Raw genomic sequence first — 54,566 nt, forward strand, 5'->3', positions numbered from 1 at the left:
ACGCGTCGGCGGGGCTGGGGTGCACCCGGGTCTCACGCGTCGGCGGGGCTGGGGTGCACCCGGGTCTCACGCGTCGGCGGGGCTGGGGTGGACCCGCGCCTCACCCGCCCGCCGGGCTGGGGTGGACCCGGAGCTCACACGCCGCGGGGCTGGGGTGGACCCGCGCCTCACCCGCCCGCGGGGCTGGGGTGCACCTGGGCCTCACACGCCGCGGGGCTGGCGTGGACCCGCGCCTCTCACGTCGGTGGGGCCTGGGGGACCCGCGCCTCTCACACCGGCGGGCCGGGGTGGCGTCGGTGGGCAGGGTGTCCGCGCATCGAGCCGCGGCGGCCCCAGCCCCGCCGGGGCGCCCGCCGTCAGGGGTGGGTGGGGTCCGGGAGGGTGTCCATGGCCGCCGTCAGGCGTTCCAGGACGCGTACCGTCTCCGCGAACGCGGCGTCGCCCAACGCGTCCGCCAGCCGGTTCGCCAGCGCCGCGTGGCCCGGGGCGATGCGCGCGATCGCCGCGCGTCCGGCTTCCGTCGGGCGGAGCAGTTTCGCCCTGCGGTGGGCCGGGTTCGGGGCGTACTCCGCGAGCCCCTTGTCCGCCAGCAGGTCGGCGATGCGCTGGACGCTCTGCCGGGTGATGCCCATGGTCCGGGCTATCCCCGAGACGGGCAGCGGCTCCCGCAGCACGGCCCCCAGCACCTGCCACCACGCGGCCGTCAGCCCGGCCGGCCGGGCCAGCTCCTCCGAGAGCGCGAGGAACTGGCCGTTCAGCCGGAACACCTCCAGCGCGGTGCTGCTCAGCAGGTCCTGCCGGCCGCGGTCGGGCCGGTCCGGTATGCCCGCGGGCGCCGCGGACGGCGCTCCCGTCGCCAGGTCAGGCATGACCGGCCGCCGCTGCCGCCATGAGCACCGGGTACGCGCTCGCGTCCGAGTCGCGGAACAGGCGGTACCAGGCGTCCAGGACGTCCGGCTCGTAGACGTCGAGCCGGGAGAAGACCTCGCGCGCGAACGCCACCGGGTCCGTCGGGCCCGCCGTGATCAGGTCGCCGTCCGTGACCGCGTCGGCGTCGACGTAGTGGTCGGCGCCGTCGTAGCCCGGCTGCTCCGCCAGGTAGAAGGAGACGGCGCTCGTGTGGGTCCGTCCGTCCAGCAGGCCCTCGCGGGCGAGCCCGGCGGTGGCCCCGCAGATCGCCGCGACCGGCACCCCGGCGGCCAGGAACTCCCTGGCCTTCGCCGCGAACGGCGCCAGCTCATCGCCCGAGTCCCACAGTTCGGCGCCGGTGAGGATCAGCAGGGACGAGTCCTCCGGTCGCAGTTCCGCCAGGGCCAGGTCAGGCTGGATGCGCACACCGCCCATGGTGGTGACCGGCTCCCCGGCGGCCGTGCCGACCGTACGGACCTGGTGGCCGCGCTGGGTCAGGTGAGCGGTGGTGTAGCCGGTCTCCCAGTCCGCGTACGTGTCGTAGACCGCGAGGTGGACGGGCTTGCGGGGGGTCTCGCTCATGGTGCTCGCCTCCAACATCGATTCCGGTGACGGCTCCGAGGCCCGGTGTCGCGCCTCGTTCCCACCACCGACTTGCTATGACAATAGACTGTCATAAAGGCAGCATGCTGTCAATCGCACACCCGGCCGGATCCCCCCGAAAGCCGCCCCGAAAGCCGCCCCGAAAGCCGTCCTGAAAGTCGCGGCGAAGGGCCGACGCGAGGCCACCGCACCACCCCATGCCCCCCAGTCCAAGGCCCGCCCGGCCCCCCGCCGCGCCGACCCGCGCACCCCGGTGGGAGCCCTCCGCGCAGACAGACTGCCGAGACCGGCACCCCACCCGCATACAGTCCGCCGATATCCCTCCCCACCTGCGCACTTCTAGCGTGGCGCCATGACCCCTCATGCCACCCCGCACACCCTTGCCGCCGTGAAGGACGCCGACCGGAAGCACGTCTTCCACTCCTGGTCCGCCCAGGCCCTGATCGACCCCCTCGCCGTAGCCGGGGCCGAGGGCTCCTACTTCTGGGACTACGACGGGAAGCACTTCCTCGACTTCTCCTCCCAGCTGGTCAACACGAACATCGGCCACCAGCACCCCAAGGTCGTCGCCGCCGTGCAGGAGCAGGCCGCCCGCCTCTGCACCCTGGCCCCCGGCTTCGCCGTCGACGTCCGCTCCGAGGCCGCACGCCTCATCGCCGAGCGGACCCCCGGCGACCTCGACAAGATCTTCTTCACCAACGGCGGCGCCGAGGCCGTCGAGAACGCCGTCCGCATGGCCCGGCTGCACACCGGCCGGCAGAAGGTGATGTCCACCTACCGCTCCTACCACGGGGCCACCGCCGCCGCGATCAACCTGACCGGTGACCCGCGCCGCTGGCCCTCCGACACCGCCGCCGCCGGCGTCGTGCACTTCTGGGGCCCGTACCTCTACCGCTCCGCCTTCCACGCCACCACCGAGGCCGAGGAGTGCGCGCGCGCACTCGCCCACCTCGCCGACACGATCGCCTTCGAGGGGCCGCAGACGATCGCGGCGATCATCCTGGAGAGCGTCCCCGGCACCGCCGGGATCATGACCCCGCCCGCCGGTTACCTCGCGGGCGTGCGTGAGCTCTGCGACCGCCACGGCATCGTCTTCATCCTCGACGAGGTCATGTCCGGTTTCGGGCGGACCGGCGCGTGGTTCGCCGCCGACCACTGGGGCGTCACCCCCGACCTGATCACCTTCGCCAAGGGCGTGAACAGCGGATACGTGCCGCTCGGCGGCGTCGCCATATCGGCGGCCATCGCCGAGACCTTCGCCACGCGCCCCTACCCGGGCGGGCTGACGTACTCCGGCCACCCGCTCGCCTGCGCCGCCGCCGTCGCGACGATCAACGCCATGGAGGAGGAGGGCGTCGTCGCGCACGCCGCCCACCTCGGGGAGAACGTGATCGGCCCGGCGCTCGCCGAGATCGCCGAGCGGCACCCGTCGGTCGGGGAGGTCCGCGGGCTGGGCGCCTTCTGGGCGCTGGAGCTCGTACGGGACAAGGAGACGCGCGAGCCGCTCGTCCCCTACAACGCGGCCGGGGCCGACAACGCGCCCATGGCCGAGTTCGCCGCCGCCTGCAAGGCGTCGGGCCTGTGGCCCTTCGTCAACATGAACCGGACGCACGTGGTCCCCCCGTGCACCATCTCCGAGTCGGAGGCGAAGCAGGGCCTGGCCCTGCTCGACGAGGCGCTGACCGTGGCGGACCGGCACACCGCGGGGGCGTCCGCATAACGGGTCCTCCATCCGCACAACGATCCCCGACCGCTCGGTTTCGGCCGCGCTGCCTGGCCTAAGGTGTCCGAAGTTCACACTGAGGAAACGGACCCCTATGCCAGGCAGCGGCGCTGTCACCCGCAACACCCTTCGCCAGCAGATCGCGGACGCGCTGCGGGACGAGGTCCTTGCGGGACGCCTGCCGCCGGGGACCGAGTTCACCGTCAAGCAGATCGCCGAGCAGTACGAGGTCTCGGCGACCCCGGTGCGCGAGGCCCTCGTGGACCTCTCCGCGCAGGGTCTGCTCGAACTGGTCCAGCACCGGGGGTTCCGGGTCCGCGTCTACTCCGTCGACGACTTCCGCGGGATGATCGAGGCCCGCACGCTGATCGTGGACGGGATATTCCGCCGGCTCGCCGAGCGCGGCACCGTGCCGGGGTCCGGCGAGATGCTGGTGTCGGTGCGCCGCCGGGCCGAAGAGGCGCGGCGGGCCGCGCAGAGCGGCTCGCTCGAAGTCCTGATCGGCTACGACCTGCGCTTCTGGCGGGAGCTGAGCGGGCTGGTCGGCAACACCTACATCTCCGAGTTCCTGCACCGCATCCGGGTCCAGTGCTGGGTCTTCGCCGTCCCGCACCTCCAGCGCGAGACACAGCTCCGGGCGGCCCTGTGGGACCGGCACGGGGAGCTGGTGGACGCGGTGACCCTCGCCGACGCCGAGACCGTGCGCAGCCTGGTCCTGGACTACAACCGGCACGGCCTGGAATGGGCCGCCGGCCTGTAGCGGGCGGGGCGGGGCGCCGGTCCGCGCGGCGCGGAACCGGCCGGACGGCGGCCGGGTTCCGCGCACCCCTTCGCGGAGGGTGTCCGGCGGACTACGCTTGGCCGATCGGCGGCAACGACTGATCGGAGCCCGCGTGGCCTGTGACCTGTGGCTGGTCCCCCTTGTCGACGTGCTGTGTCACAGCCCCGACAACCCCTTCGCGGAGGAGATCGCCTCGTACGACAAGGCGCTGGGCGAGGCCGGGCTGCCGTCCGTGCCCGTCTTCTCCTACATGCCGGGTCTGAGCGGGGACGTCGCCCCGGTCGCCGGTTTCGACTACGACGCCCTGCACTTCCTGCGGAGGGCGTACCTGCTCCAGCTCTGCGGGCTGCCGGTGACCCCGGTCGACGAGCTGGGCGGGGACTACGAGCAGCTGCTGGAGATGTTCGAGCCGACGGCCCAGCAGTCCCACCTGGTCTGGCACTACGACCACGCGGGGGCCTACGTCCCGGTGGACTTCACGGCGCCGCTGGCGAACGAGGAGCTGCTCGCCGGAGGGGGGCCGCTGGGGTCCGCGCAGGGCCTGCTGCGGGAGCTGGTGTTCGTGGCTCCGGCGATCGGGATAGACCCGGCGAACCCGCCCGCGCCGCCCGCGCCGCCCGGCCGTCCCACCTCGCTGGAGGAGCCCGCGGGGCCGATCCCGTACGACGACAGCCCCTTCGCCCGGGAGCGCCACGTCTGGCTCGGGCTGCACGCGGCGGCGACCCGCAGCCTCGGCCAGGGATCGATGATCATCTTCAGCTGAACCGGGCCCCCGTCCGGCCCCCGCGCCCGCACCCCGCGCGGTCGGTGCCGTGTTCCCTGCGCCGGGAATACCGCGCCGGCCCGCCGGACGGCTACCTGGGCTGCTCCGGCGGGCGCTGGCGGGGCATGTTCGGGCGGGTGCCGGGCGGCAGCGGGAAGCGGGCCGGCGCGATGCCCGCCTCCACGCGGCCCCCGGAGGCACCCAGGGACTGCATCACCAGGGGCGCCGGACCGGCCCGGAACTCCACCATCCAGTCCGCCGTCTCGGAGCGCACCAGCTCGGTGATGTCCTCGGAGAACCGCCGCAGCACGGTCAGGCACCGCTCGGCGGCCTCGCTCGCCGTGCCCTCGGTGGGCCCGAGCACCTCCCGGACGTTCTCCGAGGCCCAGTCGAACTGCAGCGTCTGGAGCCGCCGCTGCACGGCCTGCGCGGTCGCCACGTTGCGCATCCACCCCGACGTCAGCCCGAAGAACCGGTCGCAGGCCAGCGCGGCCGCCCCCAGCAGCAGCGCCAGGTACCCGTACGAGGCCGCGCCGGGCACCGAGCCGGTCAGGTCCAGCAGCGGCATCACGGCGCCCGTGACGGCGCCCGCGGCCGCGCTCCCGCGCAGCACGCGCGCGCCCAGTCGCTTCCAGGCCCGGTCGGCGAGGTACCACTCCGCGGTGCGCAGCGCGTCGGCCTCGACCCGCCGGTACAGCTCGTCGAGACGCTCGGCGGGCTCGCCCCAGTCCCCGAGGGGGAACGGCCGGCCGATCAGGTCTCCGGCCTCCACCGGCCCGTCGACCTCCTCCCGGGGATCCCGGGGTGGCCCTTCGGGCTGCATCTCCGGCTGGCTCACCCGGCACTCCCTCTGCCTGCGCTGACGACTGGTGGTGCGCGTGTGCGCAATGATGCGCATGCTCTTCCTACCTTCGAATGACGGGCAGTGGACGACGATTCCCGCGATTTCCGTCCGCAAGGAGGTCTCCAGCAGGTACGCGCACGCCTCGTCCCTCACTCGAAAGAGTTGGTCCTCACGGCGTAGGGCGCCGCGCCCGGGGAGCACGTAGGCTCGGATTGACCAAGCGTCCCGACGGTACGGAGTGAATGACCTGTGATTCCCGGTGGTGGCCAGCCCGACATGCAGCAGCTGCTCCAGCAGGCCCAGAAGATGCAGCAGGACCTCGCCGCGGCCCAGGAGGAACTCGCGCGCACCGAGGTGGAGGGCCAGGCCGGCGGCGGTCTGGTCCGGGCGACGGTCACCGGTTCCGGTGAGCTGCGCGCGCTGGTGATCGACCCCAAGGCCGTGGACCCGGCGGACACCGAGACCCTCGCCGACCTGGTCGTCGCGGCGGTCCAGGCGGCCAACGAGAACGCCCAGGCGCTCCAGCAGCAGGCGCTGGGCCCCCTGGCCCAGGGCCTGGGCGGCGGCAGCGGCATCCCCGGCCTCCCCTTCTAGTCCCCAGCACCCCGCCCCGCGGCGGAAACCGAAACGAAAGAAGGCAGTCCGTTGTACGAAGGCGTGGTCCAGGACCTGATCGACGAACTGGGCAGGCTGCCCGGCGTCGGGCCCAAGAGCGCGCAGCGGATCGCCTTCCACATCCTGCAGGCCGAGCCCACCGACGTCCGTCGCCTCGCGCACACGCTGCTGGAGGTCAAGGACAAGGTCCGGTTCTGCGGGGTGTGCGGGAACGTGGCGCAGGAGGAGCGGTGCGGGATCTGCCGCGATCCGCGCCGCGACGCCACGGTCATCTGTGTCGTGGAGGAGCCGAAGGACGTCGTCGCGGTCGAGCGGACGCGCGAGTTCCGGGGCCGGTACCACGTCCTCGGCGGTGCGATCAGCCCGATCGAGGGCGTCGGACCGGACGACCTGCGCATCCGCGAGCTGCTGGCGCGCCTCGCGGACGGGGTGGTGACCGAGCTGATCCTCGCCACCGACCCGAACCTGGAGGGCGAGGCGACCGCCACCTACCTCGCCCGGATGCTCAAGCCCATGGGCCTCAAGGTCACCCGCCTGGCCAGCGGGCTCCCCGTCGGGGGAGATCTGGAGTACGCGGACGAGGTCACGCTGGGGCGGGCCTTTGAAGGAAGGCGACTTCTCGATGTCTGACGCAACCCTGCACGCAGCAGGCCCGGAACCGGGCGACTTCGCCGTCCAGATCGCGGACCAGATCGGTTCGTTCATCGTCGCGGTCACCGAGGTGGCCAAGGGCGAGGATCCGGACCGCGCCGTGCCGTTCCTGCTGCTGGAGATCTCCCAGCTGCTGCTCGCGGGCGGCCGGCTGGGCGCGTACCAGGACGTGCTGCCCGACGAGCGCTACGAGCCCGACCTGGGCCCGGAGCCCGACGTGGACGACCTGCGCGAGCGCTTCGCCGTGATGCTGGAGCCGGTCGACGTCTACTCCGAGGTCTTCGACCCCTACGAGCCGCGGAAGGCCCCGGTCCCGCACCGGATCTCCGACGACGTGGCCGACGTGGTGGCGGACCTGCGGCACGGGCTGATCCACTACCAGGCGGGGCGGATCACCGAGGCCCTGTGGTGGTGGCAGTTCTCGTACTTCACCAACTGGGGTCCGACGGCCTCGGCCACGCTGCGGGCCCTTCAGTCCCTGGTGGCGCACGTACGCCTGGACCAGCCGCTGGCGGCCCTGGACGGGCTGGACACCGACGAGGACCTCGCCGAGGACGACCTGGCCGAGCAGGCCGGGGTGGTCATGGCGGAGGAGCTCGGAGGCCTCGGCCGCAGGTGAGGGGCGTGCCGGCGGTCCCGTTCGGACGGCCCGGCGCGGGAACTTCCCGGCTGATCTTTTCGTCTCATGATGTGGTACGAAGCGGTCGGATCGCGGCCGCTCGTTAGACTGCACCAGCAATGAGACGGATTGAGCGAGGAGCGCACGTGGGCCTTGTCGTGCAGAAGTACGGAGGCTCCTCCGTAGCCGATGCCGAAGGCATCAAGCGTGTCGCCAAGCGGATCGTGGACGCCAAGAAGAACGGCCACCAGGTGGTCGTCGTGGTTTCCGCGATGGGCGATACGACGGACGAGCTGATCGATCTCGCCGAGCAGGTGTCCCCGATGCCTGCCGGACGAGAGTTCGACATGCTGTTGACCGCCGGAGAGCGGATCTCCATGGCCCTGCTGGCCATGGCGATCAAAAACCTGGGCCACGAGGCCCAGTCGTTCACCGGCAGCCAGGCAGGCGTGATCACCGACTCGGTCCACAACAAAGCGCGCATCATCGATGTCACGCCGGGCCGTATCCGCACCGCGCTGGACGAGGGCAACATCGCCATCGTCGCCGGTTTCCAGGGCGTGTCCGCGGACTCCAAGGACATCACCACCCTCGGCCGGGGCGGCTCGGACACCACCGCCGTGGCGCTCGCCGCCGCGCTGGACGCCGAGGTCTGCGAGATCTACACCGATGTCGACGGCGTCTTCACCGCGGACCCCCGCGTCGTGAAGAAGGCCCGGAAGATCGACTGGATCTCCTCCGAGGACATGCTGGAGCTCGCGGCCTCAGGCTCCAAGGTGCTGCTGCACCGCTGCGTCGAGTACGCACGCCGCTACGACATCCCGATCCACGTCCGCTCGTCCTTCTCGGGACTGCCGGGCACCTGGGTCAGCAACGAGAATCCGCAAGGGGACGCGCAGGTGGAGCACGCCATCATCTCCGGAGTCGCGCACGACGTCTCCGAAGCCAAGATCACGGTCGTCGGCGTCCCGGACAAGCCGGGCGAGGCCGCGGCGATCTTCCGTGCCATCGCGGACGCCGAGATCAACATCGACATGATCGTGCAGAACGTGTCGGCGGCCTCGACGGGCCTCACCGACATCTCTTTCACGCTCCCCAAGGCCGAGGGCCACAAGGCCATCGACGCCCTGGAGAAGGCCAAGGACCGAATCGGCTTCGACTCCCTGCGCTACGACGACCAGATCGGCAAGATCTCCCTCGTCGGCGCGGGCATGAAGACGAACCCGGGCGTCACCGCCTCCTTCTTCCAGGCCCTGTCCGACGCCGGCGTGAACATCGAGCTGATCTCGACCTCGGAGATCCGCATCTCGGTCGTGACCCGCCAGGACGACGTCAACGAGGCCGTCCGCGCCGTGCACACGGCCTTCGGCCTCGACTCCGACAACGACGAGGCCGTCGTCTACGGGGGCACCGGACGATGACCGCGCCCCGGTCCTCCGGCCCGGCGCTCGCCGTGGTCGGAGCGACCGGAGCGGTCGGCTCCGTCCTGCTCGGGATCCTGTCCCAGCGGGCGGACGTCTGGGGCGACATACGCCTGATCGCCTCCGCCCGCTCGGCCGGCCGCACGCTGGCCGTCCGCGCGGAGCAGGTCGAGGTGCTCGCCCTCACCGAGGACGCCTTCCACGGCCTCGGGCCGGGCGACGTCGTCATCTTTCTCACGCCCGCCGCGGTCTCGGCCCGGTGGGCGCCCGTCGTCACCGCTCGCGGCGCCGTCGTCGTGGACCAGTCCGCGGCGTTCCGCGCCGACCCCGAGGTGCCGCTCGTGGTGCCCGAGGTCAACGCCCGCGCCGTACGGAACCGGCCGCGCGGGATCGTCGCGGGTCCGGACTGCGTCACCGCCGCGATGAGCGCGGCCCTCGGCGCGCTGCACGCCGAGTACGGCCTGACCGAGCTGGCCGTCTCCTCGTACCAGGCCGCGGGCGCCGCCGGCCGGGCCGGCTCCGAGGCACTGCGCCGCCAGATGTCGCTGGTCGCCGGCACCTCCCTGGGGGAGCAGCCCGGCGACGTGCGCCGTGCCGTGGGCGAGGACACCGGCCCGTTCGCGGCGCCGCTCGCCCTCAACGTCGTTCCCTGGTCCGGGGAGTTGTGCGAGGACGGCTGGTCCTCGCACGAGCTGGCCGTACGGGCCGAGACGCGCCGGATCCTGGGCCTGGAGCGGCTCCCGGTGTCGGTGACCTGCGTGCAGGTGCCGGTGGTGGTCGGGCATTCGCTGACCGTGCGGGCCCGGTTCGAGAACCCGGTGGACGCCGCGCACGCCCGGCAGATCCTGGACGCCGCGCCCGGCGTGGTACTCGTGGACGACCCGGCGGCGGGCGAGTTCCCCACCCCCGCGGACGCCGCGGGGACCGACCCGGCCTGGGCGGGGCGGGTGCGGGTGTCGCTCGACGACCCGCACGCGCTGGAGTTCTTCGTGTGCGCCGACAATCTGCGCAAGGGCGCCGCCCTGAATGCCACGCACATCGCGGAACTGATCGCGGGTGAATATGCGTAATTCGCTTTGTAGGATCGGTGCTGATCCCTTGATCAAGGTGATGGCCCGACTGCCGTCTCGATAGGACCGGGGCAATCGGGAAGAGCGGGAACGCATGAGGGCAATGGGGATGTTGCGGGTGAGGTTGCCCGGCGCGTACAACCCTCACCGGGGGACGCGCGTCCTACAGACGTGGCAGAGGCACTTCTCGACCTGGCCGTCCTGCCGGCGCGCACCGGGATCCTTCCGCCGCGCCGGAGCTCCCGTACGTCCGGCGGCGGTTTTCCCGTGATCGTCCCCGTCCCGCCGACGGAGCCTTCCGAGGCGTCCGTACGCGTGCCCGCGCCGGACCGGGGCGGGCGCGTGCCCGCGCCGCGCGACGGCGCCGGAGCGACCGCGGACGACCGCGGGGCTGCGGCCCGGGACGGCGACGCGGCCGTGCGGGACGGCGACGCGGCAGCGCGGGACGGCGGGCCGGCGACCGCGGCCGGGAGCGCCGCCGAGGCCGCGCCGGTGGTGGCGGGCACCACCGTCGACCACCTCACCGCGACCTACCAGGCCCACTACCGCTCGCTCCTCGGCCTGGCCGCACTGCTCCTCGACGACACCGCCTCCTGCGAGGACGTCGTCCAGGAGGCGTTCATCCGCGTCCACTCGGCCCGCAACCGGGTCCGCGACCGGGAGAAGACACTGGCCTACCTGCGCCAGACCGTCGTCAACCTCTCCCGGTCCGCGCTGCGCCGCCGCATCCTCGGCCTCAAGCTGCTGTCGAAGCCGATGCCGGACATGGCGAGCGCCGAGGAGGGCGCGTACGACCAGCTGGAGCGGGACGACCTGATCAAGTCCATGCGCGGACTCCAGCGCCGCCAGCGCGAGGTGCTGGTGCTGCGCTACTTCGCGGACATGACGGAGGCCCAGGTATCCGAAACGCTCGGCATATCGATCGGTTCGGTGAAGGCGTACGGATCGCGGGGGATTGCCGCGCTGCGGGTGGCGATGGAGGCTGCGCAGTCATGACGGACGACCACACCCCGCTGGGCGGGGCGAGCGAGGAACAGGCGCTGCGGGGCCTGTTGCACGGAGCCGTCGGGGGCCTGGAGCCCTCCGAGGGCGCGCTGGAGCGTCTGCGGTACGCGGTTCCCGCGCGCCGGACCCGCCGGCGCCGGGCCGTCGTGGGCGCCGCCGCGGCCGCGCTGCTGGCCGGCGCCGGCATCCCGGCCGCCGTGCACCTGAGCGGCGGCGGCAGCACGGCCGCGGACCGCTCGGCGATGGCGGGGCACGGCGAACGGGCCGGAGCCACCGGGGGCACCGGCTCCCCCGAACCGCGCCGGAACGGCGCCGGAACCCACCCCCGGGCCACCGTCCCCGCGGGCGCGCCCGACGCGGGCGGCACCACCGGGGAACCGGACCGGGCCGCCGCCGGTGCGCCGACCGGCGGGACCGGGGCGTCCGCGGGACCCTCGGGCGCCGGCACGCCGTCCGGTTCCTCCCTCGGCCAGGACGGGCAGGTCCCGGCCACCGGGCCCCGGCCGCCGGCCGCCCAGGGGGTGGCCCGGTGCGGCGCCGACCAGCTGGGGGTGGTGGCCTCGTCCCGCGCCCCCGGAGCCGACGGCAAGGTGTACGGCAGCTTCAAGGTGACCAACGTGTCGGTGCGGGGCTGCGTCGTCTCCGGCCCGGACACCGTGACGGCGGCCGCCGCCGAGCCCGGTACGGGCACGGGCACCGCCGTCGTCGGCCACACCGCGGGGGATCCGGCGAGCGGGCTGCTGCCCGACCCGTCGTCGGAGCCGCCGCTGCTGGTGCTCCAGCCGAACACGGCGTACGAGGTGCGCTTCGCCTGGGTCCCCTCGGGGGAGCCCTGCCCGGCGACGACCCCGGCGGGCCCCAAGCCGCCGCAGGGCGACTCCGGGGACGCCGCGGGCGGCTCCCCGGGCGGCGCGGACGGTACGGGGGGCGCGGCCGCGGGCACGGACTCCCAGACGGTCCCGCCGCCCCCGGACCCGGCCGGGGTCGCGGTCGCGCACACCCCGGCGACGGGTTCGCCGACCACGCAGACGACGATCCCCGAGGCCTGCGGGGGCACGCTGTACCGGACGGGCTCGATCCCGCTGGACGCGCCGGCGCCGTAGCCCGCGCGACGCGGCCCGGTCCCTCGCGCCGTCAGGCGTACGGGACCGTCAGACGCGCTGGGGGGCCGCCTCGGCGGCGGTCTCCTCCGCGGGGAGGAGACCGGCCTCGGCGTCGCGGAGGGTCTCGATCTCGCGGCGGTAGAGCCGGAACCACATGAACAGCACGAAGGCGGCGAAGACGAACCACTCACCGGTGTAGCCGAGGTTCTGGAAGGCCTTCAGGTCGAGCCCGGTGTCGTTCGGGGCCTGCGGCGGCACCGGCAGCATGCCGTCCGCCGGGGTCTGCACCGTCAGCCACGCGTCGTACAGGTCGTACGGGACCAGGTTGACCAGCGACGCGGCGCCGATCACCCCGAGCTGTCCGGCGGGCAGGCCGCCCTCGGAGTGGACCCCCTTCGTGCGGGAGTTCTCCGGGGGCTGCAGCGCCCCGGTCACGTCCACCCGCCCGCCCGGCGCGGCCGGCGCCGCTGCCGGGTCCGCGGTCCCCGGCAGCCAGCCCCGGACCACCGGGAGGGCCTTGCCGGCGTCGGTCTTCAGCAGCGTCAGCACGTAGAAGCCGGACTTCCCGTCGAGCGTCCGCTCGGGGACCAGCAGCTGCTCCGCGTACTCCCCGGAGACGGAGGCCGGCTGACCGGACGTCTTCTTGTCCACCGGGAGCAGCGAGGCCAGCGGGGCGGCGGCCCGGTCGGCGGGCCGTTCGGCGGTCGCCTCCCGGTGGGTGTCGACGCGGTCCTCGAACCGGCCGAGCTGCCAGGTCCCCATGAACAGGCAGAAGGGGACGCCGAGCGCGACGAAGACGTTGATCCCCCACCAGCGCGGGGTCAGGAGAAACCGGTGCACCCCACCACCGTACGGGGGGCGCGACCGGTTCCGTCTGCCGGGGCTCGGTTCGCCGGGGTCAGCGGGGGAGGTGCTTCAGGGCGAACTCCAGCTCCATCCGGACCTGCTTGATCCGCTCCTCCACGACCAGCGAGCCGTGGCCCGCGTCGAAGCGGTACACCTCGTGCTCCGCGCCGCGCGCCGCCAGCCGGTCGACGTAGTTGTCGATCTGCCGGATCGGGCAGCGCGGGTCGTTGACGCCCGCCGCGATGTACACGGGGGCCTTCACCGCGTCCACGTACGTCAGCGGCGAGGACGCCTCGAAGCGGTCCGGGACCTCCTCCGGGGTGCCGCCGAAGAGGGTGCGGTCCAGGGACTTCAGCGCCTCCATCTCGTCGTGGTACGCCGTCACGTAGTCGGCGACCGGCACGGCGGCCAGGCCCACCGCCCAGGCGTCCGGCCGGGTGCCGAGGCCCAGCAGCGTCAGGTACCCGCCCCAGGAGCCGCCCGAAAGCACCAGTCGCGCCGGGTCCGCGAGGCCGGACTCCACCGCCCACGCGCGGACCGCCTCGATGTCCTCCAGCTCGATCAGGCCGACGCGGTGCTTGAGCGCGTCGGTCCACTCGCGGCCGTAGCCGGTCGAGCCGCGGTAGTTGACGCGGACGACCGCGAAGCCGTGGTCGAGCCAGGCCGCCGGGGTCGCCAGGAAGGCGTCGCTGTCGTGCCAGGTCGGACCGCCGTGGATCTCGAAGATGGTCGGGAAGGGGCCGTCGCCGTGGCCGACGGGCCGCTGCGCCAGCGCGTGGACCCGTCCGCCGGGCCCCTCGACCCACACGTCCTCGACCGGCACCGAGCCCGGCGGCCGGAAGCCGGGCGGGTCCAGTACGACCCCGCCCGCGGTGGACCGTACGGAGGCGGGCTCGGCGGCCGAGGACCACTGGTACTCCACCGTCCCGTCGGGGCGGGCCGTCGCACCGGACACGGTCCCGGGCGGGGTCTCCACCTGGACCAGGGCCCGCTCGGCCAGGTCGTAGCGCCACAGCTCGCTGCGCGCCTCGAAGCTGTGCACGATCAGCAGCGCCGACCCGTCCGGGTACCACTCGGCGCTGACGTCGCCCGGCAGCTCGATGCCGAGTTCCGTCTCGGTGCCCGTGGACACGTCCCACACCATCGGCTCCCACCGGCCGCGCCGCTGGTGGCCGACGAGCAGCCGGGTGTCGCCGGGGACGGGTGCGAAGCCGAGGACGCCGAGGCCGAGGTCCTCGGTGCCGCCCTTGGAGTCGTCGAGCTCGGCGACCGTGGCGCCGTCGAGGGTGACCACGCGCAGCGCCGAGTGCATCGCGTCACCGTGCTCGGTGTGCTCGATGACGAGCAGGGAGCCGTCGCGGGACAGGTCGCCCACTCCGGCGGACTCGCGGTGCCGGTAGACGACGGCGGGCGCGCTCCCGTCCGGCCGCACCACGTGGATGGTCGTGCCGTCCTCGTCGGTGGACCGGCCCACGACCGCCGTCCCGTCGCGCCCGATGGCCAGGCCCGCGGAGTACGAGGGCTCCAGCCCGGGCGTGGCCGGCTCGTCGGGGCCGCCCGCGAAGGGCTGGCGGACCCAGGTGCCGAACTCGTCGCCGTCGGTGTCGGAGAACCACCAGATCCACTCGCCGTCGGGGGAGAGGGTGCCGTCGGTGGTCCCGTTGGGCCGGTCGGTGGCCTGCCTCTGGGCGCCGGTGGCGCGGTCCCAGGCGTAGAGCTCGAAGGTGCCGGTCGCGTTCGAGACGAAGAGGGAGCGGTCCGGCGCGTCCTCGGCCCACTCGGGCAGACCGACGCGCGGGGCGCGGAATCGCTTCTCCCACTGGGGCACCGCGTCGCGGGCCGTGTCGGGGGTCTCGTCGTTGCCGGTCACATCGCTGTCGCTGGTCATGCCTCCCATTCTTGCCACACGCGGCCCCCGAACGACGACCCCGCCGGACGGACGCCGCACGGAACCGGTCGCCCGCCGCTTCCCGCCGCTTCCCGCCGGGGCGCGGGCGGCGTGCGTACGCTGGCGTGATGCGGATGATCGTCCGGGGCGCCCGGCTGCTGCACACCGAAGGCCACGAGCGGGGCCCGGGCGCCCTCTGGGACGTGGAGGTGGGCGAGGACGGCCGGATCGCGCGCGTCCTGCCGCACGACGACGCGAAGGAACCCCCGGCCACCGGCGTCCTGATCGAGGCCCACGGGTCCCTGCTCACCGCCCCCTTCGTCGAACCGCACATCCACCTCGACACGGCCCTGACCGCCGGTGAGCCGCGCCCCAACGCCTCCGGCACGCTGTGGGAGGGCATCGCCTGCTGGAGCGAGCGCAAACGGACCCTGACCCGGGACGACGTCGTCGACCGGGCCACCGAGGTACTGCGCTGGCAGGCGGCGCAGGGCGTGCTGCACGTGCGCACCCACTGCGACACCACCGACCCGGCCCTGACCGCCCTCGACGCGCTGCTCGAAGTACGCGACCGGGTGCGGGACTTCATGACCCTGCAGATCGTGGCCTTCCCGCAGGAGGGCATCGTCTCCTTCCCGGACGGCGAGGCGCTGCTGCGCGAGGCGGTCCGGCGCGGCGCGGACGTCGTCGGCGCGATCCCGCACTTCGAGGACACCCGCGAGGACGGGGTCGCCTCGCTGGCCACCGCCTTCGCGCTCGCCGAGGAGCACGGGCTGCGCGTGGACGCGCACTGCGACGAGATCGACGACGAGCAGTCCCGCTTCGTGGAGGTGCTGGCCACCCTGGCCCTGCGCTCGGGCCTGCGCGGCCGCGCCACGGCCTCCCACACGACGGCGATGGGCTCCTACGGCGGCGCGTACAGCTTCAAACTGCAGCGCCTGCTGTCGCGTTCGGGGATCAACCTGGTCTCCAACCCCTTCGCCAACCTCAACCTCCAGGGCCGCTTCGACGCCTATCCCAAGCGCCGCGGTCTCACCCAGGTCAAGGAGATGCTGGCGGCGGGGGTGAACGTCGCCTTCGGACACGACGACGTGATGGACCCGTGGAACGCGCTCGGCACCGGCAACCCGCTCCAGACCGCCCTCGTCGGCGTGTACGCCGCCCAGCTCACGGGCGCCGACGAGATCCCGGAGGCCTTCGCGATGGTGACGGACCGGGCCGCGCGCGTCCTGGGCCTCCCGGAGGCGGAGTACGGCATCGCGGAGGGCGCCGCCGCCTCGTTCGTCCTGCTCCCGGCGCCGACCCCGCTGGAGGCGGTCCGCCGCCAGGTCCGCCCCCGGTACGTCGTCGCGCACGGGCGCGTCCTCGCGGAGAACCCGCCCGCCCCGGCCCGCCTGTGGTGGCCGGGGGAGCCCGGGTCCGAGGTCGACTTCAGCCGCCGCCCACGCTGACCGACCCACGACGGGGACCTTGAAACCCCTCGTCCCGCCTCTCGGGCCTGCGCGTCCCGGACTTCGCCCCGTTCGTCACCACCGCCCTGCTCGCCGCGCACCCCCTGGACGCGTGAGGGGGCCGGGGCGCGCGGACGCGTCGGGCGGGGGTTCGGGGGCGGCGCGGCGTAGCCTGCCCGCATGTCGTGGGACGAGGACGGAACGCCGCACCCGCTCGCGCAGCGCCGCTCCGGGCGCAGCGAACAGGAGCCGGACCGGCTGCCCGAGGTCCGGGAGCTCGAGGTGCTGGGCTGGGAGCGGGCCCCCGAGGGCGCGCGCTGGGCGTTCCTGCCGTACGTCTGGCCCGCACGGGCCCGTACCTGGGTCCCGGACCGGTCCACCCGCTGGGCGGTGGAAACCTCGCTCGACGGCCACGGCCACATCACCGCCGTCGAGTGCGCCCCGCTCGCCGGAGCCGACCTCGCCGGGCTGGACCGCGAGGCCGACGAGGCGCTCGCCGCCCTCGGCCTCCCGCCCCGGCCGCCGGGCCGGCTGTGGCTGCTGCGCCCCCTCGGCGCCCTCCCGACGCTCGAAGCGGTTCTGGCCCACCTCGACGCGGCGGCGACCGCCCGCGCGCTGGACCCCCGCGACGCCCCGGCCCTCCTCACCCTGACCCGCGCCCGGCTGACCGCCCTGGAAACGGCCTGAGGGCTGTCCGGCGGTCACACGTCCCGGCGGGCGAAGAAGCGGTGGGCCAGGAGGGCCGTACCGGCGCCCCAGGCGACCAGGAGCAGCAGCCCGTACGGGGCGTCGAGGGCGCTCGGGAGGGTGAGTTCGTCGCCGAGCACGCTCAGCTGCGCCCCGTCCGGGAGGAAGCGTCCCACCTCCGGGAACTGGCCCAGCACCATCAGCTGTCCGAAGGTGCCCCACACCACCAGGCCGAGTACCGCGACCAGCTGGCTCCGTACGACGAACCCGATCGCCGCGCCCCACGGCGCGGCCAGCGCGCAGACCGCGACCACGGCGGCCGCGATCACCGCGGAGCGCCCGTCCAGGACGAGCGACGCGTCCTTGGCGGCGAACGCGGCGGCTCCGACCGCCAGCGAACTCAGTGCCGAGACGGCCCCGAAGAGCGCCCCTGCCAGCGTCGCCACCAGCAGCTTCGCGCCGACGACGGTCCCCCGGCCGGGGGCGTAGAGGACGCTGCGGCCGATCGAGCCGGACCTGAATTCGCCCGTGACCAGCAGCGCCCCGAAGACGGTGGCGAAGAGCGTCGCGGAGCCGGCGAGGGTCATCACCCGGTGGGAGGTCTCCAGGGCGGTGGCGGCGAGGTCGGCTTCGGCGTAGACGGCGCCGAGCTGGCCGAGCGCGCTCAGCGCCACCGCGGCCAGGAGCAGCCCGGGCAGGGCGGCGCCGGAACGTGCCTTGAGGATCTCGGCGGCGAGCTGGTGCCGCATCGCGTTACGCACGGGAGGCCTCCCGGCCGGTGAGAAGGTCGTCGGCGGGCCGGTTGGCGGCGGGCCGGTCGGCGGCGCCGGGCGCCGGGCCGTCGGCCGCGCCTTCGACGAGTCCGAAGTACGCGTCCTCCAGGCGCCCGTCGCCGCGCCGCACCAGGTCCCGCAGGGAGCCGGTGAACAGCACCGAGCGGCGCAGCACGACGATGTCGTCCACGCTCTGCTCGACCTCGGAGAGCATGTGGCTCGCGATGAGCACGGTGCGGCCCTGGGCCGCGACCTGCTCGACGAGGCGGCGCATCCAGCGGATGCCGTCCGGGTCGAGGCCGTTCAACGGTTCGTCCAGGATGAGGAGTTCGGGGTCGGGGAGCAGGGCGACCGCCAGCGCGAGGCGCTGCCGCATGCCGGTGGAGCAGCTGCGGACGCGCGTGCGGGCCGCGGTTCCCTCCAGGTCCACCTGGGCGAGCACCTCGTCGACGCGGGAGCCGGGCAGGCCGAGGGAGCGGGCCGATATCTCCAGCTGCCGCCGCACGGTCAGGCGGGGCGGGAAGCCGAGGGCGTCCATGACGACGCCGATCCGCCGGGCGCGCTCCGGCGCGGCGCCGGGCGCCTCCCCGAGGACGAGCGCGGTACCGCTGTCCGGTCGGGCGAGGCCCAGCAGGATCCGGAGCAGGGTGCTCTTGCCCGCGCCGTTGGGCCCGAGCAGGCCGGTCACCTTGCCCGGCCTCAGCTCGAAGGTGACGTCCTCCAGGGCCTGATGGGCACCGAACCTCTTGCTGATGCCCGACAGGGCGACGCTGGCGCCGACTGCCCGGTCCGGGTGTTCCCTGCTGTTCACGAAACGGTTCTTCTTCCTGCTCGGTCGGACGGACGGACGGGCGGGCGGGCGGACGGTCAGACGGTCGACGGCCTGCCGGACGCTGGGAGCGGGGAAGCGGAACGTTCCCTCCGCGCGGTCCAGCAAAGCAGCGGGCGCGGGCCCGGCGGGGCCGCTCAGGCCGCAGCTTGCTGTCGCGGGCGGGGCAGGATCCTGCCGCAGGCGGCGAGGATCTCCTCCATGTCGGCGACGGCCGCGTGCACGCCCTCGGTCATCAGCACGCCCGACGGGTTGAGCATCACCTCGTCCACCCCGGCCCGGCGGTAGCCGTCGAGCGCCTCGGCGATCTCCTCCGGGGTGCCGGTGACGACGACCTGCCCGCGCAGCAGCGCGTCGGCCGTCCCCGCCGGATCGTGCGGGTCCGCGGCGACGCCGGCCCGGCGCAGCATGTCGGCGTAGTGCGGTGCGCGCAGGTGGCTGCCGGCCGCCGCGAGGGCGAGGCGGCGGGGATCACGGCCGGGGCGCGCGACGGCGACGTGCACGGCGGTGGCGATCCTCGGCCGGCCGGCGCGCCCCCGGGAGGCCGCGCCCTCGTCGAGGGCGGGCCCGAGCGTCCCGGCGAGGTAGGACGGCGGGGTCATCCAGGTGATGGCCACGTCGGCGGCCTCGCCGGCGGTACGGGCCATGCCCGGACGCAAGACCCCGGCGCCGACCTCGACCGGGGCGTGGTCCAGTGGCATCAGGCCACCGTGCATCTGGTGGTACGGGCCCTCGTGGGCCACCGTCGTGCCGTCGAGGAGGGCGCGCACGGAGGTGAGGTAGTCGCGGACGGCGGTGCGCGGGCTGGCGTACGGACTGCCGGTGAGGCCCGACACGAAGTCCGGGTTGCCGATGCCGAAGCCCGCCACCACCGGCCGGCCGGTGATCAGGGCGAGGGAGCGGGCCTGGAGCGCGGCCTCGTACGGGTGGCGCAGCGGCAGCAGCGTCACGCTCGTGCCGACGGGAACGCTGTGGCCCCTCCCCGCGAGGTGGGCCAGGACCTGGTGAGGCTCTGCCTTGAAGGACTGGCACAGCCACAGCCGGCGGGCGCCGCTGCGCCCCACCAGGGAGGCGAAGGGGGCGACGAGGTCGGGGTGGTCCGGCTGGAGGGGATAGAGGACCGCCGGGAGCCCGGGGTCCGGGTCGGCGGGGGGCGTCGCGTTCACTGGGTCCACCGGTCGCTCTCTTCTCTGTCCGCGTCTGTCTCTGTGCCTGCGCTTGTTTCTGCGGGTGCCGCGTCGTCGTCGAGGGTCGCGACGAGCGCGCGGGCCGGGTCCAGGAACCGTGCGGCCGCCTCGGCGACCTGGTCGCGGGTCACGTCGCCGAGGGCGCCGCGGTACCCCGCCAGCCAGTCGAGGGGCAGTCCGGCCGCGGCGAAACCGGCCAGGGCGCTCGCCTCCTCGGTGCGGGTGGCGAGGGCGAAGCGGGTGAACCCGGCCGCGTAGGCGCGCGCCCGGTCGAACTCCCGCGGGCCGGGGCCGTGTTCGGCGAGGTCCCGCAGGCAGCCGGTGACCTCGTCGGCGATGCGGGCCGCCGTACCGGGCGCCCCGGCGCATTCGACCTCCAGCCAGTCGCCCGCCCGGTTGCCGCGGATGTCCGCCGACACCGCGTACGCGAGGCCGTGCCGGTCCCGGACGCGCCGGTGCAGCAGCGAGGACGCGTATCCGCCGAGCGCCAACTGGGCCAGGTGCAGCGGGGCGTGGCCGGGATCGGTGACCGGGACGGCGGGGCCGGCCGTGAGGACCAGCGCCTGGCCGGAGCCCGCGGGCACGGCCCCGCCGGGGACCGCGATCCGGCCGGGTCGCGGGGTGCGGCGGGCGAACGGCGGCAGGACCAGCCCGGACGGGCCGCCCTCCCAGCCCGCCAGCCGCTCCCGGACCAGGTCCGTGACGGCGTCGGGGGCCCGGCCGGACAGCACCAGGAGCACCGAGCCCGCCGGTACGACGGCCCGGGCGTGCAGCGCGTACAGGTCGCCGGTACCGGGCACGGTCCGGGGGCCGGGCGGGTCGACGAGCGGGTGGCTGCCGAAGGCGCGGCCGAGCAGGGCCCGCCGCAGCCGCTGCCGGGGGCCCGGCGTGCGGGCGGCGGCCGCCGCGCGGGCGTGGAACAGGGCGAGTTCGGGCTCCCGGTAGGCCGGGCGGAGCAGCAGGTCGGCGAGGAGGTCCAGCGCGCCCGGCAGCCCGGCGCCGAGCACGCTCCCCGCCATGACCAGCGATTCGGCGGTGACGACGCTGCTCAGCTCCGCGCCCAGGTCCGAGGCCCGGTCGGCGATGTCCTGCCGGGTGCCGTCGGAGACGGTCGTGCCGGTGCCGAGGCAGCCGGCGAGGGACTCCTGGGCGGCGGCGAGGTGCGGAGCGGTACGGGCGTACGGCAGGACCAGCCGCAGTTCCGCGAGCGGCGCGCCCGGCGCGTGGACGGCGAGGACGCGCAGGCCGTTGCCGAGGGTCGTGTCGGTGGTCGTGCGGTTCACCGGTTCTCTCCGAGTTCGGTCGCCGAGCAGGGCCCGGCCAGCAGGGTGCGGGCGGCGGCGGACACGTCCCGCGGCGTCACCCGGGCCAGGTCGGCGGGGAGCGCGGCGAGGCCGCCGCTGCCGGGGAAGAGCAGTGCCGTACGTCCGTGGGTGACGGCGCGCGCGGTGAGGGAGTCGGCGGTGCGGTGGCAGGCGAGCAACAGGCCGTTGACGGCCCGCCGGTGGTCGTCGGCGCCGGCCGGCTCCCCGGCCGCCCCGCGCAGGACGCCCAGCCAGCCGTCGACCGCGTCGGCGGCGGACGCCCCGGGGGCGCGGGCCAGCAGGACGAGCGCGAGGTCGGGTGCGGCGGAGGAGAGCCACTGTCCGTGGTAGCCGCAGGTGATCCGGGCGGAAACGAGACGGGGGTCGCGCCGGGTGAGGCGCGGCAGCAGGCTGCGGCCGAGGTGTTCGGCCAGGACGACCTGTGCCAGGTAGGCGTCGCGGCGGGAGACAGGGTCGGGCAGGGGGTACCCGAGGGCGACGCCGCCGACGGCCGAGGGCAGCGGCGCGGTCCGCACGGAGAACGTGCCGGCGGCCGCCGAGTCCGGCGCCGTGTCCGCCGTATCGGAGGTGCCCGGCGTCGTACCCGATGCGTCCGGAGCGGTGCGGGGGACGGGGTCCGGGCCGTACACCGGGTCCGCGCCCGCCCGCAGCGGGGCGAAGAGCGTCTCCACCGAAGCCGCCACCCGGTCTGCGTCCACGTCCCCGACGACCGACAGGACCATCGCGTCCGGCCGGTAGTGGCGCCGGAAGAAGGCCGTCGCCTCGGCGGCGGAGGCGTTGGACAGCTCCGCGGGCGTGCCGAAGCTGTCGCGGCTGCCGGGATGGAGCGCCGCCAGCGCCGTCTCCCAGACCCGCCCGCCGGCCGCGGCCCCGCGGATCTCCTCGGCGATCGCTGCGGTCTCCGTACGGAGCACCGCATCGGTGGGGGCGAAGTCCAGCAGCCGCCGCGCCTCCCACTTCAGGACGTCCGGCAGCATCCCCGCCGGGACGGTGGTGTGGAAGACGGTGTGGTCGCGGTGCGTCTCCGCGTTGCAGAAGCCGCCCGCGCCCTCGACCCGGGCGACGTGGGAATCCGCGCCGCCGTCCGTGGCCGCCGCGCCGGCGCCGTCGCCCCCGCGCGGGAACATCAGGTGCTCGACCAGGTGGGCCATGCCGTGCCGGCCCGCCGGATCGTCGTCGCCGCCCACCGCGACCGTCAGCGCCACGGAGACGAGGCCGCTCCCGTGCCCCGGCAGCGGTTCCACCGACAGCCCGAAGCCGTTCGGCAGCCGGTGGGCGTACGGGCTCATGCCAGCGGCCGGAAGACGGAGACGCACATCTTGCGGCTGTCCCCGCCGTCGAACGGCTGCTCCTGCCAGCCGGAGTAGCGGCCGACCAGCTCCAGGCGGGCGATCGCCGCCAGCAGGTCCAGCTCGCTGGGCCACAGGTAGCGCATGACCGTGGAGGAGGACTTGGGCGCGGCGCCGTCCAGCAGCAGCGTGCTGTTCAGCAGCATGTTCTGCGAGGCGGGCAGCACGTCCAGGGACTCGATCACCACACCGCGGGTGCCGACCGGGCGCGTGGTGAGGTCGCTCTTGCGCTGGACGTGGTAGTCGCTCGGGTCGAACGTCTCGATGACCACGTGGCCGTCGGCTGCCGTGTGCCGGGCCACGGCGTGCATCAGGGCGATCTGCTCGTCGATCGCCATCGCGCAGCACAGGAAGTTGAAGGGCGCCAGCACCACGTCGAAGGTCCGCCCCAGGTCGAGGCTCGCGAAGTCGCCGCGGATCGGCGTGATCCGGCCCTCCGGGTCCTTCTCGGCCAGGCGGGCGAGCATACCCTCGGAGGTCTCCACCCCGTGGACCTCGAAGCCGTGCTCGACGAGGGGCAGGGCCACGCGGCCGGTCCCGACGCCGAGTTCGAGGACGCTCGCGCCCGGTTTGGCCAGGGTCACCAGGTACTCGGCGATCTCGGAGCTGCCCGGGTAGATGTCGTCGTACACCTCGGCGAGGGCGTCGCTGTACGCCGTCGTGATGGCCGTACCGAAACCGGGCCCGTCGGCGGCGCCGACCGCCTCCGCGGGGTCCGCACCCTCCGCGGCGTCCGCCCCCTCCGCCACCTCGGCCACGTCGGCCACGTCGGTCACGCGCGTCACGTCGGTCTCGTTCCTCGTGGTCGTCCCGCTCATGTCAGTTCCCCTCCGTCGTGGAGATGTTGTTCTCGGGGTGCAGCGGGTCGATCCCCGCCGCCCGGAATTCCCGCGCGATGTGCTCCTCCAGCGGCCCCCGCGGCGAGCCCGGCCCCCAGCCGCCCGACGCCGACGCGTGGTCCACCAGGGCCGTGGCCAGGGCGAAGCTGCGGTGCTGGCCGAAGCTCATGCTGCTCTGGCCCGGCCGCGGGTCCCGCGGGTCCCACGCTGCCGCCACGCCCGGCGCGAGCAGCTCGGTGTACAGCGAGGTGTCGGCGCCCCGCCCGGGCAGGTCCCGGACCGCCTCGACCACGGCGCGCTCGCCCGGTTCGTGGTCGCCGTGCAGGTAGACGACCAGGCCGTCCCGGCGCGGGAAGTCGTCCGGGTCCGACAGGGCCTTCGCGTGGTACAGCGCGCCGACCCGCTCCAGCGCCCCCAGGGCGGCCGCCCACAGCGTCGCCGCGCCGTCCCCGTCCAGGGCGTGCAGGAACAGCCGGCGGACGGCCCCGGTCGGGCGGGGCAGCGGGCGCGACCCCAGGACGTAGAAGAAACCGGGCGACAGCGCGGGCCGGGCCGCCTCCAGCGCCAGTTCGACGAGGTCCCCGGGCCGGGGCGGCTCGGCCCCCGCGTTCAGGAGCCGGTCGGCGGGCACCCGGGCGGTGATGTCGGGAAGGCGTACCACGAGCTGGTCGCCGGAGGGCCGGTGCAGCACCTCGACCAGCCGACCCCGGGTGGGGGTGTACGCGTGCGGGACGCCCGCCGCCAGCCGCTCCTCCAGGCGCGGGTCGCGCAGGCTGCGCCGCGGCGCTCCGCCCGGGTCCCGGCGCTGCGCGCCGTTGCCCGCGTGGAACTCCTCGTACAGCGCGTTGGTGAGGCGCCCGCGCAGGTCGCGGCGGCTCTCCGCGGTGAGCTCCCGCCCGTCCACGGTGGCCCGCAGCGCGTCGCCCCGTACGGACACCAGGTCCAGGGCGGCCGCCAGCCGGGGGGCGAGAACCAGCGTGTCGGTGACGGTCATCGGGAGCTCCCGGAAGGCGGGTCGAGCCGCAGCGTGGCGACGGCTCCGGACGGATTGAGCAGCAGGACGCGCCCGATGCCGGCCGCCGCGCGGGCGACGGGGTTCAGGACGGCGTGGGCCTGGGCGGTGGCGATCAGCCGGTCGTACATGTGCCAGCCGGCGAAGCCGACCGCCCGCTCGGCCAACTCCGCGTCGGGGGCGCGGCATTCGAGGTAGCCCTGCCAGAACGCGGCGACGCGGGGGATGTGCCGGCGCAGACTGGCCGAGCCGCGGTCGACGATCTCCTCGTGGTCCAGGTCGAAGCCCAGCACGGGCGCGCCCGGGTCGCCGGTCGGCGCGAACACGGAGTACGTCGCCTGGAAGAGCCACTCGCCGATGAAGGCACCGACGTCGCGCGCCGGGTCGGCGATCCTGAACTCCTCCCAGTCGCAGAGGTACAGCGTCCCCTCGTGGAGGATGAACTGGTCGAACCGCAGGTCGCAGTGGGCGGGGGTGTGCGGCGCGGACCGTTCCCGCTCGCGCAGCAGCCGCAGGGCGGCGTTGACCTCCGCGTCGTCCTGGACGAGCTTCCAGGCGGCGATCTGCGCCATGCTGCGCTCGTGGACCGCGCTCCACGGGAACGCCTCCAGCCAGCCCAGCGGCGGCAGGGGCGCCTCGCCGGCGTCGACGTCGGCGCCCGCGGGGTCCAGCGCGTGCAAGGTGGCCACGGCGCGGCCGGCCTCGCGGCACAGTGCCTCGTCGAAGTCGCCGTCCAGGGCGACTTCGGAGCCGGAGCGCGCGCCGGCCAGCAGCCGGTAGGCGCTGAGGGCGGCCTCCGGGTGCGTGCCGAGGTGGGCGGGGGAGCGCAGCGGGGAGTCCGCCGGGAGCCGCCCGGCGAGGGCCTCGAAGGCCAGCGTGCGGTCGAGCTCGGGGCTGCTGCCGTCGGGAGCGCGGGCGACGGTCTTCACGAAGACCCGGTCACCGCTCGTCGTCGTGCCGGCCCAGTTGTCGTTGCGGCCGCCGAACGAGGTGAGTCCGTCGGCGACGAAGCCGCCGAGGCCGAGACGGCCGAGCAGCTCCGTCACGTCGGGAGCGGTGTCCAGGTCGGTGGGCTGGTACCGGACCAGCGCGGGCTGCTGCCCGGCCGGGGTCGCTGTAGTCATGACACTCCCTGGGGGACCGCTCTGCGGCCCTCCTCGTCGATCAGTTCGGCGGTAAAGGCGATGTAGCCCAGGAGTTCGTCGTCCCACCCGCGGTAGGTGGCGAAGTCCTGCATGTGCGTGACGACGCGGAGGACGGCGGACCGTCCGACGAGCACCGGATCCGGCCCGGGCCCGTAGGCCTCCAGCAGCACCCGCTGGAGGTCGGCGCAGTCGTGCGGCGGCGCCGCCCAGGCCAGCTCGACGAGCTCGCCCAGCAACCAGCCGAGGTCCAGCTCGGGGCGGCCGGCGGCCAGGTCCTCCCCGGTCAGCAGCGCCACCCGGCCGCCCCGTCCGAGGGGCGGGACCAGGGCCCCGACGGAGGCCCAGCCGTGTACGAGGACCCGGGCCCCGGCGGGGGTGGGCGCGGCGGCCGGCGCTGAGGCGGGCGCGGCCTGATCGGCCCAGCCGAGCAGCCGCTCCAGCCGCTCCGGCCCCCAGGACGCGAGGGTCCGGCGCCTCAGTTCACCGCTCCCGTCCGCCCAGGCCCGCAGCCGGGTCAGGCCGGGCGGGGGGCCGAGCGCCACGTCGTCCGGTACGGGTACGGCGTGCAGCGCCCGGAGCGAGCGGCCCGCCGAGGCGAGCGAGTGGGCCACGAGGGCCCGGGCCTGCGGCCGGAAGTCCCGCAGCCAGGCCGCGGCGGAGGCCGAGCCGGAGACCCGGTGCAGCAGGCCGTCTCCGGCCCGCTCCGGAACGGCCAGCACGGCCGCGCCGCTCTCCGGGGGAAGGCGGGGCACCAGGTGCGCGGCGGGCGCGGTGAGCGGCTCCGGAACCTGCGGGCCGGGGCCCTGCCACCAGAGGAACCCGCCGTCGGGCGCCCGGTGGATCCGGGTGGCCGACAGCCCGGTCCCGTACTCGGCCACGAGGTCGAGGCCGTCGGCGTACGCGAGAGCCCCGGAGGTCATGAGCCGGCACCCTTCGCGACGACGACGGCATCGGCATCGGCCTCGGCCTCGGCCTCGGCATCGGCGGCGACGGCCGCCGCGTGCGCGACGCAGAGGTCGTACAGCTCGTTGAGCGGCGCGGAGCCGCCGTCCTCCAGCTCCCCGGTGCTCGCGCTGACGGCGGGGATCGTCGGGGCGACGACCACGCCCGGCCGGGCCCGCAGCACGTCCAGGTGCCCCCGTACGACGGGGTTCCGGTGCGCGGCGGGCGGCAGCGAGGGGGCGACGCCGACCACGGCCGCGGTGGACTGGAGGGCGAGCATCAGGGGCGTGTCGGTGATGCCGAGGGCGTACCGTCCGACGAAGTGCAGGGTGGCGGGGTGGACCAGGACGAGGTCCGCCCAGCGCGCCAGTTCCACGTGGGGCACGTCGACACCGGAGACCGTGCTCCAGTCGTCGACGAAGACCTCTCTGCCGGACAGCACGGCGACCGCGTCCGCGGACACGAACCGCAGCGCCGAGCGGGTCAGCGCGACCCGTACCTCCGTCTCCGGGAGCGCGCTCCTCAGCCAGTTGATCCAGAAGGGGAGGAAGGCCACTCCGAGCGCTCCCGTTCCCACGACGAGCACCCGCCTGAATCCGGTGTGCGGAACGTCCATGACTCCTCCTCTCGGGCGTTTGCGCTGGTGCACGGGCGCGGGGGGTGACGCCGTGCCGGGGCCGGCCGGTGGTCGCGGACGGGGTGCGTCGCGGTCCGGCCGGTCCCGCTGGTGCTGATCGGCTGCTGATCGGCTGTTGCTCAGCCGCTGATCAGCAGGGGTGATCGGGAGGTGATCAGCACTTCTTCTCGACGGTCCGCGCGGCGAGCGAGCCGAGGGCGGCGGCGCAGGCCTGCGAGGAGCGGGCGGAGATGATGCCGGCCTGGATGGCCCACGGGATGGTGGGGCTGAACGCCGGACCCGCGGCCTGGCCGTCGTGCAGGCCGAGCTCCTCCGCCGAGGTGTAGGCGGTGTAGCCGTCGAACAGGTCCTTCTCACTGACGTTCTGCATGGGGTTTCCCTACTTCGCTGGTCGAACGCGGTACGCCGGCCCGGCCGGATGGCCGGAGGCGCGGTGATCGGCTGCTGCTCAGCCGCTGATCACAGGGTCGATCGGGGGGTGATCAGCACTTCTTCTCGACGGTCCGCGCGGCGAGCGAGCCGAGGGCGGCGGCGCAGGCCTGCGAGGAGCGGGCGGAGATGATGCCGGCCTGGATGGCCCACGGGATGGTGGGGCTGAACGCCGGACCCGCGGCCTGGCCGTCGTGCAGGCCGAGCTCCTCCGCCGAGGTGTAGGCGGTGTAGCCGTCGAACAGGTCCTTCTCACTGACGTTCTGCATGGAAAAGCTCCTTGAGCATGTGCGGATAGGGGATTCCGGTTGCCGTCACGGCGACCGGTGTCCGCTGGGGACAGACCGATACTGACCCGCCGCCGAGACCCGGCACCATTGCCACTTGCGGCATAGCCCCAAGCGTCAACTCCGCTCCCGGCGACGCCGTTTCGGTGGCTCCGGCCCCCGTGCACCCGCCCGCCCGACCGTCGCGGCATTGCCGCAAGCGCCAATTCCGCTTGCGCGCGCCGAGGATTAGAAATGCGGGTGTGAACACTTCTGACGCAGAACAGCCCAAGGCTGAGCGGCCCGCGCTGCGCGCCCTGCTCTCGTACGCGCGGCCGCACCGCGGTGTTCTTCTGCTGGTGCTGCTGCTGACCCTCCTCGGCAGCGCCGCCGGCCTCGCCCAGCCGATGGTCATCCAGTCCGTCCTGACGAACCTGATGACCGGTGCCGGACTGCGCGACCAGCTCCTCCTGCTGATCGGCCTGCTCCTCCTGTCGATCGCCCTCATGTGGGGACAGGCCTGGCTCAGCGAGCGCACGGCCGAGCGCGTGGTCCTCCACGTGCGCCGCGGCCTCATCGCCCGGCTGATCCGGCTGCGGACCAGCGAGCTGGACCGTACGGAGCCCGGCGGGCTGACCACCCGGGTGACCTCCGACAGCACCCTGGTGCAGCACGCGGCCACCGGCGGGCTCATCCAGATCGTCGACGGCTCCATCCACCTGCTGGCCACCATCGTCCTGATGGGTGTCACCAGCCTGCCCCTGCTCGGGATCACCTCGGTGGTCCTGCTGGTCGTCGGCGTCGCCATGGGCGTGGTCATGCCGAAGATCCGCCGCGTCACCACCCAGTCCCAGGAGTCCGTCGGCGCGATCGGCGCGGCCCTGGACCGTGCCCTCGGCGCCGCTCGTACGGTCAAGGCGAACGGGGGCGAGGCCAAGGAGACCGAGCGTGCCGTCGCCGCCGCCGAACAGGCCTACCGCGCCGGCCTGGTGGGCGCCCGCTACCAGGCGATGATCGCCGTGCTCGCCGGGCTGATCGTCCAGGCGTCGTTCCTCGCCGTCATCGGCTTCGGCGGCGCCCTGGTCGCCACCGGCGCGCTCGACCTCGCCGCGCTGATCGGCTTCCTGCTCTACCTGTTCAACCTGGGCGGCCCCATCCTGTCGCTGGTTTCCGGCACCACCGCCCTCCAGCAGGGCCTCGGCGCGCTCACCCGCATCGAGGAGGTCCGGGAGATGGAGACCGAGGACGACGTGGACGCGACGCCGGCGCGCCCCACCGGCCCGCCGCCGGAAGTCGTCGTGGAGGACGTGGAGTTCGCCTACCCGGGACGCACGCCTACCCTGAAGGGGACCAGTTTCACCGCGCCGGCCGGCGCCGTCACCGCGATCGTCGGTTCCTCCGGATCGGGAAAGACAACGGTGTTCTCCCTGATCCAGCGCTTCTACGACACGGACGGCGGCAGCATCCGCCTCGACGGTACGGACATCCGCTCGCTGAGCCGGGCCGACCTCCGGCGCCGCATCGCGTACGTCGAGCAGGACTCCCCGATGCTCGCCGGAACGCTCCGGGAGAACCTCCTCTACTCGGCGCCCGACGCCACCGACGAGGCCGTGGCCGACGTGCTGCGCAAGACCCTGCTCGACGAGTTCGTCGCGGACCTCCCCGACGGCCTCGACACCGAGGTGGGGTCCCGCGGCCTAGCCCTGTCCGGCGGCGAACGGCAGCGCCTGGCCATCGCGCGGGCGCTGCTCCGGGAGCCGCAGGTGCTGCTGCTGGACGAGGTCACCGCGCACCTCGACGGCCGCAGCGAACTGGCCCTGCGCAAGACGGTCGAGCAGGCCGCCGAGCACTGCACGGTGCTGCTGATCGCCCACCGGCTCTCCACGGTGACGTCCGCCGACCAGCTGATCGTCTTCGACGACGGCCGGGTGGGCGCCCGCGGTTCGCACCGGGAGCTGCTGGAGCGCAACGACCTCTACCGCGAACTGGCCACGACCCAGCTGGTCTCCGCCCGCTGAGTCGCCCGCGGCCGGGCCGCAGGCCCCGGCCCGGACGTACCACCCGTGACGAACCGCGGGTTCCGACCGCACCGAAGGACTTGACTCATGAACGACTCGGACCGAACCCCCATCGAGGACACGCGCTTCGGCGAGATCATCGTCCGTCAGGACGGCCAGGAGGCCCTCCAGGTCGAGGGCGAGGGGATCCCCCGCGTCACCCTGGAGCGCGACCCCGCCTCCGAGGTGGACCCGCAGACCGCGATCGGCACCCGCGACCCCGCACACCTCACGATGCGCGTCGACGGCCGCGAGGTCGAGCTGAAGCCGGCCAAGGGCGGTGTGACGAGGCGTTCGTACCGGGTGGACGTGGAGTACGAGGGAGCGCTGTACCGCCTGGTCCCGGACTCCGTCCCCAGCAGCCGGCTCACCCGTGACGGCAAGCACCTCGGCGACTTCTCCTCCGACGGCGACGAGCTGGTCCTCGCCGAATGGCAGGAGGACGCCGAACTCCGCCCGGCGGACGCGTCGATCGGATACGCGCTGGCCTCGGCCTTCGGCACGGGCGGCCAGCCCATGTGGATGATGATCGCCGACGGCGTGAGCAGCGCCCTGCCCTAAGGGCTGTCCCTTGCCGCCGCGCAAGCGGAAGGCCCCCACCGACAGCCGGACGCTGTCGGTGGGGGCCTTCTTCCGCTCCGTCCGCCGGACGGGACGCCCGTCAGGCGGCCCTGCGGGGCGCCGGGTCGAGGCCCCGGATGTCGTCCGCGTAGAGGTGCGAGACGATCGCGGCCTCGAACCGCGACTTGAGGTGCAGCTTGCGCACGATGCTCGCGGTGTGCGCCCGGATCGTGCGCTCCGCGATGCCGAGGTGCCGCGCGAGCCACCGGTTCTGCTCACCCGAGGCCAGCAGCAGGAGCACCTCCACCTCGCGGCCCGTGAGTGTGGAGAAATCGAGTGGATCGTGCGCAGCGAATGTCTTCAAAGTAACTTCCCCCGTAAGAAGATCCATGATTCATGTCACTTTCGGCTACTACGCCGGACTTGGTCTTTTACCTCGGCATTACCCTTCGTTCCAGTACGTAAGACCGCACGACATCTGACCCATGCCGCGCGATCATCGACCGGACGGCCTGCGGGGGCAGAAGTGAACGGGACCAGCCTGCTCGTATTCGGACTCACCAGCACGGAAGAGCGGATATACCGCCACTTCCTGCGCAACCCGGGAACGCAGGGCGAGGACATCCACGTCCTCCTGCACGCGCCCCGGGACGCGGTCGAGGCCGCCCAGAACCGGCTGTCGCGCCTCGGCCTGCTGCACGGCGATCGGGGCGCGGTCTTCGCCACCGATCCGGAGACCGCCGTGGACCGGCTCACCGACCTGCGGCTGAGGGAACTGCACGAACAGCTCCAGCAGGTCACCCAGTCCCGGCACCTGATCGCCGACCTGCGGGCCGAACAGGGCGCCAAGTCCACGGTCCCGCAAGGGGTGGAGCGGCTGGAGGTCCTGTCCGAGATCCGCAACCGGATCGACGACCTGGCCTTCTTCGCACGCGAGGAGATCCTCTCCGTGGAGCCGTACACCGCGCTGACGGCCGACAACATCGCCCACTCCCGTCCGCTCGACACCCGATGTCTGCGCCGCGGCGTCCGCGTCTGCAGCGTCGTGCGGCGGGAGGTCCTCGACCATCCGCCCACCGTCGCGTACCTGCGCGAACTCACCGCGCAGGGCGCGCTGATCAGGGTGGCGGAGGACCTCTCGGAGCGGATCCTCGTGTACGACCGCCGCACCGCGCTGGTACCGGTCGATCCGGCGGACACCTCCCGCGGCGCGCTGGTCACCCAGCAGGCCGGCCTCGTCTCCAACATCCTGGCCCTCTTCGAGAAGATCTGGGACCAGGCCGTCGACCTGTCCCAGCTGATCGACGCGGGAGCCGCGTCGCCGGACGTACCGTCGGAGATCGAGCGCCGGGTGCTGGAGGAACTGTGCCGGGTGGGCAAGGACGAGACGGGTGCGCGGAACCTGGACATCTCCGTCCGCACCTACCGCCGCCACGTCGCCGACGTCCTGCGCATCCTGGACGCCAGCAGCCGCCCCCACGCCGCCCTCCTGGCCCGCGAACGCGGCTGGATCTAGCCCGCCCCTCCGGCGCCCGGGCCCGCCCTCCCGCCCGCCCGCCACCCGTGCAGCGACCCGTCGGCGAGCGTCCGCGCCAGCCAGCCCCGTACCGCGTCGGCCCCGTCCTCACCCGGGGCGTCCGCCGGCCGGATCAGCATCCTGATCCGGCCCGCGGACACCTCCTGCGCGGACGTCCAGCCGGGCGGCAGCAGGCCGACGGCGCGGATCACGGCGATCTCCTCCGGCGCGGCGGCCGGACCGGCCCGGAGCAGGACCACCTCATGCGGGTGCCGCTCGGTCATCGCGCCCTCACTGCCAACCGTTGACGCAGCTCAGCCGCGGCAACAGACCCACGACGGGCCGGGGCACGTACTGCGCGAGCAGATCGGGCAGCGGCAGCGACAGCGACACCGGCGCCGAACAGAACTTCTCCGGCACGGCCCCGGCCCCGGCCGCACCGTCCGCCGCCGCTGCCTCGGCCGGTACCAGCAGGACCAGGAGTGCCGCGGCCGGCACCAGCGCTGCGGCGATCTTCTTGACGCTCATCGGTGTCTCCGTGTCGTGGAAGAGCGGGTGGTCATCCGGCTGTCGGCCGGTGAGAACCACCCTGTCAGCGCCGCACCCCACCCCACACGAAGACCGCTGTCATCTTGTTGCACCCCACCCCCCAACTTCGTGCCACCCCACCCGCGCCCAGACGGGAGGGCACCCGGCCGCGCAAGCCACCCGAACGGGCACCACGCACAAACAGGTGAGGCGCCCACCGAATCCGGTAGGCGCCTCACCTGGTACTACAGCGTCGGGGTGGCGGGATTTGAACCCACGACCTCTTCGTCCCGAACGAAGCGCGCTGCCAAGCTGCGCTACACCCCGAGCGTCGCCTTGGCAGCGTGTGCTGTCCTGGCGACATCGATTACTTTAGCGGACCTCCGGCCGGAGACGAAATCCGGTTTTCGCGGGCCGGGTGCACGGCCAGGGGTGACGCCCGGCGGAAGCGGTCCGCCGCCACCAGCGCGAGCCCCAGGGCGTGGACGGCGAGGCCCAGGACGGCGGCGTTCAGTGCGACGGCCGCGTAGCCGTACCGGGCCGCGTCGGGGAAGGGGTGCGGGTAGCGGCCCCGCGTACCGGGGGCCAGGAGGGCGCCCCGGACCAGGGCGAAGGTGACGTACGCCAGCGGATAGGCCAGGCACTGGGCGGGCGTGGCGCGGGCGCAGGGTGCGCGGGGCCAGCGGCACGCTGTCGTGGACGCATTCGATGGCGATCCCCGTCACCGCCGCCGCGGCGATCAGGGGTGCGGAAGCCCGTGGCGGCGCCGAGGGTGCGACGGCGGGAGAGCGGCGGCGGGGGGATCGCGCCGTCAACGGACGGGGGCCGGCCCCCGCAGGTCCCCGGTGCCGGGCGTCAACGTCAGGAGCGTCGCCTCCGGCGGGCAGGCGAAGCGGACCGGGGTGTACCGGTTGGTCCCGCAGCCCGCCGAGACGTGGAGGTACGCGCGGTTGCCCTCCGCCTCGTGCGTGGAGAGCCCCTTCACCCGCTTCGTGTCCAGGTCGCAGTTGGTGACGAGCGCACCGTAGAAGGGGATGCACAGCTGCCCGCCGTGGGTGTGCCCGGCGAGGATCAGCGGGTACCGGTCGGCGGTGAAGGACTCCAGGACGCGCAGGTACGGGGCGTGCACGACGGCCATCGAGAAGTCGGCGTCCGCCTCCGGACCGCCCGCCACCCGTTCGTAGCGGTCCCGCTTGATGTGCGGGTCGTCCAGGCCGGTGAAGGCCAGCTCCAGGCCGTCCAGCTTCAGCCGGCCCCTCGTGTTGGTGAGGTTCAGCCAGCCCGCCGCGTCGAAGGCGTCCCTCAGGTCCTCCCACGGGTTGTGGACGGCGCCGACGACCGGCTTGTTGCCGTTCAGCCCGTGCCGGCCTTGGGTCCGCTCGATGAGGTAGCGCCCGGGGTTGCGCAGCCGCGGCCCGTAGTAGTCGTTGGACCCGAAGACGTACACCCCGGGGAAGTCCATCAGGGGGCCGAGGGCGTCGAGGACCTCCGGCACGCCGTCGGTGTCCGAGAGGTTGTCTCCGGTGTTCACGACGAAGTCGGGGCGCAGGCCGGCGAGGGCCTGGAGCCAGGCGCGCTTCTTCCGCTGCCCGCCGACCATGTGGATGTCCGACACCTGGAGTACGCGCAGAGGGCGCATCCCCGGGGGCAGGACGGGCACCGTGACCCGGCGCAGGCGGAACGACCGCGCCTCGAATCCGGCGGCATAGGCCACACCAGCGGTCCCCACCGCCGCGATTGCGGCAGCGGCCTTCAGGGGTACTCCGTAACGCGCGCGCATGGACCCATCGTCGCAGACGGGGAAAACACCCGGGCGCCATCGGCCCCGCACCTGGCAGACTCATGTCCATGACCACGCTCAAGGCCAAGCTCCAGGAAGACCTCACGACCGCCATCAGGGCGCGCGACGAGCTGCACTCGTCGACGCTGCGCCTGACCCTCTCCGCCATCACCAAGGAGGAGGTCGCCGGCAAGGAAGCCCGCGTGCTCTCCGACGACGAAGTCCTCAAGGTGATCGCGAAGGAGGCGAAGAAGCGCCGCGAGGCGGCGGACGCCTTCGCCCAGGGCGGCCGTCCCGAGCAGGCCGCCCGGGAGACCGCCGAGGGCGAGTTCCTCGACACGTACCTGCCCAAGCAGCTCACCGACGACGAGCTCGTCGCGATCGTGACGCAGGCCGTCGAGGAGGCCAGGGCGGCGGGTGCCGAGGGGCCGCGGGCCATGGGCGCCGTCATGAAGATCGTGAACCCGAAGGTGGCCGGGCTGGCCGAGGGCGGGCGCGTCGCCGCCGTCGTCAAGCAGCAGCTCTCCTGACCCGGTCCAACGGGTCCAACGGGTCCAACGCGGCAAACGCGTCAAGCCGTTGAAAGCGTTGAACGGGTGAGGGCCCGGCCGGATGATCCGGCCGGGCCCTCACCCGTTCGTTCCGCTGCCTCCGGTACTGCGTACCCCGGACTCCGGCAGCCCGCGCCCTACTGCCCGATCCCCGGGAGGGGGAATGGGAAGGGGTACTCCGGGTCGGCCCCGCCGTTGCCGCCGCCGTTGCCGCCATCGCCGCCGCCGTTCGCGGCTCCGGCGTTGGTCTGACCGCCGGGGCGGCCGCCGGGCTTGCTGTCCCCGCCCGGCCTGCCCGGCTTGCCGGGCTTGCTCGGGTTGGCCGCCGGAGGCTTGCTGCCCCGCGGGCCGCCCGCCGGGACGCTCGGCTCGGGGATGCTGACCGTGGTGAAACCGGGGGCCTCGCGCCCGGACAGCGCGCCCGAGACCGCGTCCTTCCAGATCGGACCGGGCAGCCCACCGCCGAAGACCTTGTCGTAGGACCGGCCGCCGATCACGATGTCCTCCATCGTGATCTTCTTCGCGCCGCCGGAGCCGACCCACACCGCGCCGGAGACGTTCGGCGTGTAGCCGACGAACCAGGCGTTGTAGCGGTTGTCCGTCGTACCGGTCTTGCCCGCGCTGTCGCGGTCGCTCAGACCGGCCCGTTCACCGGTACCGGAGTCCACCACCCCGCGCAGCAGCGTGTTGATGGTGTCCGCGGTGTCCTGCGACATCGCCCGGTCGCACTTGGACTTCGGCACCGCCAGGGCCTTGCCGTGCGAGTCGGTGATCGACTCGATGGCGACCGGGGTGCAGTAGGTGCCGCGGTTGGCGAAGGCCGCGTACGCGTTGGCCATCGTCAGCGGGGACATCTCCTCCGAGCCGAGCGCGATGGCCGGACCGTCGGCCAGCTTCGCGCCGCTCGCCGGGACGACACCGAGCTTCTTCGTCATCTCGGACACCGGGCACAGGCCGATCTCGGAGATCATCTCGACGAAGTAGGTGTTGATCGACTTCTCCATGGCCGTCCGCAGCGCATAGGGGCCGATCTCGTCCTCGGTCTCGTTCTCCGCCGTCTCCTTTTTGTTGACGTTGATGTACTGCGAGCCGTCGCAGCGGGAGATCGGGCTCGGGTAGTCCATCTTGTTCGGCGCCTGGTAGACCTTCGTCGGCGGCAGGCCCTGCTCCAGCGCGGCGGCCGCGATGAAGGGCTTGAAGGTCGAGCCGACCTGGAAGCCGAAGTTCGAGCCGCCCATCCGCTTGTCCACGGAGTAGTTGATCTGGGTCTCGTTCTTGCCGAAGCCGTACGGCTTGGACTGACCCATCGCCAGGATCCGTCCGGTGCCCGGCTGGACCAGGGTGACCGCCGTCGCGATCGAGTCCTCCTGGTACACGTGGTCCTTGATCGACTCGTTGGCCGCGTCCTGCGACTGCGGGTCCAGGGTCGTCCGTACGGTGAGGCCGCCCTGGTTCCAGACCTTGGCCCGCTCCTCGCGCGTCTTGCCGAAGACGCTGTCGGTCAGGAACGTGTTGCGCACGTAGTCGCAGAAGAAGCCGGCGCCCTTGACCGCGGTGATGCAGCCGTTGCGCGGCTTCGTCACCTTCAGGGTGACGGGCTTGGCCTTCGCCGCGTCCGCCTCGGCCTGCGAGACGTCCTTGATGTCGGCCATGCGCTGCAGGACGATGTTGCGGCGCTTCATCGCCTCCTGCGCGTCGTTCACCGGGTCGTACCGGCTCGGCGACTGCACGATGCCCGCGAGCAGCGCCGACTCCTCCAGCGCCAGGTCCTTGGCGGGCTTGCTGAAGTAGCGCTGGGCCGCGGACTCGACGCCGTAGGCCTGCTGGCCGAAGTACGTGATGTTGAGGTAGTTCTCGAGGATCTTCTTCTTCCCGAGTTCCTCCTCGACCTGGATCGAGTACTTCAACTCGCGGATCTTGCGGCCGAGGCTCTTCTCCTGTGCCTCGCGCACCTTCGTCTCGTCGTCGCCGGCCTCTTCGACGAAGACGTTCTTCACGTACTGCTGGGTAAGGGTGGAGGCGCCCTGCGCCGCGCCGCCCTCCTGCGCGTTGCGGTTGACCGCGCGCAGGATGCCTTTGAGGTCGACGGCTCCGTGTTCGTAGAAACGGGAGTCCTCGATCGCGACGATCGCCTTCTGCATGTACGGGGAGACCGCCGTGAGCGGGACCACCTGCCGGTCCCGTGAATAGACGGTGGCGATCAGGCCACCCTCGGAGTCCAGGATCGTGGTCCGCTGGCTCAGCGGCGGAGTTTTGAGATTGGCCGGGATCTCGTCGAATCCCTCGACCGTGCCCTTGGCCGCCAGCCCCAGGGCGCCTGCCGCCGGGATGGCCATGCCTGCCAGTACAACTCCGGAGAGAACGGACACTCCGAGGAACTTGGCGGCCTGCTGGCTCCCCGTGAGCCCGCCGCCCGAGCGCTTCTTTCCCATGGGGGGCAGCCTACGTTCTCATTCACCGGACACACGCGAATGCCTTGGCCTAAGCTGTCCCCAACTGTCACAGCAGTGCGGCGCGACATCAACCCCTCGGCTTGATTTTCACCCTTCCCGAATGGGGTGGACGCATGTCCGAATCCCGCCCTCTGTGTCATCCGAGCCCCGCCGGTGCTATCCCGATTTCACCCGAATCGCCGGAATGGCCGGGCATGTCGCCGGATCACTCCGTCGGGTGATCTGCCGCTTACCCATAGTCCGTTCGGACCATTCAAGATTGGGCCCGTCGGGGGTGTTGCGCGGTGCCCACCTTCCGTAACGTCCTCAACTGGCAGCGGTGAATATGCCTCTGCCGCCGTGGGGGAGCCTCGATTCGGGAGAGGACGGCGCCGGGATGGGCTGGGTTACCGACTGGAGTGCGCAGGCAGCCTGCCGCACTACCGATCCGGATGAACTGTTCGTTCAAGGAGCGGCACAGAACAGGGCCAAGGCGGTGTGCACCGGATGTCCGGTGCGGACCGAATGCCTGGCCGACGCCCTCGACAATCGCGTCGAGTTCGGCGTGTGGGGCGGAATGACCGAGCGGGAACGACGTGCGCTGCTGCGCAGGCGTCCCACCGTCACCTCGTGGCGACGGCTGCTCGAAACCGCTCGTACGGAGTACGAGCGCAGCACCGGCATCCTCACCATGGATGACGACACGGAGATCGACGTTCCGTACGAGACGTACGCGGCAGCCGGGTAGACCACCCGGGCACCACGTCGTAAGGACGTCTACGCTCCGGCCGGAACCCCGGCCGCGAGTCGCTCTCCGATGGCCCGCAGCCCGGCGAGGTCGTGCACGTCGCCGGGCAGGGCGGCCACTTCGGTTACCGCCACTTCGGGGTGCAGTGAGGTGAAGCGGTCGCGTGTGCGTCGTTCACGCGCGATCACCTGCATCCTCTCGGCGTGCAGGCGCAGCAGCCCCGCCGTGATCACGTCCACCGTGATCGCGCCGTCGGCCGCGTGCGCGCCGTTTTCGTCGGTCTCGGCGTTCTCGTCGTACGGGTCTCGCGCATCGTGCGAGCCGTCCGCGTCGTGCGTGCCGTGTACGTCGTGCGTGTCGACTTCCGCGGTGTCGCGTGCGGCGCTGGGGGAGCCGGTCTCGGGAGTTCCCGCGGGAGCCTCGGCGGCCTCCGCGGCCGCGTCACGAAGTCCAGCTTTCCCGGACTCCTGATCGACAATGCCGCCTTCCTCAAGATTCTCTGCGGCGGCCAACGCCCGCTCCGCGGACAGCTGGTCGGCGCCGCTTTCGTGCACCCGGTTCAGGACCAGCCCCGCCAGCGGCATGCGTTCCGCGGCCAGCCGCTCGACGAAGTACGCCGCCTCGCGCAGCGCGTCCGGCTCCGGGGCCGCGACCACCAGGAAGGCCGTCCCGGGAGCCTGGAGCAGCCGGAACGTGGCGTCCGCCCGGGTGCGGAAGCCGCCGAACATCGTGTCCATCGCGGCCACGAAGGTCTGTACGTCCTTCAGCAGCGAGGCACCCATCAGCTTGCTCAGCGTGCCCGTCATCATCGACATGCCGACATTCAGGAACTTCATCCCGGCCCGGCCGCCCACCTTCGCCGGAGCCATCAGCACCCGGATGAACTTCCCGTCCAGGAAGGACCCGAGGCGCTTCGGAGCGTCCAGGAAGTCCAGCGCCGAGCGGCTCGGCGGGGTGTCCACGATGATCAGGTCCCAGTCGTCCCGGGCCCGCAGCTGCCCCAGCTTCTCCATCGCCATGTACTCCTGCGTGCCCGCGAAGCCGGCCGACAGCGACTGGTAGAAGGGGTTGGCCAGAATGGCCCGGGCGCGCTCGCCGTCCGCGTGCGCCTCGACGATCTCGTCGAAGGTCCGCTTCATGTCCAGCATCATGGCGTGCAGTTCACCGCCGTCCGCCCCCACGGAATCCACCTTGCGCGGGGTGTTGTCCAGCGAGTCGATGCCCATCGACTGGGCGAGCCGGCGCGCCGGGTCGATGGTCAGCACCACCGCCTTGCGCCCGCGCCCGGCCGCCCGTACGCCCAGTGCCGCGGCCGTGGTGGTCTTGCCGACCCCGCCCGAACCGCAGCACACGATGATCCGGGTCTCCCGGTCGTCCAGCAGCCGGTCGACCGCCAGCCGCGGCGGAGTGTCCAGGCCCACGGTGTCCACCCCCTCGCTCATTCGGCCACCGTCTGCTTCCGCAGGTCCTTGGCGAGCGCGTACAGCCCCGCCAGATCCATTCCCGTGCCCAGCAGGGGAAGTTCGTACGCGGGCACGTCCAGCCCGTTCAGCACGGCGCGCTGCGTGCGCTCCAGCTCCACCCGGCCCGCGTGCTCGGCCGCCTGCGCGAGCAGCGGGTCCACCAGCCGTTCGGCCAGCCCGCCGCGGCGCGCCCCGCCGAGTCCCGCCCGGGACAGCGCCCGCGCCACGTCGGCGCGGTGGTCGTCGGCCGCCGCGCGCAGCGTGTCCTCGTCCAGGTGGTGCGGCCGGACCATGTTCACCACGATCCGGCCCACCGGCAGCCCGGCCCCCCGGAGCTCCGCGATGCCGTCCGCGGTCTCCTGCACCGGCATCTCCTCCAGCAGGGTGACCAGGTGCACGGCCGTCTCGGGGGACTTGAGGACCTTCATGACGGCCTGCGCCTGGTTGTGGATCGGGCCGAACCGGGCCAGCCCCGCCACCTCGTCGTTCACGTTCAGGAAGCGGGTGATCCGGCCGGTCGGCGGCGCGTCCATGATCACGTGGTCGTAGACGAACCCGCCGGCCTTGTCCTTGCGCCGGACGGCCTCGCACGCCTTGCCGGTCAGCAGGACGTCCCGCAGCCCGGGGGCGATGGTCGTCGCGAAGTCGATCGCGCCGAGCTTCTTGAGGGCGCGGCCCGCAGAACCGAGCTTGTAGAACATCTGGAGGTAGTCCAGCAGCGCCCGCTCGGCGTCGATGGCGAGCGCGAAGACCTCACCGCCCCCGGGAGCGACCGCGATCTTCCGCTCCTCGTAGGGGAGCGCCTCGGCGCCGAAGAGCTGCGCGAGCCCCTGCCTGCCCTCGACCTCCACCAGTAGAGTCCGCCTGCCCTCGCGTGCGAGGGCGAGCGCGAGTGCGGCGGCGACCGTGGTCTTGCCGGTGCCGCCCTTGCCGCTGACCACCTGGAGCCTGCTCACAGCGTCCGAGCCTAACCACTCGGCCCACGGGGCGCGCAGGAGCCCCGCACCACAGGCACTACCCTCGCTCCCATGACCAAGAAGTTCGAATACGCGACCGTCCCGCTGCTGGTCCACGCCACCAAGCAGATCCTGGACACCTGGGGCGAGGACGGCTGGGAGCTCGTCCAGGTCGTGCCCGGGCCCAACAACCCCGAGCAGCTCGTGGCCTACCTCAAGCGGGAGAAGGCATGAGCGGCGTCGTCGAGGCGCGGCTGGCCGAGCTCGGCCTGACCCTGCCGGAGGTCGTCCCGCCGCTGGCCGCGTACCAGCCGGCCGTGCGGTCCGGGGCGTACGTGTACACCGCGGGCCAGCTCCCGATGGTCAAGGGCAGCATGCCGGTCACCGGCAAGGTCGGCGCCGAGGTCTCGGCGGAGCAGGCCAAGGAGCTCACCGCGGTCTGCGCGCTGAACGCCCTCGCCGCCGTCAAGTCGGTCGTCGGTGACCTCGACAAGATCGTGCGCGTCGTGAAGGTCGTCGGCTTCATCGCCTCGGCCCCCGACTTCACGGGCCAGCCGGGCGTGCTGAACGGCGCGAGCGAGCTGCTGGGCGAGGTCCTCGGCGAGAAGGGCGTCCACGCCCGCAGCGCCGTCGGCGTGGCGGTCCTCCCGCTGGACGCGCCCGTCGAGGTCGAGATCCAGGTCGAGGTCGAGCCCTCCGCCTGACGCGGCCGGCCGGCGCTTCGCCGGCCCGCCCGTCCGTCCGTCCGTACGGATACGGGCCGGGTCGCGCGGGGCGCGGACCGGCCCGTTCGCGTCGGTACCCCCGTACGGGCCGTGCCGCGGTCCGCTTTCGGGTCCCGGGCGGCCGGGCGCCGCACGGTGCCCCTCGAACATCGGGCCGGATGGCCGTAGCATCCCGCCATGCCGAATGGTCAGTACGGTCAGCAGCAGCCCCCCGCCGGAGGCCAGTGGTACCCGCCGGAGTGGCCCGACCGCATCCGCGCGCTCGCGGACGGCTCGATCACCCCGGTCGCACCGCGGCGGGCCGCCACCGTGATGCTGCTGCGCGACACCCCCGCCGGTCCCGCCGTGCACATGCTCCGCAGGCGGGCCTCGATGGCCTTCGCCGGCGGGGCGTACGCGTATCCCGGCGGCGGGGTCGACCCCCGCGACGAGGAGCACCAGGTCGGCTGGGCGGGTCCGTCCCGGAGCGACTGGGCCGCCCGGCTGGGCACCGATCCGGCCACCGCCCAGGCGATCGTCTGCGGAGCGGTCCGCGAGACCTTCGAGGAGGCGGGCGTCCTGCTCGCCGGCGAGACCCCGGACACCGTCGTGGGCGACACCACCGGCGACGACTGGGAGGCCGACCGTGCGGCCCTGGTCGCCCGCGAGCTGTCCTTCGCCGCGTTCCTGGACCGCCGCGGGCTGCGGCTGCGCTCCGACCTGCTGGGGGCGTGGGCGCGCTGGATCACCCCGGAGTTCGAGCCGCGCCGCTACGACACCTGGTTCTTCGTCGCCGCCCTCCCCGTCGGCCAGCGCACCCGCAACGCCTCCACCGAGGCGGACCGCACGGTCTGGATCCGGCCCGCCGACGCGGCCGCCGGGTACGACAGGGGCGAGCTGCTGATGATGCCGCCGACGATCTCCACCCTGCGTTCCCTGGAGCCGTACGGGAGCGCCGACGAGGCGCTCGGCGCCGCCGCGGCGCAGGACCTCGCCCCGGTCCTGGCCCGGGCCTCGCTGGAGGACGGCCAGCTGGTGCTGAGCTGGCCGGGCCACGACGAGTTCACGAAGCGAGTGCGTCCGGGAGGCCCCGCATGACCGACGCCGCCGCACTTCCCGGGCAGCCCCGCGGCCTGGTCGTCTCCGGGCCGGCCACCGCCCGCGCGGTCAACGTCCTGGCCCCCAACGCCTCCGCGATGACGCTGGACGGCACCAACACCTGGCTCCTGTCCGAGCCCGGCTCCGACCTGGCCGTCGTCGTCGACCCCGGCCCGCTGGACGAGGCGCACCTGCGCGCGGTCGTCGCCACCGCCGAGCGGGCGGGGAAGCGGATCGCGCTCACCCTCCTTACGCACGGCCACCCGGATCACGCCGAGGGCGCCGGCCGCTTCGCCGAGCTCACCGGCAGCAAGGTGCGCGCCCTGGACCCGGCCCTGCGCCTCGGCGACGAGGGCCTGGCCGCCGGGGACGTGATCCGGACCGGCGGACTGGAGCTGCGGGTGGTCCCGACCCCGGGCCACACCAGCGATTCGCTCTGCTTCCACCTGCCCGCCGACCGGGCCGTGCTGACGGGCGACACGATCCTCGGGCGCGGCACCACCGTCGTGGCGCACCCCGACGGCCGTCTGGGCGACTACCTGGACTCCCTGCGCCGGCTGCGCTCGCTCGCCGTCGACGACGGGGTGCACACGGTCCTGCCGGGGCACGGACCCGTCCTGGAGGACGCGCAGGGCGCCGTGGAGTTCTACCTGGCCCATCGGGCCCACCGCCTCGCCCAGGTGGAGACCGCCGTCGAGGACGGCCTCACCACCCCCGAGGCGGTCGTCGCCCGGGTCTACGCGGACGTCGACCGCTCGCTGTGGCCGGCCGCGGAATGGTCCGTCCGGGCGCAGCTCGAGTACCTTCAAGATCACGGACTGATCCCGGGAGGGCCCGAGTGAACGACCTGTTCCTGCTGCTGATGCTGGTCGCGACGGCCGGCTGGATCACCTCGGCGGTGACCCTGCGACTGCAGCGCCTGGAGCGCCGGGCGGACCGGGCGGAGCGCCGCCTGGGCCTGATCCTGGACCACCTCGGCATCGTCGAGCCGGAGCCGGCGGGCCTGGACGGGGTCCGGGCCCTGCTCCGCGACGGCCGCCGGATCGAGGCGATCAAGGCCTACCGCGGCGCCACGGGTGCGGGCCTGGCGGAGGCGAAGTCGGCCGTAGAGGCCCTGGACGTCGCCCTGTAGGCCGCTCAGGAGCCCTCCGGGGGGTAGGCGGTGTCTCGTCCCACTCGTTCCTGCCGTGCGGGCGTACGAAACGACTTTGACGACACCCCCTAGCGGGGGGTCTTGGTGCCGTGCACGGCCGCGTACTCGTCCGCGAGCCACGGGCCGAGGTCCTCGACGTACGCGCGGAGCACGGCCGGGTCGGCGACCGGGTCCAGGGCCACCGCGGCCGCCGCCCGCATCTGGGCCGCGCGCTGCGGGTAGTACCGGCCGAAGACCTCGGCGGACTCGGCGAGGTCGCTGGTCCAGCCGCCCCACCTCGGCATCACCAGCGTGAACCCGGTGCGCACCAGGTGCCGCGAGAGGCCCCGGGTCAGGCGGCGCAGTTCCTCCGGGGTCGAGGCGGCCGCGGCGCGGGCGCGCAGGCCCGGCAGCATGGCGGCCAGGTCGCCGTTGGTCTCCCGGGCGAGCAGGCTGTCCGGGCGGTAGCGCGGCAGGTGCTCGGCCAGGTCCGCGCCGAGGAGCGGGGTGCACAGGCAGGCGAGGAACCAGCCGAGGTCGTACCGCTCGGCCTCGCTCAGCAGGTTCTCCTTGCCGTGGAGCAGGATCCCCACCCCGTCGATCGCGGGGAAGTCCTCGTCCAGCCCGCGGGCCAGCACCTCGGCGGTGTCGCGGTCCTCGGCGGCGGGCTCGTGGTGCAGGGCGAGCAGCAGGTCCAGGTCGGACCGGCCCGGGCGGGCGGTCCCGCGCGGCACGGACCCGTACAGGTACGCGCTGTGCAGCCGGTGCCCGTACGCCTCGGCGGTCCGCGCCCGCGCGGCCGCGACGACGCCGGCGAAGGCGGCGGGCACCCGGCCCAGCGACCCCTCGCGCTCGAAGTACCCGTCCGCGTCCAGCCCCTTGTGCTTCATGGCTCCACTGTGCCCCGACGGCGGGCGGGGCGGTCCGGCGGGGGTGCGGGAGGCGGTCGCGGGACGCGCGAAGGGGCCCTGCCCGGCGTACGGACAGGACCCCTTCGGGGTGCGACGGGCGTCAGCGGGACCGCTTCGCGAGGCGCTCCACGTCCAGCAGGATCACGGCGCGCGCCTCCAGGCGCAGCCAGCCGCGGCCCGCGAAGTCGGCGAGGGCCTTGTTCACGGTCTCGCGGGAGGCGCCGACGAGCTGGGCGAGCTCCTCCTGCGTGAGGTCGTGCACCACGTGGATGCCTTCCTCGGACTGCACGCCGAAGCGGCGCGACAGGTCGAGGAGCGCCCGCGCCACACGGCCGGGAACGTCGGAGAAGACCAGGTCGGACATCTGGTCGTTGGTCTTGCGCAGGCGCCGGGCCACGGCGCGCAGCAGGGCGGTGGCGACCTCGGGCCGGGCGTTGAGCCAGGGCTGCAGGTCGCCGTGGCCGAGGCCGAGGAGCTTGACCTCGGTCAGCGCGGTGGCGGTGGCGGTGCGCGGGCCCGGGTCGAAGAGCGACAGCTCGCCGATCAGCTCGCCGGGGCCGAGGACGGCCAGCATGTTCTCGCGGCCGTCGGGGGAGGTGCGGTGGAGCTTCACCTTGCCCTCGGTCACGACATACAGCCGGTCACCGGGGTCGCCCTCGTGGAACAGGGCATCACCGCGGGCGAGGGTCACCTCGCCCATGGAGGCGCGGAGCTCCGCGGCCTGCTCGTCATCGAGCGCCGCGAAGAGCGGGGCACGCCGCAGTACGTCGTCCACGAGTCTCTCTCCTATGTCGACCAGCTCAGGGGACCGTGCTCCCCATTTTGCCGGACGGCTCAAACAGTGCGATCAGTCACAAGGATGCCGGACGGACGGGTGTGCTGTGCGGCGAGAGGCCAATCGGAGTGGTGTTACCTGAGGTCCGGGCGGGTGTCAGCGGCCGGCCTTAGGCTGGCCGGGTGTCCAATAAGCCGGTGAGAGCACAGGCCAAGGGGTCCGCAGGAGTGACGGCGGCCCGTAATTCAGCCGTGGGCGAACACGCCCCTTCGGAGGTGCCTGCGAAGGCCCCGCCCGGCCCCGACGGCAAAGGTTCGGCCAAGAAAGCGAAGCCGGTCCGGGGCGAGTCGCACCTGGCCATGGTGCGCAGGGCCCGCCGCATCAACCGCGAGCTGGCCGAGATCTACCCGTACGCCCATCCGGAGCTGGACTTCCGCAACCCCTTCGAGCTCCTCGTCGCGACGGTGCTGTCGGCGCAGACCACCGACCTGCGGGTGAACCAGACGACACCGGTCCTGTTCGCCGCCTACCCGACCCCCGAGGACATGGCCGCGGCCGCTCCCGAGGATCTGGAGGAGCTCATCCGGCCGACCGGGTTCTTCCGGGCGAAGTCCCGCTCCCTGCTCGGCCTCTCGCAGGCCCTGCGGGACGACTTCGGCGGGGAGGTGCCGGGCCGGATCGAGGACCTGGTGAAGCTGCCGGGAGTCGGCCGCAAGACCGCGAACGTGGTGCTGGGCAACGCGTTCGGCGTCCCCGGGATCACGGTCGACACCCACTTCGGCCGACTGGTGCGCCGCTGGAAATGGACCGACCAGGAGGATCCGGAGAAGGTCGAGGCGGAGATCTGCGCGATCTTCCCCAAGAGCGAGTGGACGATGCTCTCGCACCGGGTCGTCTTTCACGGCCGCCGGATCTGCCACTCCCGCAAGCCGGCCTGCGGAGCCTGCCCGATCGCCCCGCTGTGCCCCGCGTACGGGGAGGGCGAGACGGACCCGGAGAAGGCCAAGAAGCTCCTCAAGTACGAGAAGGGCGGGCAGCCGGGCCAGCGGCTGACCCCGCCCCCGGACTATCCGGGGCTCCCGGCCCCGCCGTTGGCCGCGCCGGCGGCGCAGCCTTAGGAACGATTCGGTACCCGGACCGCGTTTGGCGGTGTGGGAGAACACGGACAGGGGTGCCTATGACTGGGGCTACGCAGAACCGCCCGGCCGACGCCGGTGCACAGAGGGCGGCCCGCGGGACGGTGGGCTCCGCCGAGCCGCCCGCCCGGGGCCCGGCCACCGCTCCGCCCGGTCCGCCCCCCGCCGCGCCCGGTGGGGCCGGTGAGGCCGGTGGGACCCCTGTACCGCCCGCGTCGCCTCCGGGCGCGCGGCAGACCCCTTACGGCGCCTTCCCGCCCCCCGCCGTGCGGGGGAGCACCGAGGTCACCACCGACGGGCTGCCCGGCTGGCTCGGCCCGGTCGTGGACGCCGCCCGGACGGTCCGCCCGGCCCAGCTGAGCCGGTTCCTGCCGCCCGAGGACGGGCGGGGCCGCCAGGCCGCGGTACTGATCCTGTTCGGCGAGGGCCCCCGCGGCCCCGAGCTGCTCCTCATGGAGCGGGCCGGCAGCCTCCGCTCCCACCCCGGCCAGCCCTCGTTCCCCGGCGGGGCCCTCGACCCCGAGGACGGCGACCCGCAGACCACCGGGCCGCTGCGCGCCGCCCTGCGCGAGGCCGAGGAGGAGACCGGCCTCGATCCCGCCGGGGTCCAGCTCTTCGGGGTGCTGCCCCGCCTCTACATTCCGGTCAGCGAGTTCGTCGTGACCCCGGTGCTGGGCTGGTGGCGGGCCCCGAGCCCGATCGGCGCCGTGGACCCGGCCGAGACGGCGCGGGTGTTCACGGTTCCCGTGGCGGATCTCACGGACCCCCGCCACCGGGTCACCGTCGTGCACCCGAGCGGGCACCAAGGCCCCGCGTTCACGGTCGAATCGGCCCTGGTCTGGGGTTTCACCGCCGGAGTGATCGACCGGATCCTGCATTTCGCGGGCTGGGAGATCCCGTGGGACCGCTCCCGGCACGTACCGCTCGACTGGCGCTCATGAGACGGTGGCCCATGTGAACGTGCTGGACATCCTGTTGCTGGTCGCCGCCGTGTGGTTCGCGATCGTGGGCTACCGCCAGGGGTTCGTCGTCGGCATCCTGTCGGTGATCGGCTTCCTCGGCGGTGGTCTCATCGCCGTGTCCCTGCTCCCGCTGATCTGGGACCGGGTGACCGACAACGGCACCCGGGTGTCCACCACGGTCGTCGTCATCGCCGTCGTGGCGATCATCATCTGCGCCTCGATCGGGCAGGCCCTGACGACTCATCTGGGCAGCCGGCTGCGGCGCCACATCACCTGGTCGCCGGCGCGCGCGCTCGACGCGACCGGCGGCGCCCTGGTCAACGTGGTCGCGATGCTGCTGGTGGCGTGGCTGATCGGCTCGTGGGTCGCCGTCACCTCCCTGCCCACGGTGGGCAAGGAGGTGCGCAATTCCAAGGTGCTGACGGGCGTGTCGCGGGTCCTGCCGGAGCAGGCGAACACCTGGTTCTCGGACTTCAGTTCCACCCTGGCGCGCAACGGCTTCCCCCAGGTGTTCAGCCCGTTCTCCAACGAGCCCATCACCGAGGTGAAGGCGCCCGACCCGGCGCTCGCCACCAGCCCCGTCACCGAGCAGGCCAAGCGCTCGATCGTGAAGGTCGTCGGCACCGCCCCCAGTTGCAGCAAGGTCCTGGAGGGCACCGGCTTCGTGTTCGCGCCCGGCAAGGTGATGACCAACGCCCACGTCGTGGGCGGGGTCACCGAACCGACCGTGCAGATCGGCGGCGAGGGCAAGCTCTACGACGGCAAGGTCGTGCTCTACGACTGGGCGCGCGACATCGCCGTCCTGGACGTGCCGAAGCTGAAGGCCCCGCCGCTGGAGTTCATCGACAAGGACGCGAGCAGCGGCAGCGACGCGATCGTCGCCGGCTTCCCGGAGAACGGCGCCTACGACGTCCGCCCGGCCCGTGTCCGCGGCCGGATCAACGCCAACGGCCCGGACATCTACCACCGGGGCACCGTCCGCCGTGACGTGTACTCGCTGTACGCGACGGTGCGCCAGGGCAACTCCGGCGGCCCGCTGCTCACGCCCGACGGCAAGGTGTACGGGGTCATCTTCGCGAAGTCGCTCGACGACCCGAACACCGGTTACGCCCTGACGGCGGACGAGATCCGCGACGACATCCGGCTCGGCGCCACCGCCACGCGCAGGGTCGACAGCCAGGCCTGCGCCCTCTGAGCCGTACGGGCGCGGACGTCCGTACGGTACGAGGGCGCGTCCCGGGGGTCGGCGTCCGCGTGTGAAGGGGTGCGGAGCGGGCGTGCCGGCTCCGGTGCGCCGGCCGGGGCGGGTGCGTCGGGGCGGGTGCGTCGGGGCGGGTGCGTCGGCGTCCTGCGGCGCGCCGGGCTCTACGTCCGCGGGTGGCGGAGCCGTGCCGAGACCCAGCGGGCGCGGCGGCGCAGGATGCGCGGAATTCCTAGCCGGAGGTCGTGGCCGTGCCGGCCAGGCCTCTCGTGGGTGCCCGGCGCGGTGGCCGAGCGTCGTTCGTGTGCGGTGTCACCGTAGTCGTGCGTCCAGCCCATACTCCGAGCTGTGCCCGTGCCCCAAGGTCGGTAATCCCGTCCGGGGCGGCCAATTGGCCTATGCGCCGGGCAATTGAATGCTTGTCGTACGGGAGCGGCCCTGGACTGCCGGTGCGTCAGGGATCCACCGTACGCCGCCCCGTGGGCCGCCCGGGGTGCCTCAGCGGTCCGGCTCGGGGTCCTTGAGCCAGTTCACGAGCTCGGTGGAGAACGCCGCAGGGTCCTCCTCGTGCGGGAAGTGCCCGAGGCCGTCGAACAACCGCCACCGGTACGGGGCTTCGACGTACTCGCCGGAGCCCGCCGCGCTCCGCGTCCGCATCACCGGGTCGAGCGAGCCGTGCAGGTGCAGGGTCGGCACCCGGACCGGGCGCTTCATCCGGCGGTTGAACTGGAGGCCGTCGGGCCGGGCCATCGACCGCATCATCCAGCGGTACGGCTCCACCGAGCAGTGCGCGGTCGAGGGGATGCACATCGCCCTGCGGTACACGTCGAGGTCCGCGTCCTCGGGTCGGACGGGCCCCGACCAGTCGCGGATCAGCTCGCCCACGAGGGCCCCGTCGTCGGCGACGAGCTGCCGCTCGGGTACGAAAGGCCGCTGGAAGCCCCAGATGTGCGAACTGGCCCTGGTCTGACCGAAGTCCGACAGCATCGCGGAGCGCCAGCGACGCGGGTGCGGCATGGAGGAGACCACGAGCCGGCGCACCAGCTTGGGCCGCATGACGGCGGCCGTCCAGGCGAGGTACCCGCCCAGGTCGTGCCCGACCAGGGCGGCGTCCGGCTCGCCGAGGGAGCGTACGACCCCGGTGATGTCGAGCGCGAGGTTGGCGGGGTCGTAGCCGCGCGGGGTGCGGTCGCTGCCGCCCACGCCGCGCAGGTCCATCGCCACCGCCCGGTACCCGGCGTCGGCGAGCGCCGTGAGCTGGTGGCGCCAGGTCCACCAGAACTGCGGGAAGCCGTGCAGGAGCAGCACCAGCGGCCCGTCCCCGAGCTCCGCCACGTGGAAGCGGGCGCCGTTGGCCGCGACGTCGCGGTGGGTGACCTTGCGGCCGCCGGGGAGGTCGAGCCGTACCGCCGTGGCAGCAGTGGGGGGAGTGCTGGGGTCCGGCGTGGGCGCTGTCATGAGGACGAGCGTGCCACACCCACAGCCTGGTCACTGACCGGCCGCGGATGCGGCTTGACGGTCCCGACGACCGCCGCCGTCCGCTTGACGGACTCGATGGTCTTCACCGGGGGCTTGACCTTCTTGAACTTCGCCCACGCGAGCAGCCCGACCAGCACCGCGACCAGCCAGAACACGGCTCCCACGATCAGGAAGCAGGCCCACAGCGGCAGCCCGAAATTGTGGATGCCGTACGCCGCGGCGAAACTCAGTACGGGGAGGGAGAAGAGGATCAGCACCCCCGCGGCGATCGCGGCGCCGCTGCCGATGCCCGCCCGCTTGACGTCCTGCTTGATCTCCACCTTCGCGAGGGCGATCTCGTCGTGCACCAGGGCGGACATCTCGGCGGTGGCCGAGGCGACCAGCTGGCCGAGTGTGCGCTCGGCTCCCCGCGCCCCTTGGTCCACTGCGCTCATCGCTCTCTCCCTCTGTCGTCTGCTGTCGGCGGCTGTCCTCCGTCGTCTGTCAGATCATGCCGGACGGTCGGCTCCGGCGCTGGACCCGGATGCCGCTTCGGACGTGGCGGCGGCGGCCTCCGCGGCCCTGCGGCGGTGTTCGGCGGCCCTGTCCTCGTAGATCTTCGCCATCCGGAGGTGGTAGTCGGGCTTGTCCTCCTCGTAGATGTCCGGGATGCCGTCGTCGTCCTCGTCGCGCTCCTCCGCGTCGGTGAGCGTCCGGTACTTCCGGTTGCGGAGCTTGAGCAGGACGCTCGCGAGGACGGCGGCGATCAGCGAGCCGATCAGGACGGCGGCCTTGACCTCGGAGGTGAGGACGGGGTCGTCGGCGAAGGCGAGTTCGCCGATGAGGAGGGAGACGGTGAAGCCGATGCCGGCCAGCGAGGCGACGGCCAGGACGTCGGGCCAGGCCAGGTCGTCGTTCAGCTCGGCCTTGGTGAAGCGGGCGGCCAGCCAGGTGCCGCCGAAGATGCCCACCGTCTTGCCGACGACCAGGCCGAGGACCACGCCGAGGGTCTCGGGGCGGGTGAACACCTGGGCGATAGCCTTGTCGGAGAGCGGGACGCCGGCGGCGAAGAGGGCGAAGAGGGGTACGGCCAGTCCGGCGGACAGGGGCCGTACGAGGTGCTCGATGTGCTCGCCCGGGGACTGGGACTCGCCCTCCCGGCGGGAGCAGCGGAGCATCAGGCCCATGGCGACGCCGGCGATGGTGGAGTGGACGCCGCTGTTGTACATCAGGCCCCAGACGACCAGGGCGAGCGGGACGTAGACGTACCAGCCGTGAACTTCCCTGCGGAGCAGGAACCAGAAGAGGACCAGGCCGGCGAGGGCGCCGCCGAGGGCGGCGAAGTTGAGGTCGCTGGTGAAGAACACCGCGATGATCATGATGGCGAAGAGGTCGTCGACGACCGCGAGAGTCAGCAGGAAGGCGCGCAGGGCGGACGGCAGCGAGGTGCCGATGACCGCGAGGACGGCCAGGGCGAAGGCGATGTCGGTGGCGGTGGGGACCGCCCATCCGTCCATCGAGCCGCTGCCGAGGGTGTTGACGAGTACGTACACCAGCGCGGGTACGGCCATGCCGCAGAGGGCGGCGATCACGGGGAGGGCGGCGGCCTTCGGGTCGCGCAGGTCGCCCACGACGAGTTCCCGCTTGAGCTCGATGCCGGCGACGAAGAAGAAGATCGCGAGCAGGCCGTCAGCCGCCCAGTGCTGGATCGAGAGGTTCAGGCCGAGGGAGGCGGGGCCGATGTGGAAGGACCCGACGGTGTAGTAGCTGTCCGAGATGCCGGGGACGTTCGCCCAGATCAGTGCGGCTACGGCCGCCAGGAGCAGCAGCACGCCGCCGACGGTCTCGGTGCGCAGCGCGTTGGCGACGAAGCGGCGCTCGGGCAGCGACATCCGGCCGAGGAACGTGCGGCTGGGGGTGGGCGTGGGCGTGTCCACGGTGGGGGCACCTCCGGTTGGTCGACGGCATGGCTCATGCAGTTGCCGACCAGACTTCCCGGCGCACCCTGTGTTGTTCGCTCTGTTCGGACGTCCGTTGGGACGTCACTTATTGACGGTTCACTAACGTTACAGGGTCGCACAGTCGTATCGGGTGATCATCACCCTAAACCGGCGGAGTGCGTCCCGCGCGTGACGCGCCGGACGCACTCCGGGCCCGTGGACCGGCCGGCGTCAGTCCTCGCTGCCGGCGGCCGGGAGCTTGGACTGGATCAGGTCCATGACCGAGGAATCGGCCAGCGTGGTGACGTCACCGACCGCGCGGTTCTCCGCCACGTCGCGCAGCAGGCGGCGCATGATCTTGCCCGAGCGGGTCTTCGGCAGCTCCTGCACCGGCAGGATGCGCTTCGGCTTGGCGATGGGGCCGAGGGTGGCGCCCACGTGGTCGCGCAGTTCCGCGACCAGGGTGTCGGTCTCGGAGGCGCTGCCGCGCAGGATGACGAAGGCCACGATGGCCTGACCGGTGGTCTCGTCGTTGGCGCCGACCACGGCGGCCTCGGCGACCGAGGGGTGCGAGACGAGCGCCGACTCGACCTCGGTGGTGGAGATGTTGTGGCCGGAGACCAGCATGACGTCGTCCACCCGGCCGAGCAGCCAGATGTCGCCGTCGTCGTCCTTCTTGGCGCCGTCGCCCGCGAAGTACTTGCCCTCGAAGCGCGACCAGTAGGTGTCGATGAAGCGCTGGTCGTCGCCCCAGATGGTGCGCAGCATGGAGGGCCACGGCTCGGTGAGGACGAGGTAGCCGCCTCCGCCGTTCGGGACCTCGTTCGCCTCGTCGTCCACGACGGTGGCGGCGATGCCGGGCAGGGCGCGCTGGGCGGAGCCCGGCTTGGTCTCGGTGACTCCGGGCAGCGGGGAGATCATCATCGCGCCGGTCTCGGTCTGCCACCAGGTGTCCACGATCGGACAGCGGTCTCCGCCGATGTGCTTGCGGTACCAGATCCAGGCCTCGGGGTTGATCGGCTCGCCGACCGAGCCGAGGACGCGCAGGCTCGAGAGGTCGAACTTCGCGGGGATGTCGTCGCCCCACTTCATGAACGTCCGGATGGCCGTGGGCGCCGTGTAGAGGATGGTGACGCCGTACTTCTGCACGACCTCCCAGAACCGGCCCTGGTGCGGGGTGTCCGGCGTGCCCTCGTAGATCACCTGGGTGGCGCCGTTCGCGAGCGGCCCGTAGACGATGTACGAGTGCCCGGTCACCCAGCCGATGTCGGCGGTGCACCAGTAGACGTCGGTCTCCGGCTTGAGGTCGAAGACGGCGTGGTGGGTGTAGGCCGCCTGCGTGAGGTAGCCGCCCGAGGTGTGCAGGATGCCCTTGGGCTTCCCCGTGGTCCCCGAGGTGTACAGGATGAACAGCGGGTGCTCGGCGTCGAAAGCCTGCGGGGCGTGCTCGGCGGACTGGCGGCCGACCACGTCGTGCCACCAGACGTCGCGGCCCTCGGTGAAGGCGGTGTCCTGGCCGGTGCGGCGTACGACGAGCACGTGCTCGACCTGCGGGCACTTGGCGACGGCGGCGTCGATGGCGGGCTTGAGCGCGCTCGGCTTGCCGCGGCGGTAGCCGCCGTCGGCGGTGATCACGAGCTTCGCGTCGGCGTCCTGGATGCGGGACGCGACGGCGTCGGCGGAGAAGCCGCCGAAGACCACGGAGTGCGCTGCGCCCACGCGGGCGCACGCGAGCATCGCGACGACCGCCTCGGGAATCATGGGCAGGTACACGGCGACCCGGTCGCCGGCCCGCACGCCCAGCTCGGTCAGGGCGTTGGCGGCCCGGGAGACCTCGTCCTTGAGCTCGGCGTAGGTGATCGAGCGGCTGTCGCCGGGCTCGCCCTCGAAGTGGATGGCGACGCGGTCGCCGTTGCCGGCTTCGACGTGGCGGTCCACGCAGTTGTACGCGACGTTCAGCTTGCCGTCCGCGAACCACTTCGCGAAGGGCGGGTTGGTCCAGTCGAGCGTTTCCGTCGGCTCGGTGGCCCAGGTCAGCCGCCGGGCCTGCTCGGCCCAGAAGCCCAGCCGGTCCGCGTCGGCCTGTGCGTACGCAGCCTGTGTCACGTTGGCGGCGGTGGCCAGATCGGCAGGCGGTGCGAACCGCCGCTCCTCCTTGAGCAGATTGGCCAGGCTTTCGTTGCTCACGACATCTCCCTTTCCCAGGGTGTCCGTTGTGTCCCCGGGCATAGCTCATCAGTCGGAGGCCCAGGTGACAAGGGGTAACCGAGAATTGGTTTAGACCTATAGCACGTCTGGGGCCGCACGCGAACGGTGTCCGGACCGCGGCGTCCGGCGCACGAAGGGCCCCTCCCCGCAGCAGGATGCGGGAAGGGGCCGAACGGTGGCACGGATACGGGAGGGTATCGGTTCAGACGTTCTGACCGACCTGACCGACCTGACCGACGCTGTCGAAGACCCGGCAGTCGAAGAAGTCCTGGCCCTCGGAGAGCAGATAGGCCTGGGCCTCACCCACGTGGAAGTACATCCCGTGCAGCTCCAGCGTGCCCTCGGCGAGCCTGCGGGCCACCGATTCGTGAGCCTTCAGGTGCTCCAGCTGCTGCACCACGTTGGTCAGGCACAGCTGCTCCACGGCGTCCGCCGGGAGGCGGCCCGCGATCCGCGCCCAGGCGTGGTGGCGGCTGGCCATCCGCTCCAGGCTGGGCAGGCCGTGCCGCAGCCAGCGGCGCAGCGGGGTCATCGGGGTCGCTGGCGAGGAGCTGAGCAGCGCCTGCATGGCCCCGCAGCCGGAGTGGCCGCAGATCGTGATGCTGTCCACCTGGAGCACGTCCACGGCGTACTCGATGGCCGCCGCGACCGAGTCGTCCCCGGACTCGGCGCCCGGCAGCGGCACGAGGTTGCCGACGTTGCGGACGGTGAACAGGTCGCCCGGGCCGCTCGCCGTG

General features: G+C 73.1%; 57 protein-coding genes and 1 tRNA gene (1 of these 58 cut by a window edge). 25 read left to right on the forward strand and 33 right to left on the reverse strand.

Annotated features, from left to right (window positions below; all coding sequences use genetic code 11):
- Window positions 1-356: 356 nt before the first annotated feature.
- Entirely contained in the window at window positions 357-869 is a 513-nt protein-coding gene (locus tag ACFWW8_RS17260) for a MarR family winged helix-turn-helix transcriptional regulator (RefSeq protein ID WP_386529590.1), read from the reverse strand.
- Entirely contained in the window at window positions 862-1,491 is a 630-nt protein-coding gene (locus tag ACFWW8_RS17265) for a type 1 glutamine amidotransferase family protein (protein ID WP_386529593.1), read from the reverse strand. The genes ACFWW8_RS17260 and ACFWW8_RS17265 overlap by 8 nt, the downstream gene beginning before the upstream one ends.
- 373 nt (window positions 1,492-1,864) lie before the next feature.
- Here ACFWW8_RS17265 and ACFWW8_RS17270 point away from each other — a divergent pair, with 373 nt between their 5' ends.
- From ACFWW8_RS17270 to ACFWW8_RS17280, 3 genes are all read left to right on the forward strand, one after another.
- Entirely contained in the window at window positions 1,865-3,232 is a 1,368-nt protein-coding gene (locus ACFWW8_RS17270) for an aspartate aminotransferase family protein (protein WP_386529596.1), read from the forward strand.
- 97 nt (window positions 3,233-3,329) lie between these two features.
- Window positions 3,330-3,995 carry a GntR family transcriptional regulator gene (locus ACFWW8_RS17275; protein WP_386529599.1) on the forward strand — a complete coding sequence of 222 codons (666 nt, stop codon included), beginning with the start codon at window positions 3,330-3,332 and terminating at the stop codon, window positions 3,993-3,995.
- A 133-nt stretch (window positions 3,996-4,128) separates the two neighbouring features.
- A complete protein-coding gene (locus ACFWW8_RS17280) occupies window positions 4,129-4,779 on the forward strand; it encodes a hypothetical protein (protein ID WP_386529602.1) in 651 nt (216 codons plus the stop codon).
- 91 nt (window positions 4,780-4,870) lie between these two features.
- Here ACFWW8_RS17280 and ACFWW8_RS17285 read toward each other — a convergent pair whose 3' ends face one another.
- Entirely contained in the window at window positions 4,871-5,617 is a 747-nt protein-coding gene (locus tag ACFWW8_RS17285; RefSeq protein WP_386529604.1) for an SLATT domain-containing protein, read from the reverse strand.
- A gap of 255 nt (window positions 5,618-5,872) precedes the next feature.
- Between ACFWW8_RS17285 and ACFWW8_RS17290 the strand changes: the two genes are divergently transcribed.
- The 7 genes from ACFWW8_RS17290 (at window position 5,873) to ACFWW8_RS17320 (ending at window position 12,107) form a co-directional block, all read left to right on the forward strand.
- The gene (locus ACFWW8_RS17290) at window positions 5,873-6,217 is read left to right on the forward strand and encodes a YbaB/EbfC family nucleoid-associated protein (protein ID WP_267721137.1); all 345 of its coding nucleotides are present in this window, start codon (window positions 5,873-5,875) and stop codon (window positions 6,215-6,217) included.
- A 51-nt stretch (window positions 6,218-6,268) separates the two neighbouring features.
- The gene (gene recR / locus ACFWW8_RS17295; protein ID WP_386529609.1) at window positions 6,269-6,868 is read left to right on the forward strand and encodes a recombination mediator RecR; all 600 of its coding nucleotides are present in this window, start codon (window positions 6,269-6,271) and stop codon (window positions 6,866-6,868) included.
- Window positions 6,861-7,508, forward strand: a complete 648-nt coding sequence (locus tag ACFWW8_RS17300; protein WP_383916527.1) for a DUF5063 domain-containing protein — start codon at window positions 6,861-6,863, stop codon at window positions 7,506-7,508. Before recR ends, ACFWW8_RS17300 begins: the two co-directional genes overlap by 8 nt.
- Before the next feature lie 146 nt (window positions 7,509-7,654).
- Window positions 7,655-8,929: an aspartate kinase gene (locus tag ACFWW8_RS17305; RefSeq protein WP_386529612.1), complete on the forward strand. Its 1,275-nt coding sequence runs from the start codon at window positions 7,655-7,657 to the stop codon at window positions 8,927-8,929.
- Window positions 8,926-9,999: an aspartate-semialdehyde dehydrogenase gene (locus ACFWW8_RS17310; RefSeq protein ID WP_386529615.1), complete on the forward strand. Its 1,074-nt coding sequence runs from the start codon at window positions 8,926-8,928 to the stop codon at window positions 9,997-9,999. Before ACFWW8_RS17305 ends, ACFWW8_RS17310 begins: the two co-directional genes overlap by 4 nt.
- A gap of 417 nt (window positions 10,000-10,416) precedes the next feature.
- On the forward strand, window positions 10,417-10,995 hold the full coding sequence (locus ACFWW8_RS17315; RefSeq protein WP_386529855.1) for a SigE family RNA polymerase sigma factor: 579 nt from the start codon (window positions 10,417-10,419) through the stop codon (window positions 10,993-10,995).
- Window positions 10,992-12,107: a hypothetical protein gene (locus ACFWW8_RS17320; RefSeq protein ID WP_386529618.1), complete on the forward strand. Its 1,116-nt coding sequence runs from the start codon at window positions 10,992-10,994 to the stop codon at window positions 12,105-12,107. The genes ACFWW8_RS17315 and ACFWW8_RS17320 overlap by 4 nt, the downstream gene beginning before the upstream one ends.
- Before the next feature lie 48 nt (window positions 12,108-12,155).
- Here the strand turns inward: ACFWW8_RS17320 and ACFWW8_RS17325 are convergent, their stop codons facing one another.
- Window positions 12,156-12,947 carry an SURF1 family protein gene (locus tag ACFWW8_RS17325; protein WP_386529621.1) on the reverse strand — a complete coding sequence of 264 codons (792 nt, stop codon included), beginning with the start codon at window positions 12,945-12,947 and terminating at the stop codon, window positions 12,156-12,158.
- Between the two features lie 58 nt (window positions 12,948-13,005).
- Window positions 13,006-14,841 carry a prolyl oligopeptidase family serine peptidase gene (locus ACFWW8_RS17330; RefSeq protein WP_386529624.1) on the reverse strand — a complete coding sequence of 612 codons (1,836 nt, stop codon included), beginning with the start codon at window positions 14,839-14,841 and terminating at the stop codon, window positions 13,006-13,008.
- Window positions 14,842-14,969: 128 nt separating this feature from the next.
- Between ACFWW8_RS17330 and codA the strand changes: the two genes are divergently transcribed.
- Both codA and ACFWW8_RS17340 read left to right on the forward strand, forming a co-directional pair.
- A complete protein-coding gene (gene codA, locus ACFWW8_RS17335) occupies window positions 14,970-16,292 on the forward strand; it encodes a cytosine deaminase (protein WP_386529627.1) in 1,323 nt (440 codons plus the stop codon).
- A 180-nt stretch (window positions 16,293-16,472) separates the two neighbouring features.
- The gene (locus ACFWW8_RS17340) at window positions 16,473-16,979 is read left to right on the forward strand and encodes a DUF5956 family protein (protein WP_386529630.1); all 507 of its coding nucleotides are present in this window, start codon (window positions 16,473-16,475) and stop codon (window positions 16,977-16,979) included.
- Between the two features lie 14 nt (window positions 16,980-16,993).
- Here the strand turns inward: ACFWW8_RS17340 and ACFWW8_RS17345 are convergent, their stop codons facing one another.
- The 12 genes from ACFWW8_RS17345 to lxmA (ACFWW8_RS17400) form a co-directional block, all read right to left on the reverse strand.
- Window positions 16,994-17,740 carry an ABC transporter permease gene (locus ACFWW8_RS17345; RefSeq protein WP_386529632.1) on the reverse strand — a complete coding sequence of 249 codons (747 nt, stop codon included), beginning with the start codon at window positions 17,738-17,740 and terminating at the stop codon, window positions 16,994-16,996.
- Window positions 17,733-18,563, reverse strand: a complete 831-nt coding sequence (locus tag ACFWW8_RS17350; RefSeq protein WP_386529634.1) for an ABC transporter ATP-binding protein — start codon at window positions 18,561-18,563, stop codon at window positions 17,733-17,735. The genes ACFWW8_RS17345 and ACFWW8_RS17350 overlap by 8 nt, the downstream gene beginning before the upstream one ends.
- Window positions 18,564-18,718: 155 nt before the next feature.
- Complete coding sequence (gene lxmJ / locus ACFWW8_RS17355) at window positions 18,719-19,747, reverse strand: F420-dependent peptide dehydroalanine reductase LxmJ (RefSeq protein ID WP_386529856.1); 1,029 nt, start codon at window positions 19,745-19,747, stop codon at window positions 18,719-18,721.
- Window positions 19,744-21,051: a M16 family metallopeptidase gene (locus tag ACFWW8_RS17360; RefSeq protein ID WP_386529636.1), complete on the reverse strand. Its 1,308-nt coding sequence runs from the start codon at window positions 21,049-21,051 to the stop codon at window positions 19,744-19,746. The genes lxmJ and ACFWW8_RS17360 overlap by 4 nt, the downstream gene beginning before the upstream one ends.
- Window positions 21,048-22,382 (reverse strand): M16 family metallopeptidase, encoded by a 1,335-nt coding sequence (locus ACFWW8_RS17365; protein WP_386529638.1) that lies wholly within the window; start codon window positions 22,380-22,382, stop codon window positions 21,048-21,050. Before ACFWW8_RS17365 ends, ACFWW8_RS17360 begins: the two co-directional genes overlap by 4 nt.
- Window positions 22,379-23,260, reverse strand: a complete 882-nt coding sequence (locus ACFWW8_RS17370) for a class I SAM-dependent methyltransferase (protein ID WP_386529640.1) — start codon at window positions 23,258-23,260, stop codon at window positions 22,379-22,381. The genes ACFWW8_RS17365 and ACFWW8_RS17370 overlap by 4 nt, the downstream gene beginning before the upstream one ends.
- Before the next feature lies 1 nt (window position 23,261).
- Window positions 23,262-24,275, reverse strand: a complete 1,014-nt coding sequence (locus tag ACFWW8_RS17375) for a T3SS effector HopA1 family protein (RefSeq protein ID WP_386529642.1) — start codon at window positions 24,273-24,275, stop codon at window positions 23,262-23,264.
- The gene (gene lxmK / locus ACFWW8_RS17380; protein WP_386529644.1) at window positions 24,272-25,417 is read right to left on the reverse strand and encodes a class V lanthionine synthetase subunit LxmK; all 1,146 of its coding nucleotides are present in this window, start codon (window positions 25,415-25,417) and stop codon (window positions 24,272-24,274) included. Before lxmK ends, ACFWW8_RS17375 begins: the two co-directional genes overlap by 4 nt.
- Window positions 25,414-26,358 (reverse strand): hypothetical protein, encoded by a 945-nt coding sequence (locus ACFWW8_RS17385; protein WP_386529645.1) that lies wholly within the window; start codon window positions 26,356-26,358, stop codon window positions 25,414-25,416. The genes lxmK and ACFWW8_RS17385 overlap by 4 nt, the downstream gene beginning before the upstream one ends.
- Window positions 26,355-26,996 carry a peptide terminal cysteine decarboxylase LxmD gene (gene lxmD, locus ACFWW8_RS17390; RefSeq protein WP_386529647.1) on the reverse strand — a complete coding sequence of 214 codons (642 nt, stop codon included), beginning with the start codon at window positions 26,994-26,996 and terminating at the stop codon, window positions 26,355-26,357. Before lxmD ends, ACFWW8_RS17385 begins: the two co-directional genes overlap by 4 nt.
- 175 nt (window positions 26,997-27,171) lie before the next feature.
- The gene (gene lxmA, locus ACFWW8_RS17395; RefSeq protein ID WP_386529649.1) at window positions 27,172-27,387 is read right to left on the reverse strand and encodes a lexapeptide family class V lantibiotic; all 216 of its coding nucleotides are present in this window, start codon (window positions 27,385-27,387) and stop codon (window positions 27,172-27,174) included.
- Between the two features lie 112 nt (window positions 27,388-27,499).
- Window positions 27,500-27,715 (reverse strand): lexapeptide family class V lantibiotic, encoded by a 216-nt coding sequence (gene lxmA, locus ACFWW8_RS17400; protein WP_386529649.1) that lies wholly within the window; start codon window positions 27,713-27,715, stop codon window positions 27,500-27,502.
- Between the two features lie 260 nt (window positions 27,716-27,975).
- Here lxmA (ACFWW8_RS17400) and ACFWW8_RS17405 point away from each other — a divergent pair, with 260 nt between their 5' ends.
- The gene (locus tag ACFWW8_RS17405; protein WP_386529651.1) at window positions 27,976-29,730 is read left to right on the forward strand and encodes an ABC transporter ATP-binding protein; all 1,755 of its coding nucleotides are present in this window, start codon (window positions 27,976-27,978) and stop codon (window positions 29,728-29,730) included.
- An 87-nt stretch (window positions 29,731-29,817) separates the two neighbouring features.
- The gene (locus ACFWW8_RS17410) at window positions 29,818-30,330 is read left to right on the forward strand and encodes a hypothetical protein (protein WP_386529653.1); all 513 of its coding nucleotides are present in this window, start codon (window positions 29,818-29,820) and stop codon (window positions 30,328-30,330) included.
- A 100-nt stretch (window positions 30,331-30,430) separates the two neighbouring features.
- On the opposite strand, the gene ACFWW8_RS17415 is transcribed toward ACFWW8_RS17410, so the two are convergent.
- Window positions 30,431-30,694, reverse strand: a complete 264-nt coding sequence (locus tag ACFWW8_RS17415) for a helix-turn-helix transcriptional regulator (protein WP_386529655.1) — start codon at window positions 30,692-30,694, stop codon at window positions 30,431-30,433.
- A 162-nt stretch (window positions 30,695-30,856) separates the two neighbouring features.
- Here ACFWW8_RS17415 and ACFWW8_RS17420 point away from each other — a divergent pair, with 162 nt between their 5' ends.
- Window positions 30,857-31,846, forward strand: a complete 990-nt coding sequence (locus tag ACFWW8_RS17420) for a helix-turn-helix transcriptional regulator (RefSeq protein WP_386529657.1) — start codon at window positions 30,857-30,859, stop codon at window positions 31,844-31,846.
- On the opposite strand, the gene ACFWW8_RS17425 is transcribed toward ACFWW8_RS17420, so the two are convergent.
- The 5 genes from ACFWW8_RS17425 to ACFWW8_RS17445 form a co-directional block, all read right to left on the reverse strand.
- A complete protein-coding gene (locus ACFWW8_RS17425; protein WP_386529658.1) occupies window positions 31,843-32,130 on the reverse strand; it encodes a hypothetical protein in 288 nt (95 codons plus the stop codon). The two genes, ACFWW8_RS17420 and ACFWW8_RS17425, sit on opposite strands and share 4 nt — an antisense overlap.
- A 7-nt stretch (window positions 32,131-32,137) precedes the next feature.
- The gene (locus ACFWW8_RS17430) at window positions 32,138-32,374 is read right to left on the reverse strand and encodes a hypothetical protein (RefSeq protein ID WP_386529659.1); all 237 of its coding nucleotides are present in this window, start codon (window positions 32,372-32,374) and stop codon (window positions 32,138-32,140) included.
- Window positions 32,375-32,627: 253 nt separating this feature from the next.
- Window positions 32,628-32,701 (reverse strand) — tRNA-Pro (locus ACFWW8_RS17435).
- A gap of 40 nt (window positions 32,702-32,741) precedes the next feature.
- Window positions 32,742-33,014: a Pr6Pr family membrane protein gene (locus tag ACFWW8_RS17440; RefSeq protein ID WP_386529858.1), complete on the reverse strand. Its 273-nt coding sequence runs from the start codon at window positions 33,012-33,014 to the stop codon at window positions 32,742-32,744.
- Window positions 33,015-33,185: 171 nt separating this feature from the next.
- Window positions 33,186-34,154 (reverse strand): metallophosphoesterase, encoded by a 969-nt coding sequence (locus tag ACFWW8_RS17445; protein WP_386529660.1) that lies wholly within the window; start codon window positions 34,152-34,154, stop codon window positions 33,186-33,188.
- A gap of 68 nt (window positions 34,155-34,222) precedes the next feature.
- Here ACFWW8_RS17445 and ACFWW8_RS17450 point away from each other — a divergent pair, with 68 nt between their 5' ends.
- The gene (locus ACFWW8_RS17450; protein WP_386529661.1) at window positions 34,223-34,684 is read left to right on the forward strand and encodes a GatB/YqeY domain-containing protein; all 462 of its coding nucleotides are present in this window, start codon (window positions 34,223-34,225) and stop codon (window positions 34,682-34,684) included.
- Window positions 34,685-34,842: 158 nt separating this feature from the next.
- Here the strand turns inward: ACFWW8_RS17450 and ACFWW8_RS17455 are convergent, their stop codons facing one another.
- Window positions 34,843-37,137: a transglycosylase domain-containing protein gene (locus tag ACFWW8_RS17455; RefSeq protein WP_386529663.1), complete on the reverse strand. Its 2,295-nt coding sequence runs from the start codon at window positions 37,135-37,137 to the stop codon at window positions 34,843-34,845.
- 397 nt (window positions 37,138-37,534) lie between these two features.
- Between ACFWW8_RS17455 and ACFWW8_RS17460 the strand changes: the two genes are divergently transcribed.
- Window positions 37,535-37,885, forward strand: coding sequence for a WhiB family transcriptional regulator (locus tag ACFWW8_RS17460; protein WP_267721232.1), 351 nt, complete (start codon window positions 37,535-37,537; stop codon window positions 37,883-37,885).
- Between the two features lie 29 nt (window positions 37,886-37,914).
- Here ACFWW8_RS17460 and ACFWW8_RS17465 read toward each other — a convergent pair whose 3' ends face one another.
- Together ACFWW8_RS17465 and ACFWW8_RS17470 are read right to left on the reverse strand one after the other, a co-directional pair.
- Window positions 37,915-39,327: an ArsA family ATPase gene (locus ACFWW8_RS17465; RefSeq protein ID WP_386529664.1), complete on the reverse strand. Its 1,413-nt coding sequence runs from the start codon at window positions 39,325-39,327 to the stop codon at window positions 37,915-37,917.
- Window positions 39,324-40,304 carry an ArsA family ATPase gene (locus ACFWW8_RS17470; RefSeq protein ID WP_386529666.1) on the reverse strand — a complete coding sequence of 327 codons (981 nt, stop codon included), beginning with the start codon at window positions 40,302-40,304 and terminating at the stop codon, window positions 39,324-39,326. Before ACFWW8_RS17470 ends, ACFWW8_RS17465 begins: the two co-directional genes overlap by 4 nt.
- Window positions 40,305-40,376: 72 nt before the next feature.
- Here ACFWW8_RS17470 and ACFWW8_RS17475 point away from each other — a divergent pair, with 72 nt between their 5' ends.
- From ACFWW8_RS17475 to ACFWW8_RS17495, 5 genes are all read left to right on the forward strand, one after another.
- Window positions 40,377-40,538, forward strand: a complete 162-nt coding sequence (locus ACFWW8_RS17475) for a DUF4177 domain-containing protein (RefSeq protein WP_007264966.1) — start codon at window positions 40,377-40,379, stop codon at window positions 40,536-40,538.
- A complete protein-coding gene (locus tag ACFWW8_RS17480) occupies window positions 40,535-41,008 on the forward strand; it encodes a RidA family protein (protein ID WP_386529667.1) in 474 nt (157 codons plus the stop codon). The genes ACFWW8_RS17475 and ACFWW8_RS17480 overlap by 4 nt, the downstream gene beginning before the upstream one ends.
- A 198-nt stretch (window positions 41,009-41,206) precedes the next feature.
- Complete coding sequence (locus ACFWW8_RS17485) at window positions 41,207-42,106, forward strand: NUDIX hydrolase (protein WP_386529669.1); 900 nt, start codon at window positions 41,207-41,209, stop codon at window positions 42,104-42,106.
- Window positions 42,103-42,948, forward strand: coding sequence for an MBL fold metallo-hydrolase (locus ACFWW8_RS17490; protein WP_386529671.1), 846 nt, complete (start codon window positions 42,103-42,105; stop codon window positions 42,946-42,948). Before ACFWW8_RS17485 ends, ACFWW8_RS17490 begins: the two co-directional genes overlap by 4 nt.
- Window positions 42,945-43,238: a hypothetical protein gene (locus ACFWW8_RS17495; protein WP_386529672.1), complete on the forward strand. Its 294-nt coding sequence runs from the start codon at window positions 42,945-42,947 to the stop codon at window positions 43,236-43,238. Before ACFWW8_RS17490 ends, ACFWW8_RS17495 begins: the two co-directional genes overlap by 4 nt.
- 89 nt (window positions 43,239-43,327) lie before the next feature.
- On the opposite strand, the gene ACFWW8_RS17500 is transcribed toward ACFWW8_RS17495, so the two are convergent.
- Together ACFWW8_RS17500 and ACFWW8_RS17505 are read right to left on the reverse strand one after the other, a co-directional pair.
- Window positions 43,328-44,128 carry a nucleotidyltransferase domain-containing protein gene (locus ACFWW8_RS17500; protein ID WP_386529674.1) on the reverse strand — a complete coding sequence of 267 codons (801 nt, stop codon included), beginning with the start codon at window positions 44,126-44,128 and terminating at the stop codon, window positions 43,328-43,330.
- 121 nt (window positions 44,129-44,249) lie between these two features.
- On the reverse strand, window positions 44,250-44,924 hold the full coding sequence (locus tag ACFWW8_RS17505) for a Crp/Fnr family transcriptional regulator (RefSeq protein ID WP_003981529.1): 675 nt from the start codon (window positions 44,922-44,924) through the stop codon (window positions 44,250-44,252).
- Window positions 44,925-45,199: 275 nt separating this feature from the next.
- Between ACFWW8_RS17505 and nth the strand changes: the two genes are divergently transcribed.
- The 3 genes from nth (at window position 45,200) to ACFWW8_RS17520 (ending at window position 48,217) form a co-directional block, all read left to right on the forward strand.
- Window positions 45,200-46,042, forward strand: coding sequence for an endonuclease III (gene nth / locus ACFWW8_RS17510; RefSeq protein WP_386529675.1), 843 nt, complete (start codon window positions 45,200-45,202; stop codon window positions 46,040-46,042).
- A 284-nt stretch (window positions 46,043-46,326) separates the two neighbouring features.
- Window positions 46,327-47,001: an NUDIX hydrolase gene (locus tag ACFWW8_RS17515; RefSeq protein ID WP_386529677.1), complete on the forward strand. Its 675-nt coding sequence runs from the start codon at window positions 46,327-46,329 to the stop codon at window positions 46,999-47,001.
- A gap of 13 nt (window positions 47,002-47,014) precedes the next feature.
- Entirely contained in the window at window positions 47,015-48,217 is a 1,203-nt protein-coding gene (locus tag ACFWW8_RS17520; protein WP_386529860.1) for a MarP family serine protease, read from the forward strand.
- A 504-nt stretch (window positions 48,218-48,721) separates the two neighbouring features.
- Here the strand turns inward: ACFWW8_RS17520 and ACFWW8_RS17525 are convergent.
- From ACFWW8_RS17525 to ACFWW8_RS17545, 5 genes are all read right to left on the reverse strand, one after another.
- Window positions 48,722-49,681 carry an alpha/beta fold hydrolase gene (locus tag ACFWW8_RS17525; protein WP_386529679.1) on the reverse strand — a complete coding sequence of 320 codons (960 nt, stop codon included), beginning with the start codon at window positions 49,679-49,681 and terminating at the stop codon, window positions 48,722-48,724.
- A complete protein-coding gene (locus ACFWW8_RS17530) occupies window positions 49,678-50,136 on the reverse strand; it encodes a phage holin family protein (protein WP_386529680.1) in 459 nt (152 codons plus the stop codon). The genes ACFWW8_RS17525 and ACFWW8_RS17530 overlap by 4 nt, the downstream gene beginning before the upstream one ends.
- A gap of 54 nt (window positions 50,137-50,190) precedes the next feature.
- On the reverse strand, window positions 50,191-51,618 hold the full coding sequence (gene nhaA, locus ACFWW8_RS17535) for a Na+/H+ antiporter NhaA (RefSeq protein WP_386529682.1): 1,428 nt from the start codon (window positions 51,616-51,618) through the stop codon (window positions 50,191-50,193).
- Window positions 51,619-51,852: 234 nt separating this feature from the next.
- A complete protein-coding gene (acs, locus tag ACFWW8_RS17540; RefSeq protein ID WP_386529684.1) occupies window positions 51,853-53,850 on the reverse strand; it encodes an acetate--CoA ligase in 1,998 nt (665 codons plus the stop codon).
- Window positions 53,851-54,031: 181 nt separating this feature from the next.
- Window positions 54,032-54,566, reverse strand: partial view of a bifunctional SulP family inorganic anion transporter/carbonic anhydrase gene (locus tag ACFWW8_RS17545; RefSeq protein WP_386529686.1) — the final stretch only. The gene runs 2,006 nt beyond the window's last position; only the last 535 of its 2,541 coding nucleotides appear in the window; the start codon falls outside the window, past its right edge; the stop codon is at window positions 54,032-54,034.

Origin of the sequence: Streptomyces sp. NPDC058701 (assembly GCF_042715295.1) — a bacterium.
In the GTDB taxonomy this organism is placed as follows: domain Bacteria; phylum Actinomycetota; class Actinomycetes; order Streptomycetales; family Streptomycetaceae; genus Streptomyces.

Excerpts from the sequence above, each read along its gene's own strand:
- ACFWW8_RS17270 (WP_386529596.1), top strand. The coding sequence starts at position 1,865 with ATGACCCCTCATGCCACCCCGCACACCCTTGCCGCCGTGAAGGACGCC.
- ACFWW8_RS17490 (WP_386529671.1), top strand. The coding sequence starts at position 42,103 with ATGACCGACGCCGCCGCACTTCCCGGGCAGCCCCGCGGCCTGGTCGTC.
- codA (WP_386529627.1), top strand. The coding sequence starts at position 14,970 with ATGCGGATGATCGTCCGGGGCGCCCGGCTGCTGCACACCGAAGGCCAC.
- ACFWW8_RS17460 (WP_267721232.1), top strand. The coding sequence starts at position 37,535 with ATGGGCTGGGTTACCGACTGGAGTGCGCAGGCAGCCTGCCGCACTACC.
- lxmD (WP_386529647.1), bottom strand. The coding sequence starts at position 26,996 with ATGGACGTTCCGCACACCGGATTCAGGCGGGTGCTCGTCGTGGGAACG.
- ACFWW8_RS17455 (WP_386529663.1), bottom strand. The coding sequence starts at position 37,137 with ATGGGAAAGAAGCGCTCGGGCGGCGGGCTCACGGGGAGCCAGCAGGCC.
- ACFWW8_RS17465 (WP_386529664.1), bottom strand. The coding sequence starts at position 39,327 with ATGAGCGAGGGGGTGGACACCGTGGGCCTGGACACTCCGCCGCGGCTG.
- ACFWW8_RS17385 (WP_386529645.1), bottom strand. The coding sequence starts at position 26,358 with ATGACCTCCGGGGCTCTCGCGTACGCCGACGGCCTCGACCTCGTGGCC.
- ACFWW8_RS17330 (WP_386529624.1), bottom strand. The coding sequence starts at position 14,841 with ATGACCAGCGACAGCGATGTGACCGGCAACGACGAGACCCCCGACACG.
- ACFWW8_RS17365 (WP_386529638.1), bottom strand. The coding sequence starts at position 22,382 with ATGAGCCCGTACGCCCACCGGCTGCCGAACGGCTTCGGGCTGTCGGTG.
- ACFWW8_RS17530 (WP_386529680.1), bottom strand. The coding sequence starts at position 50,136 with ATGAGCGCAGTGGACCAAGGGGCGCGGGGAGCCGAGCGCACACTCGGC.
- ACFWW8_RS17430 (WP_386529659.1), bottom strand. The coding sequence starts at position 32,374 with ATGAGCGTCAAGAAGATCGCCGCAGCGCTGGTGCCGGCCGCGGCACTC.
- ACFWW8_RS17475 (WP_007264966.1), top strand. The coding sequence starts at position 40,377 with ATGACCAAGAAGTTCGAATACGCGACCGTCCCGCTGCTGGTCCACGCC.
- ACFWW8_RS17260 (WP_386529590.1), bottom strand. The coding sequence starts at position 869 with ATGCCTGACCTGGCGACGGGAGCGCCGTCCGCGGCGCCCGCGGGCATA.
- ACFWW8_RS17410 (WP_386529653.1), top strand. The coding sequence starts at position 29,818 with ATGAACGACTCGGACCGAACCCCCATCGAGGACACGCGCTTCGGCGAG.
- ACFWW8_RS17375 (WP_386529642.1), bottom strand. The coding sequence starts at position 24,275 with ATGACCGTCACCGACACGCTGGTTCTCGCCCCCCGGCTGGCGGCCGCC.
- ACFWW8_RS17275 (WP_386529599.1), top strand. The coding sequence starts at position 3,330 with ATGCCAGGCAGCGGCGCTGTCACCCGCAACACCCTTCGCCAGCAGATC.
- ACFWW8_RS17500 (WP_386529674.1), bottom strand. The coding sequence starts at position 44,128 with ATGAAGCACAAGGGGCTGGACGCGGACGGGTACTTCGAGCGCGAGGGG.
- ACFWW8_RS17320 (WP_386529618.1), top strand. The coding sequence starts at position 10,992 with ATGACGGACGACCACACCCCGCTGGGCGGGGCGAGCGAGGAACAGGCG.
- ACFWW8_RS17370 (WP_386529640.1), bottom strand. The coding sequence starts at position 23,260 with ATGAGCGGGACGACCACGAGGAACGAGACCGACGTGACGCGCGTGACC.
- ACFWW8_RS17340 (WP_386529630.1), top strand. The coding sequence starts at position 16,473 with ATGTCGTGGGACGAGGACGGAACGCCGCACCCGCTCGCGCAGCGCCGC.
- ACFWW8_RS17300 (WP_383916527.1), top strand. The coding sequence starts at position 6,861 with ATGTCTGACGCAACCCTGCACGCAGCAGGCCCGGAACCGGGCGACTTC.
- ACFWW8_RS17485 (WP_386529669.1), top strand. The coding sequence starts at position 41,207 with ATGCCGAATGGTCAGTACGGTCAGCAGCAGCCCCCCGCCGGAGGCCAG.
- ACFWW8_RS17525 (WP_386529679.1), bottom strand. The coding sequence starts at position 49,681 with ATGACAGCGCCCACGCCGGACCCCAGCACTCCCCCCACTGCTGCCACG.
- lxmA (WP_386529649.1), bottom strand. The coding sequence starts at position 27,715 with ATGCAGAACGTCAGTGAGAAGGACCTGTTCGACGGCTACACCGCCTAC.
- ACFWW8_RS17450 (WP_386529661.1), top strand. The coding sequence starts at position 34,223 with ATGACCACGCTCAAGGCCAAGCTCCAGGAAGACCTCACGACCGCCATC.
- lxmA (WP_386529649.1), bottom strand. The coding sequence starts at position 27,387 with ATGCAGAACGTCAGTGAGAAGGACCTGTTCGACGGCTACACCGCCTAC.
- ACFWW8_RS17265 (WP_386529593.1), bottom strand. The coding sequence starts at position 1,491 with ATGAGCGAGACCCCCCGCAAGCCCGTCCACCTCGCGGTCTACGACACG.
- ACFWW8_RS17310 (WP_386529615.1), top strand. The coding sequence starts at position 8,926 with ATGACCGCGCCCCGGTCCTCCGGCCCGGCGCTCGCCGTGGTCGGAGCG.
- ACFWW8_RS17445 (WP_386529660.1), bottom strand. The coding sequence starts at position 34,154 with ATGCGCGCGCGTTACGGAGTACCCCTGAAGGCCGCTGCCGCAATCGCG.
- lxmK (WP_386529644.1), bottom strand. The coding sequence starts at position 25,417 with ATGACTACAGCGACCCCGGCCGGGCAGCAGCCCGCGCTGGTCCGGTAC.
- ACFWW8_RS17425 (WP_386529658.1), bottom strand. The coding sequence starts at position 32,130 with ATGACCGAGCGGCACCCGCATGAGGTGGTCCTGCTCCGGGCCGGTCCG.
- ACFWW8_RS17480 (WP_386529667.1), top strand. The coding sequence starts at position 40,535 with ATGAGCGGCGTCGTCGAGGCGCGGCTGGCCGAGCTCGGCCTGACCCTG.
- acs (WP_386529684.1), bottom strand. The coding sequence starts at position 53,850 with ATGCCCGGGGACACAACGGACACCCTGGGAAAGGGAGATGTCGTGAGC.